The following is a 44,929-nucleotide window of genomic DNA, read 5'->3' on the forward strand; positions in this document are numbered from 1 at the left end:
TCAACTACTTCTCGCTTTTATTTTTCGATTTCTCTTCAGATGACTGTTTTTTAATCCTAAAATTTTATCTAATTTTGAGACTATTCTTTTTTTTGGGGATATCACATATTGATGAACTTTAATTTTCTATGAATTTGGAAATTATTTAGATGATTACTCTGTACCAGCATTTGATTATATATTTATTGAAATTATAAAAGCCCGAGTAATACTCGGGCCTTAAACATTTTCTTGCAGCAATCGGATAGTTTTTCTGACTGCTTTAATGAATGCTTATTTTCGATGAGTGCGCAGATAATCCAGCGTTTTCAGTTGGGCAATTGCCGCAGCTAAAGCCACATGCGCCTTAGCTAAAGAAACATCATCTTTAGCCTCATGGATACCGGACTCGGCTATTTTTTTAGCTTCTTCGGCACGTTGCTGATCCATTTCTTCACTGCGAACGGCCACATCTGCTAAAAGTGTTAGCTTATTCGGTTGCACTTCCAGAACTCCACCAGATACTGCTACCAGAATCTCTTGTTTCTGATTAGGCACTGTCAAACGCAGGGTACCCGGACGCACCAAGCTCATAATGGGTTCATGGCGAGGATAAATACCCAGCTCACCTTCAAGAGTTGGCACAACAACAAAGCTGGCCTCTCCTGAATAGATGTTCTCTTCATTACTCACCACTTCCACTTGCATGGTACTCATCAAGCGCTCCTTAATTTAGGGTTTTCGCTTTTTCAGCAGCTTCTTCGATATTACCTACCATATAGAAAGCCTGTTCTGGCAGGTGGTCATATTCACCATTCAGAATTGCTTTAAAGCCGGCAATGGTGTCACGCAGGGATACATATTTACCCGGTGCACCGGTGAACACTTCGGCTACATGGAAAGGTTGCGATAAAAAGCGCTGGATTTTACGTGCGCGGTTCACGGTCAATTTGTCTTCATCAGACAATTCGTCCATACCCAGAATGGCAATAATATCATTCAGCTCTTTATATTTTTGCAGAGTGGTCTGTACGCCACGTGCTACGTCGTAATGTTCCTGACCAATTACCGCCGGATCAAGCTGACGTGAGGTTGAATCCAGAGGATCCACAGCCGGATAGATACCTAAAGAGGCAATATCACGACTCAATACTACGGTAGCATCCAAGTGGGCAAATGTTGTCGCCGGAGACGGATCTGTCAAGTCATCCGCAGGTACGTATACAGCCTGAATAGAGGTAATTGAACCCGTTTTGGTAGAGGCAATACGCTCTTGCAAACGACCCATTTCTTCGGCCAGTGTTGGCTGATAACCCACAGCAGACGGCATACGACCTAACAATGCTGATACTTCGGTACCAGCCAAGGTATAACGGTAAATATTGTCGATGAATAACAATACATCGCGACCTTTACCATTTTCGTCTTTTTCATCACGGAAGTATTCCGCCATGGTCAAACCAGTCAAAGCTACGCGTAAACGATTACCTGGTGGCTCGTTCATCTGACCATATACCATTGCCACTTTGTCTAGTACGTTGGAATCTTTCATCTCGTGATAGAAGTCATTACCCTCACGAGTACGCTCACCCACACCCGCAAACACAGACAAACCGCTATGCGCTTTGGCAATGTTGTTAATCAGTTCCATCATGTTTACGGTTTTACCAACGCCGGCACCACCGAAGAGACCAACTTTACCACCTTTGGCAAACGGGCACAGCAGGTCAATCACTTTGATACCAGTTTCAAGTAATTCGGTAGAGCTGGACAGTTCATCAAATTTTGGCGCCTGCTGATGAATGGAACGGGTAGTACTGGTATTGATTTCACCAGCTTCATCAACAGGATGCCCCAGAACGTCCATAATTCGCCCCAAAGTAGCCGTACCTACTGGTACGGTAATTGGAGCACCGGTATTGACTACGGCCATGCCTCGTTTTAGGCCATCGGATGTACCCATCGGAATAGTACGTACGATACCATCACCCAGTAACTGCTCAACTTCGAGAGTCAAATCGGTATCAACTAGTTTAAGAGCGTCATACACATTGGGAATGGAATCATGTGGGAATTCAACGTCCACTACCGCACCAATGATTTGTACGATTTTGCCTTGGCTCATTATCGTATCCTAAGTTTATTTGGCTTGCACTGCTTAAACGGCAGCAGCGCCAGCCACAATTTCTGACAACTCTGTGGTAATCGCTGCCTGACGCGATTTGTTATATACCAGACGCAATTCTTTAATGGCATTACTCGCATTATCGGTAGCAGCTTTCATTGCTACCATACGCGCGGCCTGTTCGGCAGCCATGTTTTCAGATAAGGCTTGATAAACCACAGACTCTAAATAACGGCGGACTAAAAATTCTAACACTTGCTGTGGTGAAGGTTCATACACGTATTCCCAGCCATATTCCTTGCTTTCGGACACCTGATCCAGAACGTTCTGCCCGATTGGCAGCAAAGTTTCCAAACGAGGTTCCTGACGCATGGTATTGATAAAGCCAGAATAAACCAGATAAATTGCATCCAGTTTACCTTCGGCATAACGCTGAAAGATTTCCGTTAATGGACCTAATAATGTAGCTACTCTGGGTGTATCACCCAGACCCACAGCACTGGCAATGACATTCAAACCCACTCGGTTGCAGGCTGCTAACCCTTTGCTGCCCAGACATACAACTTCGGCATCCAGACCTTGCTGATTGCATTCCTGCACTTTACTGAAAAATGCTTTCAGGATATTGGCATTCAGACCACCACACAAGCCTTTATCGGTAGTAATAACAATGAAGCCAACTCGCTTACTATTATTAGTGCTACGCAATAAAGGTATGTTATGACTGGAATGGGTTTGTGCCAGATGGCTCATCACCAGACGAATTTTATCGGCATACGGACGCGCCTGGCGCATCCGCTCCTGAGTCTTTCGCATTTTGGAGGTTGACACCATTTGCATCGCTTTGGTGATCTTTTGGGTATTTTGAACACTGCGAATTCTGGTGAGAATCTCTTTTCCTACTGCCATTTCAGACTCCTTTCAATGACACGCTTATGCCTGAAAGCTGTAAGACGATTTGAAGGTCTTCATGGCGTTGTCCAATGCTTTGGCATTATCATCGCTCAAGGCACCGGTTGCATCAATGTCTTGCAATACGTTCGGACACTGGGTACGCACATAGCCTAGAAATTCTGCTTCAAAGCCTAATGCATTTGACACTGGTACATCATCATAAGAACCGTTGTTTATCGCCCACAAAGTCAGAGCCATTTCCCCTGTACTTAGTGTGCTGAACTGTTTTTGTTTCATCAGTTCTGTCACTACTTCACCATGACGTAACTGTTTGCGGGTTGCTTCATCCAGATCAGAAGCAAACTGTGAGAATGCAGCCAGTTCGCGGTACTGTGCCAGAGCCAGACGAATACCACCACCCAGTTTCTTGATGACTTTGGTCTGTGCTGCACCACCTACGCGGGATACTGAGATACCGGCATTAATAGCAGGACGAATACCAGAGTTAAACAGATCCGTTTCAAGGAATATCTGACCGTCAGTAATGGAAATCACGTTGGTTGGTACGAATGCAGATACGTCACCAGCCTGTGTTTCAATAATCGGCAGCGCGGTTAATGAACCTGTTTTGCCTTTTACTGCACCTTTGGTCAACTCTTCTACTTCATGCGCATTAATGCGGGAAGCACGTTCCAGCAAGCGTGAATGCAGATAGAATACATCACCCGGATAAGCTTCACGACCGGGCGGACGGCGCAACAACAAAGAAATCTGACGGTATGCAACAGCTTGTTTAGACAGATCATCATAGACAATTAATGCATCTTCGCCGTTATCGCGAAAAAATTCACCCATACTGCAACCAGCATAGGGAGCAATATATTGCAAAGCAGCTGCTTCTGAAGCGGTAGCAGCAACGATGATGGTGTGCTCCATCGCGCCATGCTCTTCCAATTTGCGTACTACGCTGGCAATAGAGGAAGCTTTCTGGCCAATTGCTACATAAATACAGATTACGCCGGTATCTTTCTGGTTAACAATAGCATCTAAAGCTACGGCGGTTTTTCCTGTCTGGCGGTCACCAATAATCAACTCGCGCTGGCCACGACCAACCGGTACCATTGAATCAATGGCTTTCAAACCAGTTTGCATGGGTTGATCCACAGACTGTCGAGCAATCACACCTGGAGCTATTTTTTCTACCGGAGCTGTGTGTGAGGCATTAATTGGACCTTTGCCGTCAATCGGGCGACCCAGTGCATCAACCACTCGGCCTACCAGCTCACGACCTACCGGCACTTCCAGAATACGACCGGTACAGGTTACTTCATCACCTTCTTTAATATGTTCGGATTCGCCCAGAATCACGGCACCTACAGAATCGCGCTCTAGGTTCATGGCGAGACCAAATGTATTGCCGGGAAACTCGAGCATTTCACCTTGCATCACGTCTGACAAGCCATGAACGCGCACAATCCCGTCAGTTACAGACATTACGGTACCACGTGTACGTAATTCTGTATCTACGTTCAGGTTTGCGATTTTGGCTTTAATCAAATCGCTAATTTCAGCAGGATTAAGCTGCATGAAAACTCTCCTAATTCATCAATGCCGTATGCAGGCTATTTAATTTACCTTGCACCGACAAATCCAATACTCGGTCACCAACTTCTACCTTTATGCCACCAATCAATTCTGGGGCAACCACCTGATGTGCTCTCAACCGACTGTTGAAATGGGCTTCCAGATCCACAACAATTTGCGTAAACTGCATTTTATCAATGGGATAGGCTGTATATATGGTGGCTTCTTTTATGTCGTTAAGAGACAAAGCATAGTCTTGGAATAACGTATAAATTTCTGGCAAAACTGTTAAGCGTTTGTTCTGCGCCAACAGAAAGATGAAGTTTTTCAATTCATCAACAGGCGTAAAATCCACTAAAGACAGGATTTCTTTTGCCTTTTCTGTGTATTCGCATTCCGGTTCGTCAATCAATAACTGAACCTTAGGTTGCAGGATAATTTCAGCCAGTGTTTTTAGTTCGTCCAACCAAGACTCAATCTGATTCTGTTCTTGCGCCAGACTGAATAGTGCCTTGGCATATGGTCTAGCTATGGTTGCGAACTCAGCCATGGGATTACAGCTCCTGTTTCAGGTTCGCTAGTAAATCAGCGTGACGTGAAGGATTAACTTCGCTGCGCAGGATGGATTCGGCACCTTTAACAACCAAATCTGCTACCTGCTGACGCAGTGCTTCACGGGCTCGATTGGCTTCCTGCTCAACGTCAGATTTTGCCTGAGCTATGATGCGGGCAGCTTCTTCCGATGCCTGTGTTTTGGCATCTTCAACAATCTGTGCGGCACGCTTTTCCGCATTGGCCACCATTTCGGAGACCTGACTGCGGCCCTCGGCCAAGATATCAGCAACACGTTTTTCCGCCTGAGCAAAATCGTTTTTTCCACGTTCGGCAGCAGCCAAACCTTCGGCAATTTTGTCGGCACGGGCATCAAGTACTTTGACGATGGGTGGCCATACGAATTTCATCGTAAATAGCACAAACATGACAAAAACGAGCACTTGTGCAATTAGGGTTGCGTTGATATTCACGATTAAACCTTTAGAATTTGTGTTTATTAATTAAAATAGTTAACAACCAGCAAATCCAAGTTTATCAGCCGCCGATTTTGGCGAAGTACAAGAATGATACGCCCAAGGAGATAATGAACGCAGCATCAATCATACCCATGATAATGAAGAATTTACCCAGCAATGAGTTCATTAATTCAGGCTGACGGGCAGAAGATTCCATGTATTTTGCACCCAGCATACCAATACCGATAGAGGCACCCATGGCAGAAATACCAATCATCAAACCACAAGCGATAGCGATTAAACCACCCATTTACTTCACTCCTTAAATAAAAGAAAAGAATACTACAACAAATAAACTACCCTTAATGGGAATCGTGAGCCTGACCCAGATAAACAAAGGTCAGTACCATAAAGAGATACGCCTGCAAGGCTATCACCAGAATATGAAATATAGCCCAGGCCAGACCAGCAATGATTTGCAGGATGAAGAGAACTACATCGCTAACACCGGCAGCACCAGACATACCCCAGGCTCCGCCCATCAAGGCAATAACCATAAACAAAATTTCACCCGCATACATGTTACCGAACAGTCGCATACCGTGCGAGAGGGTTTTTGAAAAGAATTCAATGATATTCATTAAAAAGTTGGGGATGAACAACCAAATCTTATTACCAAATGGCGCGCTAAACAATTCATGTATCCAACCACCCAAACCTTTGATTTTGATGTTATAAACAATACATAGAAACAAAACGGAAATGGCCATGGCCATGGTGGTATTGAGGTCTGCAGTAGGCACGACACGCAGATAGGCATGATGATCGCCTGTGGTATGTTGCCAAGCCCATGGCAACAGATCCACTGGCAACAGATCCATGATATTCATGAACAAAATCCACATAAATACAGTCAATCCCAGCGGGGCTATGATTTTACGGGACTTTTCATTGTGAACCATATCTTTGCAGATACCATCTACAAATTCAATCAGTAATTCTATGGCTGCCTGAAAGCGGGTGGGTACACCTACTTTCATGCGTCGCGCTGCCACAAACAGAATGGCAAAAGCGATAATACCAGTTAGGATGGAGAAAAATAGGGTATCCAGATTAAGAAACGAGAAATCAACCATATTTGTCTGATAATCTGGTGATTTCTGGGTGTAATTGATTAAGTGATGGCTAATATATTCGCCCGGAGTCATCTCTGTGCCGCTCATAGTAACAATCTTTTTCTAAATGTGAACAATCCAGCCTGACTGACCAGTATTAGTCCTGTCAGGTAAGCAAACCAGTTAACAGAAGAATAGCATATATACACCAGCAACATCATCAGGCATATCATGAGAATTTTGCTGATTTCAGCCATTAATAATGTTGCAGGTAATAGCGCCGGTAATTTTTTTGCAGCGATAATGGTTAATATCGCCAGTAATGTAGGTATCAGATAACTCAGTCCACCCAATACTGCTGACCAGATAGCAGAATAATTCCACAACCATGCAGACACAAAAACTGCGACAAACAACATGACTGTTTGCCAAAACATGATTGACTTCATTCTGTTACCCTGAAAAACGCTACGGTAAGCTGCGCTAATATAATCAACTGTTACAATATCGTCAAGTGATTTTGTGAAATTTTGTTAAATAAATTTCCTCTGGTTTATTAATTTTTCTGTGTGTTTTTATAAGGCTATTGCTATCAAAATTAAGACTTATCTAAACAGTTTTTCCTCAAAAAATCTCTTTTTGGTGGATTTATTCCAGCCCCAGTGTTTGTAATATATGACTTAATGTTTCTGGATTATCAAATTGCAGAATAATCCGGCCACTGCGCTGATTTTTGCTTTGTATTTGCACTGGCACTGCAAAACGTTGCTCCAGCTCAGCTTCAATCTGTTGTATTTCGCTACTTTTTTCGGCTGGATGCCGTGTAGCAGTAGTTTCTGGTTTGGTCTGCGCCTGCTGACTACGGCGCTCTACTTCCCTAACTGACCAGCCATTTTGTGCTGCTTTTTGCGCCAAGTCAATCTGCTGGATAACCGGCAAGGTTAATAAGGCGCGAGCATGCCCCATTTCCAGTTGCCGGCTATACATCAGATCCTGAACTGGCTGAGGCAGATTAAGTAAACGCAGGGTGTTGGAAATACTGCTACGACTGCGTCCAACTGCTTTGGCGATTGTATCATGGGTGAGGCCAAATTCATCTACCAGACGTTTTAGACCTTGCGCCTCTTCAATTGGATTGAGGTTTTGACGCTGAATATTTTCAATCAGTCCCATTGCCAGCGCAGCTTCATCAGAAATGCTTTTAACGACGACAGGGATTTCTTGCAGTTCTGCCAGTTGCGCTGCGCGCCAGCGTCGCTCACCGGCAATAAGTTCGTATTGTTGCAAGCCCATTTCACGTACAATCACTGGCTGAATAATACCTTGTGCACGTATTGATTCGGCCAGTTCCTGCAATGATTCGTCATCAATCTGTGTTCGTGGCTGGTAACGCCCGGGAATAATATCGGTAATGGCCACTCTGGTTAAACGATCACCACCAGTGATGTCACTGCCTGAACCAAGTAAGGCATCTAATCCTGCGCCCAAACCTTTTGCTTTTACCATATATTACTCTTTAATTTGTTGGTTGATTCTATCTATTTTGTTGATGCCGTTGTTAGGTTGCTAAGGGATTTTATATTTACCTGCTGTACGTGCCAAAATCTCGTCAGCAAGTGCCAGATAAGCTTTGGTACCAGTTGCGCGTGGGTCGTATTGCAATGCCGGCATACCATGACTGGGTGCTTCGGCCAGACGGATATTACGCGGAATAGGTGTAGTGAACAATTTATCTGGAAAGTGGGTGCTTAGCTGCTCATCCACTTGTTTGGCCAGCAGACTACGCGGGTCATATAGTGTACGAACAATGCCAAGTATATCCAGTTGTGGGTTGATTGCCTGACGAATTTTGCGCACAGTTGCAATCAGGTCGGAAATACCTTCCAGTGCATAATATTCACATAACATAGGTACGATGATGTGTCTCGCCGCTACTAAACCATTGATGGTAAGTAAGGTTAATGTTGGCGGGCAGTCGATAATAATATAGTCATACTGATCATTTATCTGTGCAAGGGCATTTTTCAGGCGCATTTCACGAGCCAGTTCCTGCACCAGCTCTACTTCTGCACCAGCCAAGGCACGATTGGCAGGCAAAACATGAAAACCACCATGCTGGGCTGTCATAATAGCGTTACGAATTTCTTCATTCCCCAGCAATACGGCATAAACACCGCTGGTTACATTGCCTTTGTTAATGCCACTGCCGGTAGTGGCATTACCTTGAGGATCAAGGTCAACAATCAGGACGCTGAATTTTTTTTCTACCAGTGAAGCGGCTAGATTAACGACAGTGGTAGTTTTACCTACTCCACCTTTCTGATTGGCTACGGCTATAATATGTGCACTCATACATGGTCCTTCTTGCGCACCAGCACCATATGGCGTTCTGCATCTAGATGAGGAACGCTGAGTTTGTCTACCTGAACCAATTCTACATTTTCGGGTAGACGCTCAATTTCTTCATATGGATATACGCCTTTCATGGCTGCCCAGTAACCACCTTTTGCCATTAGTTGTTTGGTGATGGTGACAAAGTCGTTTAATTCGGCAAAAGCACGACTGGTAATGACATCAAACTGTTCACCCACCATGGCTTCTACCCGCGCGGTAATCACCTGTACGTTGCTTAATCCCAGCTCGATAACCGCCTGCTGCAAAAATGAGGTTTTTTTGCTGTTGGCATCCAGCAAGGCTACGGGCAAATCTGGGCGCGCTATGGCTACGGGTATACCGGGCATGCCACCACCACTGCCTACGTCAATCAGACCACGTGCATGTTCTATATAAGGCAATAAGGTCAGGCTATCCAGAATATGATGGCTGATGACATCCTGATCGTTACGCAGGGCAGTCAGGTTATAGGTGCTATTCCATTTCTTTAATAATTCTACAAAGGCCAGCAGTTGTAATTGCTGTGGTACTGTTAGGTCGATATTCATTTGCTGCAAACCGTGTTGCAGCATAGTTTTCATGTCACTCATGCTGTTTTTGCTCCCTCAAAACCCCGTTTCAGATGTACCATCAATAATGCTACCGCAGCTGGGGTGATGCCGGATATACGTGAGGCCTGTCCTACCGTTTCGGGTCGGAACTGATTCAGTTTTTGTTGTACTTCAGCAGAAAGGCCTTTCACTAGGGTGTAATCAATGCTAGCTGGCAATTTCAGTTTTTCCAGATTCTGACGGTGGCTGATTTCTTCGTTTTGCCGCGCAATATAGCCTTGATATTTTGCCTGAATTTCTACCTGTTCTGCTGCATCAATATTGAGTATTTCCTGCTGTGCATTTGGTAAAGTCATTAAGCTGGCGTAGCTGATGTTTGGCCGGCGTAGCATGTCCAGCAGACTGGATTCCTTGCTTAATGGTTGTCCCAGTACGCGCTGTTGCTCACTCATAGGCAGATTTAGTGGGGTATACCAAGTATGACTTAGGCGTTGCAGTTCGCGCTCTACTGCTTCCTGTTTCTGCTGGAACATTTGCCACTGCTCATCACTCACCAGCCCTACTGCCCGTCCCAGCCCGGTCAGCCGCATATCGGCATTATCTTCACGCAGTTGCAGGCGGTATTCAGCACGACTGGTAAACATGCGATACGGTTCGGTTACACCTTTGGTAATCAAGTCATCGACCAGTACGCCTAAATAAGCCTGATCACGCTGTAACACCAGTGGCTCGGCTTCGCGGGTATAAAGTACGGCATTGGCTCCGGCCAATAATCCTTGGGCAGCAGCCTCTTCGTAACCGGTAGTACCATTAATTTGCCCTGCAAAAAATAGGCCGGCTATACTTTTGGTTTCCAGACTGGCCTTGAGGTTGCGCGGGTCGAAGTAGTCATACTCAATAGCGTATCCAGGGCGCAGGATATGTGCATTTTGTAGACCAGGCATGGAATGTACCAGTTGGAGCTGGATATCAAATGGCAGGCTGGTGGAAATACCATTAGGATAATATTCGTGGGTTGTCAGCCCTTCCGGTTCCAGAAATATCTGGTGACTGTCTTTATCAGCAAAACGGTTGATTTTGTCTTCGATAGATGGACAGTAGCGTGGTCCAACCCCTTCAATCTTGCCGGTAAACATCGGGCTGCGGTCAAACCCGCTGCGAATTATGTCGTGAGTATGATTATTGGTATGGGTAATCCAGCAGGAAATCTGCTGCGGATGCATAGCACGACTGCCACGCACAGAAAATACTGGGGCAGGACTATCGCCCGGCTGTTCTTTTAGCTGGGTAAAATCAATGCTGCGTCCATCAATCCGCGGTGGTGTTCCGGTTTTCAGGCGCCCCTGTGGTAAGTTCAATTCTTTGAGGCAAGCAGACAGGCGCAGGGCAGCTGGATCGCCGGCACGGCCACCGGCATAGTTTTCCAGACCAATATGAATTTTACCAGACAGAAAGGTACCGGCGGTCAGTACTACTGCTCGACTACGGAATGAAACACCCATTGATGTTATCACGCCAACGGCACGACCATGTTCTACAATAATATCTTCAACCTGCTGCTGGAATAGTTGTAGATTCGGCTGTTTTTCCAGCATGGAACGGATGGCGGCTTTATACAAAAGGCGATCAGCCTGCGCCCGTGTTGCGCGCACTGCTGGTCCTTTAGACGCATTCAGACGCCGAAATTGAATACCACTGTGATCGGCTGCCAATGCCATTGCCCCTCCCAGCGCATCTAGTTCGCGCACTAGATGACCTTTGCCAATGCCACCAATAGACGGATTGCATGACATTTGTCCCAGCGTTTCGATATTATGAGTGAGCAATAATGTATTTGCACCCATGCGTGCAGCAGCCAGTGCTGCCTCTGTACCGGCATGACCACCGCCTACTACAATTACATCGTATTCAATCGGATAATTCATTTTGACAGTAGCTGATTCCATTGCATTGTTTTTAGGCAAAACAACGCTTGAGCAAAATACGGTTATTTTACGCGAATCAATGTCTCTTGTCAGATTGGAGTTTATTCATTTAGAATACAATAAATGGCAGATCAGTCAGATTCAAGCATACATTCAATGGTTATGCACCGCTTGCCATGCTGCATCCAGACGTGTGCCAGCAGCCTGTAACTCTGCATCTGCCTGTTGGCGTTGTACATCAATTTGATTAAAATCGCTTTGCAAGCGGGTGACATTGTCTTGTGCATTTTTTAACTGCAATTGCGCCGATTCAAGCTGACTTTGTAGTTGCTGTGCTTTGTTTTGGCTTGCTCTTTGACTGGACAAAGCCGCCTGATAAGCCTTCTGGGCACTGAGCAATTCAATTTCAGCTGCAGATTCTGCCCAAACACTTGTTGCCAAGCACAATAACAAGCATAGACTATATTTCGATTTCATGGTATTCATCCTCTTGTCTTAATTTAATGGCTACATACATATTTATATTGCTGTTGCGCAGCAGAACCATTGGTAATCCCCATTGGTCGTAATTCAGAATCACTGAAATGATCCTGACGAATCAGCTCATTTTTTGCATCAAGCAATTCAACGTCCAGTATCCGGAATTGCTTGCGCTTGCAATCAATCTGGGTAGTGCTTATTGCTGTCTTGTAGGCTGGCGTATTGTTATAATACTGCTGTTTAGGGTTGATTATGGTTTTTCTGTCTCGAAAAGTAACTAAATCATTCTGATGCCTGATGCTGCTACTATCCAGTGCATACTGGACATTACCACTGGCCGAGACACCTAAATTGATCCAACCTCCCTTGGTATCAGTTCGAAGATTGGAGGTGGTATTACATGCAGAAAGCATGAAACCAATAGCCAAGCAGGTTACATAATGACGAAAATAAATGATTTTCATGATTATTCCTTAAAATCGTTAGATACAGAGCATAGCAAATATTACTAAACATTTAAATTAATCTAATGCTTATTATTAATTAGCCTTGGTTAATTAATAATAGAAGACAATTGTGACTTTCAAGTCACTTGTATATATCTCTTAATTAAGCATATCTTATTTGGAAATTAATGAAATTCAGCATTCTAGCCTCTTCAGCTTAAGACTTTTGCATTTTTCAATGTTTGTTAATTTCTATGATCAAGGTCAATGCTGACAGTGGACATTTACTGAATCTCTCTTTTATATTAAGCAGTAGTCTTTAATTAATAGCCCGAATCATCTGCATAAAATTCGCCATGACTTATGAGGCGTCATCCATTTCTGAAGAGATTTCCATTTTTAATTTAACCCTTCTTTTTTTTGCAAAATTCAGCAGCACATTAATAAACCGATTTTCATAGTCATAACGACCATTTCGTTCTGTATGCGCATTTGAAAAAAAGATGCTACCAAATTCCATATAGAAATTTATTTCTTCATTTAATTCAGGATTAGCAAAGAATTTCATATTAAATTCATAAGCTAAAAAAAAATTGTGCCGCCTATTAATAGACCTAGTGAAAGTGATAGACTTTAAATAGCAAATATCTATTTTCTGTTTCTCAACATAAATAGCACTAGGAGTAAAACTAACCTGCTTTATACGACGTTTTATACTCAAAAATTTTGAATACAAAAAAACAGCAGATATACCAGATACAGCAGATATAACAACTGATTTAATGCTAAATAATGCTATTAGCCCCAAAATGCAGGCAAAAAATAACGAAACACGAGCATAAGCCCTTGAATTGCACCGCCATTCTTTAAAAAAATCCATCGGTGTAGTATGGTGTCTCATAAAATTTTCAACCAAAGTGATAAACCGTTTGAATTACACCATAATATCATCAACCCTATTCTATTTAATACTTTGTTATTTTAATTTTCGGAGAAATAACTACGCCTTTTTTCCTGTTATTTTATTCTCCATAGCCTTAGTCACCAACAAATTAAGGTGGTCGGAAATAAATGTAAGTTGCAGTACAATACCTGCTCCAGAGTTAGAGGTAACAGGTGCATTGTGAACCATGCTGAGCAAATTTTACACGATGTTTTCGGCTACCCAGAATTTCGCGGACAACAGGCAGAAATTATTGATACGGTAGCCAGTGGTAATAATGCACTGGTATTGATGCCTACCGGCGCGGGCAAGTCTTTATGTTATCAAATTCCAGCATTAATGCGAGACGGTGTTGCTATCGTGGTATCACCTCTGATTGCGCTGATGCAGGATCAGGTTACAGCTTTAAATATCAATGGCATTGCCGCAGCCTGTGTGCATGGTGGTAGCAGTGGCGAGGAAGTACAGCGCATCTCGGATGAAATCGCTGCCGAGCATTTGCAGCTATTGTACGTGGCTCCGGAACGGCTGGTTATGCCGCGTTTTTTACAGTTTTTACATAATACCCGTATTAGCTTGTTTGCAATTGATGAAGCGCATTGTGTCAGTCAGTGGGGGCATGATTTTCGTCCAGAGTATCAACAATTATCTATGCTGGCAGATGAATTTCCAAACATACCGAGAATTGCATTAACGGCCACTGCCGATAATGCTACTCGTGCCGATATTCAGCACTATTTGGATTTAGCAGATGCACAGGTATTTATTTCCAGCTTTAACCGCCCGAATATAGATTATCAGGTTGTTGAAAAAAATAACGGTAAAAAACAATTGCTACAATTTATCCGCAGCCGGATGTCTGGTGAAAACGGTATTGTTTACTGCTTGTCGCGCAAACGTGTGGAAGATATAGCTGCTTTTCTGAGCGAAAATGGTCTGACTGCTCTGCCTTACCATGCCGGACTGAATTGGGATACCCGGAGCCAGAACCAGCGTCGTTTTACACAGGAAGATGGCATTATCATAGTGGCTACAGTGGCATTTGGCATGGGCATAGACAAGCCAGATGTGCGTTTTGTTGCCCATCTGGATATGCCGGCAAGTATTGAACATTTTTATCAGGAATCGGGTCGTGCCGGCCGTGATGGTCTGCCAGCCACCAGCTGGCTATGTTATGGACTGAACGACTGGGTATTACTGCGCGAACGGATCCAGCTAGCCGAACGGGATGAAATACAAAAACGCATTGATTTACAAAAGTTAGATGCCATGCTGGCATTCTGCGAAACTGCGGACTGCCGCCGTCAGTTGCTGCTACGCTATTTCGGAGAGGACAGCCAGCCTTGTGGCCATTGCGACAACTGCATTGACCCACCCAGTCGGTTTGATGGTACTGTGCTGGCGCAAAAACTACTTTCCTGCGTGTATCGTGTGGGGCAACGTTTTGCTACTGGCTATGTGATCGATGTTTTACGCGGCCGTGAATCGGAATGGGTACTGCGTTATGGTCATCAGCAATTATCCACCTTTGGCATCGGTCGTGAACTGAGTGTAAAAGAATGGCGCACCGTGGTACGGCAATGTGTTGCTGCCGGCTACCTGAATGTTGATATGGCCAATCAGGCCTTGCAACTAACTGAGCAAGCACGCGCGGTATTAAAGAATCAGCAACAGGTTTGGTTACGTCCTCTGAAATATGATAAAACCAATAACAGCCGCAGTAATGATATCTGGCTACGCACCGAACGCGAAGAACGTCTGTGGCAAACCCTGCGCCGCTGGCGCAAAGAGCGTGCCAGTCAAAACAATGTACCCGCCTATACTATTTTTGCCGACCGTACTTTGCAGGATTTGGTGCAGCATCCTCCGACCACGCTGGCTGATTTAAATCATATTTATGGATTGGGTGAAAGTAAAATCAGAAATTTCGGCACAGATATTCTGACTTTGTGTCGCGAATGGGCGCAATAACAGCCAGCACATGTTATTCAAACTGCTAACAGATTAACTTATTTTCAAAGTGTCTTTCTTATGCCTTTTACCTTCTCTCATCCGGCCATCATTCTACCTTTGTATCGTTACAGCAAATGGTTTTCCATGACTGGGCTGATTGTTGGCAGCATGTCACCAGATTTTGAATACTATATCCGCATGAGAATGTTCGGCGTATATGGACATGCCTGTTCCGGTATTTGTTTACTCAATATTCTTACCGGACTGGCTGTGGCTTTTATTTTTCATCTCATTATCCGCAATCCGTTAATCCGACATTTGCCGGCCGGTTTACAGCGCCGCTTTAATGTTTATCTGACTTTTAACTGGACACTCTATTTCTGCCGACATTACTTGATTGTTGTCTTTTCACTGTTTCTTGGCAGCCTATCGCATATATTCTGGGATGCATTCACCCATCCATCTGGCTGGTTTGTCAGCCACAGCCTGTGGCTACAGCAGGAAATCACACTGCCATTTTTGCAACCACTTCCTGTCTACAAACTGTTACAGCATGGCAGCTCTGTCACTGGCCTGCTGTGCATTGCTGCGTTTATTTGGTGTATGCCTCAATCAAATCAGCCTGTTATGCAGATTAACTATCGTTACTGGCTGCTGATCGCTGTATTTGCATTAGTGATTGCAAGTACGCGCATCAGTTTCAATCCAGATTGCCTGCGCAGTGGACATTTGATAGTAACAATTATCATGTCACTATTTATTAGCACGATTGTTACTTCCCTATATTTTCACCGTTCTAAGTATCATGAACTTAGTGAACCCAATATAAGTAATACTATTCAAGAAAAGCGCCGACAGCTAAAAACCAATGGTAATCAAAATAAGTCTCATTGAGAGTCTAGGGAAAAAGGCATGTCCGAATTTGAACATTAACATCGTCAAGAATTATTGGATGAAGATTTCTATCCATAGGCACAAAAAGTTTAATATGGTTAAAAGATACCTTAAATTTTTTAGATGGATACTTACAGCGATGATACGATGGATTGCGTAAAGCTGGTTATAAGTATGTTGATAGCCATTTATTTCAGCAAGGCAACTCTCAAGATTATTGTTCATTCTATGGCTATCAGTGTTTTGAAGTGGTAGCAGTAGTGTATATTAAAGAAATTAATGATAACAGTCTGCACCACTTTATCTATTACGCAAAAGATATGGTTAAATACACCCGTAATAACAACAAACAAATGAATATCACATAAATTAACCATAAAGAAAGGATGATCGCCATTGTTACTTTTTTTTAGAATAAGCACCTGTAAAGACTAGTGATCATTAATCTCCTCTACCCATTTTTTAAATTAATGAATCTGGGAACCATTGCCATAGAATTCGATATCTATGCCTGCCAGCAAGAAATGACCATTTTTTACACTCCGGTTTAATTTGCATAATTATTTGATTTTTATAAATGAAATAGCCATGTCAATTCTATTTGATGCGCTATGTCAAATAAAAGCGAAAAATGCTGCTTTATTCACTACACCAATCCCATATATAGTAGAAAAAAAAGGCCATAATGGTTCTATTACACTAAATGTAGTATTTATCACATATAAACACCCGAATCAGGCAAATTGTTATTACGTAATAGCAAAGCAGTAACTGCTACCTGTAAGTGCAGGCAGTAGCAGAAGGATAATCAGCATGAAACCCATTGTAATTAAAAGAGATGGCTGTCGCGTACCCTTTAATGCAGCCCGAATTCAGGATGCCATACAGCGAGCCGCCAGTGCCGTACACATTGATGATAATGCCTACTGCGCACAGGTAGCTGCGCGCGTTACCAGTATCATTGCCAGCCGCGAATGCGTTGATATCCATGATATTCAGCAGGCTGTAGAAGATCAGTTAATGGCTGGCCAGTATAAAGAATTGGCACGTGCCTACATTGAGTACCGCCATTCCCGCGATGTGGCACGCGAGTCGCGCGGCCGTCTCAATCGTGAAATTCAGGGACTGGTGGAACAAACCAATTTCAGCCTGCTTAATGAAAATGCCAACAAAGACAGTAAGGTTATTCCCACCCAGCGCGACTTACTCGCCGGTATCGTAGCCAAACACTATGCACAGCAACATCTGTTGCCACGCGACGTGGTACTGGCACATGAACGTGGCGAAATTCATTACCACGATTTGGACTATGCACCTTTTTTCCCGATGTTCAACTGCATGCTGATTGACCTGAACGGCATGCTGACCAATGGTTTCAAAATGGGCAATGCCGAAATCGAGCCACCCAAATCAATTGCCACCGCTACTGCCGTTACTGCGCAAATTATTGCTCAGGTAGCCAGCCATATTTACGGTGGCAGCACCATCAACCGTATCGATGAAGTACTGGCACCCTTTGTTCGTGCCAGCTACAACAAACATCTTGCTGTTGCAGCAGAATGGCAGATTGCCGATATTGAGGCTTATGCCCGCAACCGTACTGAAAAAGAATGCTACGATGCATTCCAATCACTGGAATACGAAGTTAACACCCTGCATACCGCCAATGGTCAGACACCCTTTGTCACTTTTGGCTTTGGTTTGGGCACCAGCTGGGAAAGCCGGCTGATACAAACTGCTATTTTGCACAATCGTCTGGCCGGCTTGGGCAAAAACGGCAAAACTGCAGTTTTTCCAAAACTGGTATTTAGCATTAAAGACGGCATTAACCACAAGGCCGAAGACATTAACTACGACATTAAGCAGCTGGCTCTGGAGTGTGCTTCCAAACGCATGTATCCCGATATTCTCAACTATGATCAGGTAGTAGCGGTTACCGGTTCCTTCAAAACCCCAATGGGCTGCCGCAGCTTTTTGGGCGTCTATGAAGAAAATGGTGAACAAATTCACGAAGGGCGTAATAATCTGGGCGTCATCAGCCTCAACCTGCCGCGTATTGCCATTGAAGCCAAACATGACGAAGCACGCTTTTGGCAACTACTGGATGAGCGCCTGCAACTATGCCGTACCGCACTGATGACGCGCATTGCTCGTTTTGAAAACGTCAAAGCACGAGTTGCACCGATTCTGTATATGGAAGGTGCCTGTGGCGTACGCCTGAATGCCGATGATTCAGTAGCGCAGATATTTAAAAATGGCCGTGCCTCTATTTCACTGGGCTATATTGGTCTGCATGAAACCATCAATGCCCTATATGGTAGCGACTGCCACGTCTTTGATAGCGAAACCTTACGCCAGAAAGCCATTGCCATCGTGCAGAAACTGCGCACTACTGCCGACCAGTGGAAAGCTGAAACCGGCTATGGCTTCAGCCTGTACAGCACCCCAAGTGAAAACCTGTGCGACCGCTTCTGCCGTCTTGATACCGCTGAATTCGGTGTGATTAGCGGCGTAACCGACAAAGGCTACTACACCAACAGCTTTCATCTGGACGTAGAGAAAAAAGTAAACCCATACGACAAAATCGACTTTGAGACACCTTATCCGACAATAGCCAGTGGTGGCTTCATCTGCTACGGTGAGTATCCCAATCTGCAACACAACCTCAAGGCACTAGAAGACGTGTGGGACTACAGCTATCGCCATGTACCTTATTACGGCACCAACACGCCCATCGATGAATGCTACGATTGTGGCTTCAGTGGTGAATTTTCCTGTACCAGCAAAGGCTTTGTCTGTCCAAAATGTGGCAACCACGACCCAGCACGTGTATCTGTTACCCGCCGTGTCTGCGGCTATCTGGGCAGCCCTGATTCACGCCCATTTAACGCTGGCAAACAGGAAGAAGTTAAACGGCGGGTCAAACATCTCAACCAACAATGTGGCGCGCTGTAAGCATGAATTACCACCAGTATTATCCAGTTGACGTGGTCAACGGCCCTGGTACCCGTTGCACCCTGTTTGTAGCCGGCTGCGAACATAAATGCCGCGGCTGCTATAACGCCACCACATGGCGTGTAGATTCCGGCAAACCGTTCGACCAACAACTGGAAGATCGCATCATCAGCGACCTCAACGACAGCCGTATTGTGCGTCAGGGTCTGTCGCTAACCGGCGGCGACCCATTACATCCACACAATCTGAATACCATCCTGCATCTGGTTAAACGAGTACGACAGGAAACCATCGGTAAAGATATCTGGTTATGGACCGGCTACACACTGACTGAATTATCATCCGAACAAATGCAGATTGTTGAGCAAATTAACACCTTGATTGATGGAAAATTTGTTGAAAAACTAAAAGACCCTTCACTTGTCTGGCGTGGCAGCAGCAACCAGAAAATTCATTACTTGCGCCCTGCATAACCCAAGCGTCTGCACCATTGCGATTGACTGACTACACCCATCCGATCACAACGGTGCATTTTCTTATTTTAGCCAGAAAAATTACATTAACAAACCAAACTGTTATCAACATCTCTCATCCGTAGACTGCCCGCAACCGCCAGAAATCGCATAAAATACGCGTCTTGCAAGTAAATTTGAGGATAATTGATCTTTTAGCTGTATAAAACTAATAAATCTCATTAACCTTAGTGCGGCCAACATCACCATAGCAGCACAAATTTACTCAATTAAACTGCAACCAACGCCACCTGCTTCTATCCTGTGCATATTGCTGGCCAGCCTACAGTGGCAAAACAGTTTTACCTTACGCAGACAAACATGGAAAACGCCAATGAGCACAATTGATTTAACTGCCAAACGCGCCGAAACTCAGGCAATGCTGGATAAAGCAGACTTGCTGTTTGACCGTAGCACCTGTGAAACCAGACTGGAACAGATGGCAGCGGACATCACCGCTGCACTGAGTGACAAATACCCGTTGGTATTACCAGTAATGGGTGGGGCTGTGGTTTTTACCGGCAAATTATTGCCATTGCTGCGTTTTCCGCTGGATTTCGATTACATCCATATTTCACGTTATGGTGACAAACTTCAGGGTGGTAGCTATCAGTGGCTGCGTGCTCCGCAAAACGCCGTAGCAGGACGCCATATTCTGGTACTGGATGATATTCTCGATGAAGGCCATACTCTGGCCGCAGTGAAAAAAGAAATACTGGAAATGGGCGCAGCCAGCTGTTCTACAGCCGTTTTTGCCAACAAACTGATCGGCAAAGACAAACCGATTGCAGCCGATTTTGTTGGACTGGATGTCCCTAATCGCTATGTATTTGGCTATGGCATGGATGCCGAAGGCAAATGGCGCAATCTGGATGAAATTTACGCGCTGGCTGAATAATAATTACTGTGCCACGGTAATTTAGTCATACCGTGGCTATTTTAATCAATCTCGTAAAAGCTTGTACAAACAACAAATTTACAAATAAGCAAAAGCTAAACGTTAAAATTCTTATAAATAACAAAGTGTCACACAGTGATATTCTAAATTTAGCTTAGCATTAAAAATAAAGAGTTTGAGGCGTACCCATAGTATCTATACATCTGCCAAATCGCTTGATAAATCGACTATTCTGCTAATTCAAAGACAAATTTCAATTTCAAATATGTGGCATATTTAAATTGCATTAATATAATAATATGGTACAATTTCCGTATAACTACCACTTAATTCATCGACAAAACAAGTTTTACCCTAAACTTACAATGACTTTAATATTTGTTTTTATAATTACATTTATTACTAATTTAAATATTAATTTAACTCATTCTTGACAAATATAATTATCCCCCAGTATCATGATCAGGCTGTATTAAATAGTACGGCCAGCTCTGGAAGGCTGTTTTATCAGACAGATAAACCACTAATATTTTTTATATTGTGGTGTTTTGTATTCTGTTCACCAAGTCATTGGCATACCTTTCCCATGGTAGACAATGGCAGGGAGGCTTTACGCCTGCCGGTTCTGATTAACGGTCTTCCAGCCTTGCCATTCTTCTGCCGCCCCATGCGTCTGGAAGCGCATAGCGGTTTGGTTAGAATAATCAGGAAGGGCAGTGTTTATGACTACTTTTGTGGCGGGAAGCCGCCATTTGGAAGCGTACATGTTACGCCTGTTTCCTCCTTCGATGATTTTAATGAACAATGCGCAGACTTCATCGAATTCCTATTACATTGATCTGCGTGAAAACAATTCTTTTAAACCTGATACATACTCATTTATCAGATATAAACTGAATTAGCTTAAAAACTGATTATTTAACGGTTAAACTTGGCAGTATGACTGATTGAATATCCTAATCGTTAATGACATAATTGGTTTTTATAACATTGTATTTATTAAGTTTAGTATTTTTTGAATTAATCGCTACAGTTTTCTGAGTGTAGCAAAGGGGGTGAAGAAATGTTTCAAAAAGGAATTTACCTAAAGAATTCTGGGTAATGTCAGTACAGCATCACTAATTCTGGTCATTATCCACTACCGCTTTGTTTGTCTATGTTTCCTGGTTCTTTAGCTTTTAAGGGGCGGAACCAGGCTTTTTGCATTCTATATCTGTATTATTTTCATTTTGATATATCAAAGACCTAATCTATAGCTATTTCAGCGCTTCATCGCCGCATGCCCTTCATCGCGTAATTGCAGTATCTTTTTACCTTCCATTTTGGCCTGCGCCATTTTTCCTGCATTAACCAGCCTACTGGTTTTATCGATCTCAGCAATTAACTTATCTATTTCAGACTGATACAGCCGTAATTTAAGATTATTCGCCGCAGCGTTTGTCAGCCCGTATGGTTTTTGCGCCCGAGCCGCCACAGCAGCAGTACGCATACTGGCTAAAGCCTTGCTGGCATCAGCCACTGTTTGCGCCGCATTAAAGCGCGCATAGCTCATCGTAATCGCATTCATATATACATTTACTTCATTAGCCTGTACAACCATATTGGATAGCATCAAGGATAATAACAATATCCCTGTAGGCAAAATGCGTTTCGTTGTCATCTGATTTTCCTGTTATTCGGTTATTATCAGCCAGTAATCAAACCACCAAGTATATTTAGTAGCGCAGTGTTAATGTTTTCAATTATATTGACAGCCAGCATACACCTAATAAAATATTTTTAACAACAACATGCTATTATGTAGCACAAATCAAAAGTATCGCTTTAATACAAATGTTACAGACTTTGCGCCTGAATCAGCCTGTGCAAGAAATGGTCACAACGATTCAGCTGCTCCAGTTCAATATATTCATTGGCTTTGTGTGCCACTGTAATACTGCCGGGACCACACACTACCGTACTGATACCACTATTCTGAAACTGTCCACCTTCGGTAACATAGGCAACTTTAGCGCGCTGATCCGTATCCACCAGTTGGTTAATTAAAGCATATAACTGCTGATTATCCACATCATTCAAGGCCGGTACCTGTACATTATGCGTTAGTTTAATTGTTGCCTCTGGTGCAACTGCCCGCATGGCTGGCAAGAGCTCAGTTGTTATATAGTGCTCAACTGGTTTAATCAGTTCTTCAACTGTCATATGCGGCAGATTGCGGTAATCAAATTCAAAAGCACAGTAGTCAGGCACAATATTGATGGCCGTACCACCCCGAATCAGGCCAGTAGATACTGTAGCAAACGGTACATCAAAAGCATGATCTAAATCAGCTCGCTGCTGTAACTGTTGCGCCAACTGGTTGATAAATACAATCAGGCGAGCAGCATACTCAATTGCATTCACGCCATTAGGTGTAAGCGAAGAATGGGCATTCTTACCGTGTACTTCACAACAGAACGTATGGATACCTTTGTGAGCCACCACCATCTGCATAGATGTGGGTTCACCCACAATACAAGATTGTGGCTGCAAACCCCGCCTCTCCAGCTCCGCCAACATAATCGGCGCACCGAGACAGCCAATTTCTTCATCAAAAGACAAGGCGATATGTAATGGCCTTTTCAATCTGGCTGCCTGCATGGCCGGAACCGCGGCGAGCACACTGGCAATAAAACCTTTCATGTCACTGCTACCGCGGCCATAAACACAACCATCACGCACATCAGCCACAAACGGATCAGAAAGCCAGTCTTGGCCGTCTACCGGCACTACATCAGTATGACCAGAAAACACCAGCCCGCCTGAGGTACTACCGTCAGATGCAGCAATGGTTACAAACAAATTAGCTTTGTCGCCGCTTACATTATGTGCCAGCCATGGCGACAGTTTCCTGCTTTCTAGATAACTGGCTACATGATTAATCAAGGCCAAATTACTCTGACGGCTAGTAGTATCAAAAGCAATGAGTTGACGTAACCAGTCAAGGGTATCCACAACAATTCTCCGGTAAATTCTGCTTTAACCATAACATATTTTATGCGCCTAGCGTAGCCACTCCAGCATACAATATTCTGCTTGAAGCAGATAATCGCTACAATAGCCATTTATTTAAAGGCACAATAGATGAAACAGCAATTCGATTTAGCCGGACATCCTCATATTGCATTATGTGATTTACTTAAACTGGCCGGACTGGCAGAAAGCGGCGGACGTGCCAAACAACTGATTACAGAAGGCAAAGTACTGCGCAATCACCAGCCGGAAACACGCAAAACAGCAAAAATTGTTGTTGGTGACTGTATCCAGTTAGCGGACAATGAAATCTGCATTATTAATAGTCAGGCATGAATACACCAGAATTATTAACTGCGCCCGTGCCACCGGAAGACGGAGAGTGCTGCAACAACGATTGTGGCGATGCCTGTGTCTGGCAGGTTTATTACCGCGAAAAAGCCGCCTATCAAGCACAGCAGACGCAACCGGCCACATCATCTTATACAGCTGGAAATAACCCATGAGTATCGACTTACATTGCCATTCTACTGTTTCCGATGGCGCCCTGACACCAGCAGAAATTGTACAGCGAGCGCAAGCCAATGGCTGTACACTCCTAGCACTGACAGACCACGACCACACCGGTGGTGTGGCTGCTGCACGTTTACAGGCAACGCAAGCAGGAATAACTTTAATTAATGGCGTGGAAGTATCAGTAAGCTGGCGTGGGCGCACCATTCATATAGTTGGCCTGAATATCGCACTGGAAGACGAAAGATTGCAAACCCTGCTCCAGCGTCTGCGCAGTGGCCGCCTGCAACGTTTACAGAGCATTGCCGAGAAGCTGGCCAAAAAGGGTATTAGTGGTGCTTATGAAGGTACACTGGCACTGGCTACCAATATAGATATGGTGACACGAACCCATATTGCTGATTTTCTAGTCAATACTGGCCATGTAAACAAAAAAGCGGATGCTTTCCGCAAATATCTGGGCGATGGTAAATCTTGTAGCGTCAAACATCAGTGGGCGGAACTGACTGAGGTTGTCGCTGCTATCCGGCACGCTGGTGGTATTGCTGTAATCGCACACCCAATGCGCTATGATCTGTCGGCTACTGCCCGTCGCAATCTGTTTAGTGATTTTAAGGCCTGTGGTGGTACAGCTATAGAGGTACACAGTGGACGTTCCAGCCAGAACGACCGTCTGAACTATGCCTTACTGGCACAACAATTCGGATTTCTAGCCAGTTGCGGCAGTGATTTTCACCGCGATGGTGATTTTGGCGGTGGTTTGATTGGCTGCTGCCCGCCATTACCACCAATATGCCAGCCAGTGTGGACGAATTTTACTTAATCATCACCGCAAAGTCAGCGACATTCAAGTCAATGAAAAACATTGATTTTGCTTTATTCTAAACAAAGAATGACCATATATCACAATACTGACAAAAACCCAAACTATACAAATCCAGATATTACTCTAACCCCCGACTGATTTTTTAATCAATACCTATTATTGATAAAATAACCATTCCAGCAACTTAAGCCTTTAACACTCACATGCAGCCGAAGATTAATTATAAATGTGAGACTGTTACAGCAAGTATGATAACCGTCTACCTGCTATCATTTCACTCAAACCAACTATTTGCCAACAGGATAAATCATGAAATCTCGTGCCGCAGTTGCTTTCGCCCCAGGTGAAGCATTGAAAATTGTTGAAGTAGATGTCGCACCACCCAAGGCAGGTGAAGTACTGGTTAAAATCACTCATACCGGTGTATGCCATACTGATGCATTCACGCTCTCGGGTGCTGATCCAGAAGGCGTATTTCCTGCCATTCTTGGTCATGAAGGTGCAGGGATTGTCGTGGAAGTTGGTGAGGGCGTAACCTCGGTCAAACCGGGAGATCATGTTATTCCCCTGTACACCGCTGAGTGTGGCAAATGCTTATTCTGCCTTTCAGGAAAAACCAACCTCTGTACCGCAGTACGAGCCACGCAGGGCAAAGGACTGATGCCGGATGGTACTACGCGCTTTTCCTATCAGGGACAGCCGATTTATCACTACATGGGCTGCTCTACTTTCAGCGAATATACCGTAGTGGCGGAAGTATCGCTAGCCAAAATCAATCCTGAGGCCAGACATGAGCAGGTGTGCCTGCTTGGCTGTGGGGTAACTACCGGTATTGGTGCAGTACACAATACAGCGAAGGTACAGGCTGGCGATACGGTTGCCGTATTCGGACTAGGTGGCATCGGGCTGGCCGTGGTACAGGGTGCGCGACAGGCTAATGCCGGACGGATTATTGCAATTGATACTAATCCGGCCAAATTCGCACTAGCCAAACATTTTGGTGCCACCGAATGTATCAATCCGCATGATTATCAGGAACCAATACAGCAGGTCATTATCCGCCTGACTGAATGGGGCGTAGACCATAGCTTTGAATGTATCGGCAATGTGGACGTAATGCGTGCAGCATTGGAATGCGCACACCGTGGCTGGGGACAAAGTATTATTATTGGCGTAGCAGGCGCCGGTCAGGAAATAAGCACACGGCCTTTTCAGCTGGTTACCGGCCGTGTATGGAAAGGTTCTGCATTTGGTGGAGTTAAAGGCCGTTCGCAACTACCGGGTATGGTAGAAGAAGCGATGCAGGGCAAAATTGAGTTATCACCATTTATCACCCATACCTTACCACTATCAGCTATCAATCAGGCTTTTGAGCTGATGCATACCGGTGAATCCATACGTACCGTTATTTACTACTAAACAAAAGTGTGCACATAATCTATTTACATTAAACCAACGCAGATAAACTGAAATGCCTGAAATCACCCTGCTGGCTACCCACCAACTATTTAACGGCGAACAACGACGCTATCGGCATTACAGTCGCTATAACCAGTGCGACATGACTTTTTCCGTGTACCTGCCATCACGTGCCTTACAGGGCTACCGACTACCTGTAGTGTACTGTTTAGGCGGGCTTACCTGTACCGATGAAAATTTTTCCATTAAGAGTGGTGCACAGCGTTTTGCTGCTGAATGGGGCATAGTACTGGTCATGCCGGATACCAGCCCGCGAGGCACAAATGTTGCCAATGCTGATATCTACAGTTTGGGACAAGGTGCCGGATTTTACGTTAATGCCACTCAACAACCATGGGTTCAGCACTATCAGATGTACGATTATGTAGTGACAGAACTGCCCGAACTCATCGAAAAGCATTTTCCGGTCAATGAGCAGCGTAGTCTGTGTGGGCACAGCATGGGTGGACATGGTGCATTGATGATTGCCCTGAAAAACCCACAGCGTTATCTCGCGGTATCGGCATTTGCTCCTATTGCTCATCCGATTGCCGGAACATGGGGTCAAGAAGCATTTACCGCCTATCTGGGAAAGAATCAGGCAGACTGGGCTATATATGACAGCACTGAGCTGATCAGCCAAAATCCGCCACCATTCCCCATTCTTATTGATCAGGGCAGTGTGGACGAATACTACCCAGCGCAATTACACCCACAAGACTTCGTTCAGGCAGCCAGATTCAAAGGCGTTAATATCCGTTATCACCTGCGCAAAAATTACGATCACAGTTACTATTTTGTTAGCACGTTTATCGAAAGCCATATCAGCTTTCATGCTGAAGCATTCGGATTATAAATCAACAGTCGAGCAGAGTAACAACTAAGCTTCAACTACCAATTCCCGTGCAAACGTTTTTTCGCAATAATGACAACGCAAACGTGTTTCGCCATGACTAACCCGCACCGAAAAATGACTCTGTACCGGTTCATCATGACTGGCACAATTACTGTTCGGACAACGAAACACTTCAGTAATACTTTCTGGCAAAGAAAGTGTGCGTTTGCGTACCACACAAAAATTTTCGATATCATTAACAGTGGCCTGTGGTGCAAACAGAGCTAAGCGGTTGGCAGCAGCATCATCGAGAAATTGGCCAGATATTTTAATAATATCCTTGCTGCCACTAGAATGGCTGCTCAAATTAAACCCCACAGTAACCGCATTACCAGAATGCAGCAACCTGAACTGGCGCAAAATGGTCAATCCCTGCCCTACCGGAATGTGATCAATTACTGTGCCGTCTTTTATTGCCTCAACACTCAGCTTGGTCTGATTCATCATCTGTTTATCCTTTTACACTGATTGCATCAATATGTTCATTCAGAATAGCTGCCAGAATAGCCTGACGCGCATACATCCCATTATTCGCCTGCTGAAAGTAATAGGCATGAATACTATTATCAACATCCGCATGAATCTCATCCACACGCGGTAAAGGATGCAGAATACGCATATTTGGTTTGGCCTGTTTCAGCATAGCAGCACACAGGCTAAAGTGACCACTGATTCTGGCAAATTCCTGTTCATCAAAACGCTCACGCTGGATACGAGTCATATACAGAATATCAGCCCATGCCAGTGCCTCTTCCAGACTGTCGGAAGTCCGATAGGCTACACCGTTAATATCCAGCTGTTCACAAATATAGACCGGCATCGCCAGCGTTGGCGGAGCAACAAATATAAACTCACAACCCCAACGGCTAAGTGCCTGCGCCAGTGAATGAACCGTACGGCCATATTTTAAATCGCCCACCAAAGCAATTTTTAAATTTTGCAAACGCCCCTGAGTTTCATATATCGTGACCAAATCAAGCAATGTTTGCGACGGATGCTGATTGGTTCCATCACCAGCATTAATCACCGGTACATGAGCAAATTCACTTACCACACGCGCTGCACCATCTTTCGGATGACGCATCACAATTGCATCTGCATAATTACTGATAATCCGTGCAGTATCTGCCAGCGTTTCCCCTTTTTTAGTACTGGTATTGGCTCCATCGGCAAAGCCGATAACCTTACCACCTAACCGTTGAATAGCCGTTTCAAATGATAAGCGGGTGCGGGTAGATGGCTCAAAAAAACACGAACCAATCAAACGTCCATGCAATAAATCAGCCTGTGGTTGCTGTTTTAACTGCAAAGCAAGCACCAGCAAAAATTCCAGCTGCGCAGTAGATAAATCATTAACAGAAATGAAATGTTGGCGATACAGCGGATTATCCATAATTTAACCTTCAGCATTTATCAATAGGCACAAAAAAACCCGTTCATAAACGGGTATACATACGGTAATTAACTGCTTTCAAGTAACACCTGCTCCAAACAATATGTAAAACCAGCCACAAGCATCCACATCACACAGTAACCCCATAATAAACTAATATAAATTATCGCATAAACAGCGCATTGATAAAAGCTAGCTACTTTGAGTTACAATAAACAATTCACAGTATTTTTTATTTCTGTTTCCATTGATTTATCATCAACTGGCACTAAACGTGCCCCTGTACTCACTGCTTACCTATGCGCACCCCACAGCCCTGCCGGCAGGTACACGTGTGGCCGTGCGTTTTCGCAAACGTCTGGTGGCAGCAATTGTATGGGAAAGCAATGTACAGCCCAAAATTGATATTAATAAAATACTGCCAATTGAAACCATACTCTCCGAAGACTGGCAATTACCCGCAGACTGGCGTGCCTTACTCAGCTTTACTGCCCGCTATTATCACTACCCGCTTGGACAAGCAGTCATGGCAGCCTTGCCCAAAGGCCTGCGCCAGCCCGAGGCCGTACCATTACCGCATCAGGAGATGATGTATACACTCAGCGACAGAGGCCGTATCCAGCCAGCACCACTGGCACGCTTTCACAAACAACATGCTTTGTGGCAATGTCTGCAATCCGCACCAGCTACACTGCAACAGCTTAAAGCCAAGCATAATCAGGCCACGAACTACCTCAACCAGTGGCTGCAACAGGGCTGGGTACAGGCCAAGCCTGTTCCAGTCTGCGGTAGCATTCCAGCCAGCCCATATCAGCTTAATCAGCAACAACAGCACGCCAGCACATTGATACAAGCCAAATTTGGCCAATTTGCCCCATTTTTGCTATACGGTATTACCGGCAGTGGCAAAACCGAAGTCTATTTCGACATCATGGCCAAAGTATTACAACAAGGCAGGCAGGTTCTGTTCCTATTACCAGAAATCAACCTTACACCACAATTGATGCAACGTGTACGCCAGCGATTTCCATCAACCGCCACTGTCATATTACATAGCCAGACTGCTGCCGGTCAGCGCACCAGCAATTATCTTCAGGCTGCACTGGGGCAGGCTGCGCTAGTAATTGGCACACGACTGGCCGTATTTACGCCCATGCACAATCTAGGATTAATTGTCGTCGACGAAGAGCATGATTACTCATTCAAGCAAGAAAGTGAGCTGCGTTATCAGGCACGTGATCTGGCGGTATGGCGTGCCCAACAGACAAATTGTCCAATTGTACTGGGCAGTGCTACCCCATCATTGGAAAGCTGGTACAAAGCCCAGCAGGGAGCTTACCAACTACTCCAACTGAGTGAACGCGCCCATGCCTGCGCTCAACTACCGCAGATTCATTTACTGGATATTCGCCGACTGCCATTAGATAACGGCCTTAGCGATATCATCAAGCAAAAGCTACAGACCAACTTTGCCAACGGCGGCTTAAGCATGATATATCTAAACCGGCGTGGCTTTGCTCCAGCCTTATTTTGTGCAGCCTGCGGTCATATCTTTGGTTGCCCAAACTGTTCAGCCAAAATGGTTTTACATCAGCATGCCGGCCAGTTACGCTGTCATCATTGTGATTTCCACCAACGTATTCCACACAGCTGTCCTGAATGTGGTAATCAGGATTTAACTGCCGTTGGTCAAGGAACACAACGAATTGAAGAAGATTTGCAACACCTATTACCCGATGCACGCATCTTACGTGTAGACCGAGACAGTACCGCACACCGGCACGACTGGGCAGCAATCTATAGCAAAATCATGCAACAGCAGATTGATATACTGGTTGGCACCCAGATGCTGGCCAAAGGCCATGACTTTCCCCATCTGAATCTGGTGGTGGTTTTAAATGCTGACAACAGCCTCTATAGTGCCGACTTCCGTGCACCAGAACGTTTATTTGCCGAACTAATGCAAGTGAGTGGCCGTGCCGGTCGCGCGAACTACAAAGGTGAAGTATGGGTACAAACACGACAACCTGAACATAAAGTTTACCAAGCTCTGGCCACCCAAAATTATGTAACCTTTGCTACAGCCGAACTGGCAGAAAGACAGGATCTGTGCATGCCGCCATTTAGCCATATGGCAGCCATCCGTGCCGATGCCAAAACCATGCGCCAAGCACAGGAACTACTGCGTCAGGCATTACAGGGCATTGAGCGACAACAATCACTACCAACCAGCGTTAGTGCTTTCGGGCCAGTACCCATGCTCATGGCACGACTGGCCGGTTACGAACGGGCGCAGATATTTCTGGAAAGTAAAAACCGGCGTGACCTACACCATAGCATCACCATATGGCATAGCTGGCTACAGCATCTGGAAAAAATCTATCCACACACACGCTGGCTAATTGATGTTGATCCACTGGAAATGTAATCAGCAAGCAACCTCACCTCCGGAACAAACAGATATTCTGTCTATACTTTGCCAAAGTTCCATCAATACCGTGCAAAAACTGGTTGTATATATATGAGCAAACAACCAGCCAAAGTTAATCCTAAACTTACTTATTCCCAGCTAAACAATCCCATATATGGGAAAGAAGAGATTTTTTTGGTCGCGTTACATCGTTTCCCTTGTAACCAACTTGAGACTCCTTAGGAAAATTGCCAAAAGATTGAACAGTATAATTTTCTAATTTATAGCCAGCATCAAGTGCTTCCTGATAATACTGATCAAATAATGCAGAAAGATCCTCACGCGGGTGAGGAAGAATATCACTGTCAAACCAATGTTTTTGTCCTACTGCAGTTAAACGCGGAATAGAATATTTATGGCTGAACTGTGTCCCCATATCTGAATAATGCAAGATTTTAATTTGCTCAATTGGCAGACCTTCGCCGTCGACACAATTCCATGAACCATTATAAGCTTGTATCCATTCTGGATGTTGCTTAAATTTAGTCATTAATTTCCTATGGGACTCAGGATCTACACATAAGGTTGTCAAATCTGGTAATACAGATTTAGCCTTGGCACAATCCCAAACACAGGTACAAAAACGAGCAAAATTTTTACTCCTGGCCTGATCATACACTTCTTTAGCTGCCACTACAGCACCTCCCTCGATAGGATGTTCCCACAGCGCGACCAAATCAGACAAAACAATTACATCTGCATCCATATAAATCGCACGTCCTTGATAATTACAGGCAGCCGGAATACCCCAGCGGAAACCCGAAAACGGTGTCGCCCACTTCTCAGTATGCCAACCAGCACCAGACTGCGGATCAGAATACCAAGGACTATCCGGATCATGACTTAACTGCATCCAAATAATCTCTACTGGCCGCGATGTATGTTTATGGATACTGTAATCCACCACCATCATCTGCTCCAAATCACAATTATTCGGGTCACATCCTACAAAAACCTTAATAACATCGTTGCTCATGCATGAACTCCAATTTTCTTACATAATAAATATTATTGTAATATTAACGCAAAAATACCAATACAAACGATAACATTAATCAAATATCACTTGACATAACACAAGCAATAATATTTAACCAAATAAAAACCAACCCAACCTGATTCTGCCATCTTAGTCACTAACCCATACAATTTTCTAGTCAATCTATTACCAGCTATATCTGCCACAGTCTTAAAAATATAAGAATACCCAAGCTCAGTTTTTACACGGCATAACATAATATTTAGTAATCAGGTAGCAAATAAAATCCACTGCCCAGCTACCTACACCACACGAAGCTAATATCCAGTAATAAAGCCTCCCAAGTGAGATACACAATAAAACTCAATTAGTTCGTTTTACACTTAAGAAAAAATAAATTTGGTCAGATACAAAAAAACCGCTGCCAAAATACACAGCGGTTTCGAAAACAAACCTGATACAGGCTTATTCTGGTAACAACTCAATTTTACTCGGATCCCTGCCCTGCTGCTTTAGTGACACCACCGAAGTAAACAGCATATCACTGGAAGAATTCAAAACCGTCTCCGCAGAATCCTGAATTTCACTGATTACAAACCCGATGGCCACCACCTGAGCAGCGATAGTCGGATCAATGCCAAACATACTACACGCAACCGGAATCAGCAGCAGCGAACCACCCGGTACACCAGAAGCCCCCAGAGCACATACCGTAGCCAGAATACTCAACAATAATGTTTGAATAAAACTAACATCCATGCCCAAAGTATGCACAGTAGCCATCGTCAACGTCGTAATAGTGATTGCCGCACCATTCATACTCATCGTTACTCCTAACGGAATAGACAAAGAATAAATTTCTTCTGGTAACTGCATACGCTGAGCCAGACGAATATTTACCGGAATATTGGCAGCCGAACTGCGGGTAAAGAATGCTGTAATCCCACTATAACGCAAACAAGTAAATACTAGCGGATAAGGGTTTTTGCGGAAATTCAGGAATACAATCAGCGGATTGATTACCAGAGCCACAAACACCATCAACCCCAATAATACCCCGATCAGCTCCAGATAATTTCTCAACTTGGCCAGACCATCACTGGTAAAATGTGAAGCAACCAGCCCCAACACTCCATAAGGCGCAATAGCCACCACCAGACGAACTACCCAGATAGTCGCATCCGACCAGTTTTTAATAACCAATTTCGTTGCTTCACTACTTTGACGTAAAGCAATACCCAGTGCCGTAGACCACGCCAGAATACTCAGGAAATTACCATTTGCCAGTGCATCAATCGGATTATCCACAAACTTGAGGATAATATTCATAAGAATCTCAGCCACACCTTCCGGCGGTTTCTCTGATATCGGCGGTACATCCATCACCAGATGCAACGGATACAAATAACTTACTGTCGAAGCTAATATTGCAGAAATCAGCACAGTCACTGCATATAACCACGCCACCGATTTAATACTGGAAACATTATCAAACTTATTATTAACAATAGAAGATATTACCAATACAAAAACCAGCATAGGTGCAGCTGCACGCAAGGCCTGAATAAATACCCTACCTAGAAACTCCAGCTTAACTCCATATTGCGGTAAAAAAGCCGCAATAAACGCGCCAATAATCATACATACCAGCATACGTACAATCAGATTACTCTTAAACAATATCCATATAAGCTTCTTCATTCACAATCCTTGGTTATAGCCGGATACAAACATATTTAAAACAGATTTTAAAAACATCCAGCCAAACACACAAACTTACCAGTAGCAAATCATGCCCCATAAAACCCGTTTCAACCTACCTTAACAGTGCCATTAAACCTTAACAGAAAACCATTGCAGCTTACTGACAAAATAATAAGTTTAGCATTAAACCAGCTAAAAACAACGAATAATCAACAAAACAGCAAGAAACAGTTAAAAAATATCAGTTATTTATTAACATGCATCATACAGATCAAACAGCATATAATTCTAAAATGTTATACTGCACCACCCAGAACCGCCCAGACAAAACAAACAATGGACAAACCTTCACAAAATTACATTTTATGTATGAAATGGGGGCAAAAATACAGTGCCGAATACGTCAATCGTCTCTATAACATGGTAAAACGCCATCTGACGCTCCCATTTACCATGATTTGCCTGACTGATGACACCAAAGGCATCAATCCAGCCGTTCAATGTTATCCACTGATACCTTTAGATTTACCCAATGGCCTGCCTGAACGTGGCTGGAATAAACTCACCACTTTCAGTGCCAACCTGTACGGATTACAGGGCACAGCGCTCTTTCTTGACATTGATATTGTTATTATCGATAACATCGACAGCTTCTTTACCCATCCGTCCAGTCAAAAAGACGAAGTATGGATTATCCGTGACTGGAAAAAACCATGGCGAAAAGTTGGCAATAGCTCGGTATATCGGTTCCAAATTGGTGCATTACCAGATTTAATGGATTACTTCCGTAATCATTTTCAACTCATACGGCAGCAATTTCGCCATGAGCAAGCATTTCTATCTTGGTATGTGCGTGAAAACCACCAACTCAGCTACTGGCCAGATAACTGGTGTCTGAGCTACAAATACAACGTATTAAAAAAAATGCCTTATGCTTTATGGACACCACCAGAAAAACCCAGTTACGGCAAAATCATTGTTTTCCATGGCGAAGTTAACCCGCCAGATGCCATCAAAGGCGGCGGTGGAAAATGGTACCGTAAAGTCTTACCCGCCCCATGGCTAAAAAAATATTGGCAATAAAAACACCACTATTATGAAAACAGTACACCCACACAGTAAATTCTTTATCATCGGCAATGCAGATGAGCAAAACACTATTGAACATCTAATCAATAAAGACGATGTTGTAATTCGTTTTAACAACCCAAACCCCAGTTGTAGTCTCAAAGCAAACTGGGTTTTTATCGCTAATGGTACTATTCAGATTCGGCATTTAAAAATTGAACAAAAATTTTTCAACCCGAACACGCAAATTTTTTTCCGATACTCACTCAATGATATTTTAACATCAAAATATGAAATAATACCTCTAAATAAAAAAATCAAATATTACTGGCGCTTTCCACGCTGGAAAAAAAACTGTAACTTGGATCAATACCCAGTTCGTATTATCCCAGACCATATACACTTTCAATGTATGGATTTACTCCACTCAAAATTCCCTAGTACAGGCTTATTAGCTATTTATTATGTATTACAATATTATCCTAAACATAAAATAATTCTTCATAACTTCACCAACCAAGGTTGGAGCGGACACAACTGGGATAGAGAAAAATTATTAATACAAACCTGGGAAAAAGAAAAAAGAATAGACATAGTTTAAGACTACCAGTTACCTAATTTATATTTAGAATAAATTGCCGATAAATTATATTAGTTTGTTTACTGCAAATCAGTTCTATTGATTTTAAAGCAAATATTCTTGTATATTAATTTTATAGCTTTACCCAGCATACCTACCCTAAACAATAAACCAGCGATTTGCCATACTGAAAGCTTTTTTAAACTGAATAACTGTTTTGATAATTTTAATAGCTGTTCTTTTTCATTTTCAGAAATACTTGATTTTTGGACATTGTTTAACATGCGAAAATAATATATACACACTTTATATAATAAATATGCCTGACTTTGCCGATCATGAACTACAGTAGATGCGTATAGAGCCTGCTCCAAATAAGCACTGATACCATAAGCCTGCTTGATACCCATTTTTTGGGCAATTGAATCATTTCTAATACGATAATGAATAACAGTTTCTGAAAAATAATAAAAGCTCCGACACTGGCTTAATAATATTGGCGTATAAGCGATATCTTCATATGCAGGAATTTTATAATCGACAACATCAACAATTAATTCACGCCGAAAAATCTTATTCCAAAAATAATGCTTACCATCCAAAATTGCCGTACGGTAAATTTGTTTGCCTGAAGCGTAAACTAAGCTATTTTGGGGATAAAAAGATAGTTTTTCCTGATGTTTAATCTGTTCAGTACCATCATAAAAAACATCATAATCAAATAACAACACATCAGGCTTATCACATTTCAAAATTAATAAAATTCTGTCAAATAAAGATGACTCAACCTTATCATCTGCATCTACAAACCAAATATATTCTGCACTAGTCGAATCAATCAACTTACTTCTTGCAATAGTTAGACCAACATTTTTAGAACCTTGCAATATGCGAACTGGTAAGCAAGGATTATTTTTTTTAAAAGTTTGAATTTGTACTAACGAATCATCTGTAGACGCATCATCATAAAAAACTAATTCAATATCTGCAGGCAAATCAGTCAATAACTTTTGCAGTAAAGCAGATAAATAAGAGGCAACATTGTAGACAGGAACCAGAATACTCAATCGCATTTGTATCTTTCATTAAATGAAGTTTATCATAATTTAAATTTTATAATCAGAATTTTGCACAGGAACTTGTATATATTCTGCAATTTTATATACTTCTAATTGACGTTTCCCCATTCGGATTTGCCCAGCTATACGGCGAAGTTTAAAGCGCAAATAATCAAAATAATTATTTGCATTAGGTCTGGGATTATTAGCAAAAGTAATTGTTGAAGCAAATGGAAAATCCTGATCCAAGCCATAATTCTCACATTGATCTAGCTGAATAGCGGCTGCAGGAAATATTTGCCAGGCATTCAACTCATATGATTGACTAATAAATGCATCAGCCAAAGCTGGCGATGACCTTTCAGCCCTATTCAATAGTTTCTCAGCTCCTGAAGGAAATAGAATATATGCTGCAGAACCATTACGATCCTGATATAAGCGCCGTAATTGATACTCACCAACTAGCTCTACTACCCTCTTATCAATCCATTTACGCCGATGACGTGTTTCCAGGTTTATATAATCTATTTCTATAGCTTTATCAGTCAGTACATTCAAAATATTTGAAGTTTTTCGTGAAAGCAAAGCATCATCTTCTAAGATCAACCATGGTCTCCGTGTTTCTAATACAAATTGCCAAGCTCTCTTATGGCTTAAAAAACACGCTACTTCTGTTGTACGTAGTTTTCGTTGCCATCCATTCGCCAAACTCTCATATTCGAAAGTATTAAAGTCAGTGCTTTGAACAGCAGCCAGTCTGTGCATTGTAATTTGCAATTTTTCAAGTTGCTGTTTTTGAAAATCCAATCGATCTTTAGATTTCTCAAGATTTATAAGTAGTACAGATATCATTTTATATCATCAATTTTACAATTCTCAATATTATAAAATAAAATACAGCCTAATAAATAATGAATATATAAAATATTTTTATAAAATATAATTGATTAAATGAAAAAGTGTGAATATATTTTTCGACAATTAACTGTAAATACCCCAAACTTAGTACAAGATTCAAGTAGAAAATAATACTGCTTGTCTTAGGGTTTTATACTCGATCGGCGTCATATTATTTAGTGCTTCATGAGGCCTTTCGGTATTATAAATGGTTAGCCATTCTTCGGTTACATTTCTTGCTTGTTCCAGATTATTAAATAGATATAAATCCAGTATCTCTGTGCGATAGGTGCGATTAAATCGTTCAATATACCCGTTTTGATATGGGCTGTCTGCTTGAATATAATCTATGGTTATACCATGTGACTTTGCCCAGTTAGTAAAGGTTTTTCCGGTGAATTCCGGCCCATTATCTACTCGTATTTTGCGTGGATAACCATGATATTCGGCCAGTTTATCCAGATAATGGGTAATCCTGCTGTAACTACCCCCTAAAATAGTACAGCGCAAAAGTAGAAAATTCTCTTTATTAACCCACAGAGGATTTAAATATGAAAAAGATGACTGAACATCAGATCGTAGCTATTTTAAAAGAAGCTGAAGCCGGTATTCCTGTCAAAGAACTTTGCCGTAAATATGGCATCGGCAATTCGACTTTCTATAAATGGCGGGAAAAATACGGTGGTATGGAAACCTCCGATATCAAACGTTTAAAGGAGCTGGAGGCTGAAAACCGCAAGCTTAAGCAGATGTTTGCTGAGCTCAGTTTAAAATCTCAGCTTCAGGAGGAAATCATAAAAAAGCTATAGTGCCTACCAAGGCACGTAAAGCATGGGCTTTGGAGTTACAAGAAAATCATTTTGTTACTATTGCTATGAGCTGCGCAATTGTTGGCTTAAGCCGCTGTGCTTACTATTATCAGCCCAAGTTATCGGATGATTCAGTGATTATGTCAGTACTAAGTACTATTACCTATAAATATTTACTCTGGGGCTTTCCCAAATGTTTTAATCGCATCAGTAAGCTCGGCTATAAATGGAATCATAAACGGGTGTATCGGGTGTATTGTGAATTGAAGCTTAATCTCAGGGTAAAGCGTAAACAGCGTATTCCACCACGAAGCCCGGAAAGGCTATCAGTACCCAATAAACAAGGTGAATGCGGGTCAATGGATTTTATGAGTGACGGCAGTCGCAATCAACGACGCTTTAGAACTTTCAATGTGATAGATGACTTTAATCGTGAGGCGCTAGGCATTGATATTGCGGTCAGTTTACCAGCTGGCAGGATTACCCGTTATCTGGATAAACTGGCCGAATATCATGGTTATCCACTAAAAATACGAGTGGATAATGGAACGGAATTCACTGGAAATACGTTTACTAATTGGGCAAAATCACATGGTATAACTATAGAGTACATCAACCCCGGCCGCCCATATCAAAATGGCTTTATTGAACGATTTAACCGTTCGTACCGTACAGAGGTGCTGGATTTATATCTATTTAATAATCTGGAACAGGCAAGAAAGGTAACCGAAGAATGGCTAACCATTTATAACACCGAAAGGCTTCATGAAGCACTAAATAATATGACGCCGATTGAGTATAAAACACTAAAACAAGTAGCATGATTTTCTACGTCTGTTTTGTACTAACTATAGGGTATTTACAATAGGCAAAGCAAATAAAACCTATTTTGAACTGGAAAGCGTAATGAACTTATTAATTATAGAATACGGTGACAGGATTAACTGTCACCGGTAAAAGTATTATACACAAAATGTAGGATGAAGTTTAATATAATGAATTAAGTAATAAATATCTATATTTATAAATTATAATAATAACAATATATTACAGACTGTTGTCTAAACTATAAATAAAACGTAATATTTATTTGTTTACCTTTATTTTCGAGGTAGGTCTAATATATATTATAATCATACTAGATTTTTGAAAAGAATTTTAATAAATGATTGTTACTATAAATTTAACTTTGCTCAATATCATGGAAAACCCCTTTTAATCCTACAGGATTAATAGAAATGATATCAGTATCAGGGTAAAAATGATTTGCAAATGTCTTAAATTTTTGCCAGCCTTGAAAAATATTTGGTAAATCACCTTTTAGAGAGGAAGATATAGTTTCTGTATAATTATCAAAATAACCTGTATCGCTACAATCACATCCAACCAAATAAAGTTTTTTCGGGTTAGTATATAATGCAAAAGCTAATGCAGAAAAGACTACTGATCCAAAATCAGGTAAAAGACAAGAAGAAATATCTCTCACAAAAGGAGTATTCATTCCACCAGTATAATAACGTTTAGCATCAGATTTGATTAAATAACTTTCTGGTATGGCGCATTGTTCTATTGGTAGTACATCACCATAAAATTTTATACATTTTCCTTTACCATATTCATTAATATTTGAAATCTCGTTTTTTAAACCTGATATATCTTGAATAAATAAAAAATCCAACATAATACTTTCAAACTTATATGCTCTATTTACGCCGATATGAATGGTATCAGGAATAGGTATATATCGATTTAATGAAGAACCAGTAGCAACAATGACAATATTTTTTCCTTCAAACATGTTTTTAAATGGCAAAAAAGTATTTTGATGAGTTACAAATACAGAATTCATTATTTCGACTTTTTTGCTTAAATTAGAAATTTGGTCTATCAAATTTCTTCTCACATCGTAAGTTTCTGTTACAATTTTTTTATCTAACCGTTCAAAATTTTGTGCATTATAATCAATCCCATTTGTTAATCTCTCAGTCTCCAAATCAATTGCATTTTTTAGGTTATGAAATTGTAATTCAGTAACATTTTCAAAAATTTTGAATTGTCTATTAACCATATTATTTAATTGGTTAAACTGTGAGTTTAGCATATTATTTAAATTGTTAAAATTCAAGTCTACTATATTTTTTAGTTCTACTTGATTTAATTCATACATTTTTAATATGCTGAATCTTTTGAATTTTAAACCAAAAATTCTGTATGATTTCATATAAGATGTAATTTGTTTCTTTAAGAGAAATCGAACCCCAAATAAATAATAACTTTTCTCGTTATGATTTGCTTTCTTTTTAAAAATAGGGAAAAAATTAAACAAACGCACGTGCAATAAACTACATATATTTTCACTATTATTAGTTTCTGTTTCTGCATCTGGTTCTTTCAAATTCCACCATGGAGATAAAGAGCAGTATCTCCACCATATTGAATAAAAAAATCTTACTTTTCTATTAATCCATGGTTTATTAGGCCCTCCATAATGATAAATTTTAGGATGTATAAATGCTTCTTGTATAGCATCCTTACTATAAAAAGCATCATTATACAAATTCACATCATGAAACATATCACAAAAAACGTTATAAGAAGGAGGAAAATGTTGTACCAATTGCGGATATTGTTGACCAATGATATAGTTTAAGGTATCTTGATCTGCATAAGGTGGGTTTGGGTGTTTATCTAAAAAATCAAAAGCTTTCTGAAAAAGATTTAATTCTTTGGCTTTCTTAACATTTAATAGGAAAAATCCTGCATTAAAATAAGGATTTTTTAAAGGAGCTCTTTGAAAATTTGCAAGATCGTCCCATTGCATAAAATGCTTTAAAATATCATTTCTATATTGCATTGCCAGTATTTCAATAACTGCACCAATAATATTTTTTTCATCAAAGGAATCATATAAGTAAGAAAGGTCTGAATCTATGATCATGTCTCCATCTATATAAAAACATTTATCAACATCATCAGGTAAAATATCAAGCATTAATAACCTAAAATAACAAACTAAATTAACATATGTTAATGAGAATTTACTTGTATCAATGCACGAAAATAGGTGGGTATATTGTTTCATATTAACGATAACAACTTCACATGGACGTACATTTTTTATTTCATACAATTTATCAATATCATCATTAGTAAAGTTTTCTGCAAAAACAAAAAAACGTGCACATCTATCATCTGCTAAATTAAGCAAAATAGATGTCATACATACTCCTAATGGTGCAATATAATTATTGTCACCTGTTAAAACAAAATTCACATAGCTATTTGACATTATTAGTTGGCTCCTAAATTAAATGTTATTAATTTGATTTATCCTTAATTAAAAGGATTGAAATCTTAAATATAAGATCTCATTGTATTGGTTTTACTCTATATACAAATAATTTTAAAAATATATAATAATTACTTTCTTATACAATATCATGATAAGGATTTTTGAGAAATTATCTACTTAATTTTTATCAATTGAAAAAATAGGAATATTAAAAATATAATATTTCATCATATTCTTTTTTTCTTTTCTTTTGTAAAGAAGAATTATTTTTAAAACATAATAATTAATATTTTTTCCTTTTTTCTCAAGTCTCGCTATAGGGATTCCAAGAAAAAAATATGTTCTTATATTTCCTCGAATAATTTTCTTTAATATCGGAATATCTCGTATAAACCATTTATTTTTTGTTTGAATATTGTTGTCATATGTGAAATCAAACCAATCTTTACAAATAGGAACATATTTTTCATGACTAAAATCAAAAGCATGATTTATTTTAGAAACCATTTTTTTATCATAAGAAGTAGGGACAGAACAAAGAATATTTATCCAATTGAAAATATCTTGCCAACTAATAAACGGATCATAGTTAGAAAATGAAGCAATCAGATCTTGCGCGAAATCAACAATGCCATCAGAGAGAATAGGATAAACATCAGATCGTATTGTCTCATACTTATTTTGCTTCTTATATATAGGTTTTCCATTTAAGAAATTCTGAATCGGAGGTTCGGGAGATGTCATAAAAAACTCCATAACATCCCAATCTTTTATCCAAACCGATGGATCTCCTCTATAAGCTCTCAAAATATAATCATCTAAATTTATATTAATATTTTCATTTGCTTGTAACAAAAAATAATAGCCATATAATTGCTTGTTGATGACTTGTTCAATTAACCTTTGGGAAGATAGGTTAATTGAACAAGTATCAATAATAGCAGTGCGTTTACCTAAAGCTAAATTTTCGATATACGCTTTATAGGATTTAATATCTTCTTGAGCTAATTGCTTATAAATATCAATATATTTTTCAATAAACTCTATGCCTTCATTAATATCAGGATTAATAGGAGTTTCTTTTTTTAAAATTTCATGTCTATCTTGATAGTTTGACAGAATTGTTCTTATAGCAGATAATTTTTCTGTTAAATCATAATACTTTTTTTCGTTAAAATCTAAAAAAAATAACGTACTTAGTACCCTAGGCGCATAGATATAACTTGTCCTTACTTTATTATTGGTATTGATTAAAGCAAAGACTTTTTTTAGAGAATAACCGTCTCGTGCTACAAATAAAGCATCATCGATATTATCTTTTTCAAAAGATTTTTTTAACCAATAAGCATATGAAAATATTGTAGGACCAGCATAATTATATCCAAAGTTTTTCCAATAATTATTTTGATGTTTCAAATTATTATAAGCTAACAAACCTAATATTATTGAAGCGCCTATACTATTTTCATTCTGCTTATAATAAATTTTACAACGAATATTGTTTTCAAAAAGTTGCTCTAAAGCACTTTTATAATGATAAGCATGCAGTTTTTTTTCAATAGCTTTCTCGTAATCTACGTGAAAATTATCTCCAATATGTAAAAGAAGTTGTGGATTAGAAATATTGAGTTGTTTCAATATGTACTCATACAAAGCACCGCTATGTTTAGTAAATGAGATATCATTAGATAAATAAAATTGGTCATATTCATGATAACCATTTTTAGCTAAAACATTAATCAATACATCCTTTGGTAAATACATATCAGAAGTAATGATAACTTTTTTTTTCTTTTCTAATGCATATTTATAAGCACAATAAATTTCGTTATTTACCTTTAAAGATGCTATTTCTAATTCTATTTCCTTACTTTTATAAGAACGAAAGTAATCAGGAAGTTCTTTATATATATCATCTAAGGTTATTTCTTCTTTTGTATTATGCATTCTAGCATTTGACTCTGCGGCAATTCTCGCTTTTGAAAATCCGGGTATGCTATATAACTTTTCTATATGCAAAAATAAATCTGTGGGTTTGGCATATATCCTTAGTAATAAAGTATCAAAAATATCGAACGAAATTATTTCATGTTTATCTATAAGATTTTTTATTTCTTGCAATACCATTATTTGAGGCCTTTAAATTTGTTATGCTAATACTAAAACTAAACTATTTAAATATTTCAATTCGTAGATTCAACCACTAGCAATTTTTTTAAATGAAGAAAAATTAGCCATATTATCATTTCTGTTTTTCCCTAGGTAAAGTATAAAAACGAGACAATACGCCCAATTTTTTTAAAGAAGAAAGATACAATAACAAATATCGGTTTGAAAAGTGGTTTCTCATACATTGAAATAGCGCGGAGGTTTCGTCGAAGTCATTCAACTACTTTACGTGAAAGCCTTAACAATCGGCACAAGCGAGGCTACTGCTGCCAGTAAGTCCTTTAAGTATCGAACCACGCTTTCATTCACATCATTTGCCTATGCTGTCCTAAACGTTTACCCAAGCAAATTTTGTGTACATTATCTGCGGAAAGTCAGACGAATATATCTATGAGTCACAACCGGATGTACTGTTCTATTCCTAGCTAAAACTAAAAAATCTCCATAATAATAGTAAAAGAAAATTTTGTAAATCTCCTATAGTTATTACATAATTTAAGTAGTAAGAGCAGAAATGGCTACATTAAATCATACAGCTTTTAAGGGATGAAGATAAACTTAACTATAGAAATGAAAAGAAGACGAATCACGAAAAACATGTAAGACCGATATTTAGTACTGATGCTAAATAGTAAATGGATAAGCTTTATCAGTAAAGGAGATTGCATACTAAATTGAATTGGTTGGAATGGCAACATATATTCAAACAACTAAATTAAGGGGTAGCCATTTGTTAAATTCTACCGGAGGCAAATAGCTCAACGACGAATGCAACCGTTTATGATTGTACCAATAAGCATAAGCCGCAAAGGCTTGTTCTAATTCTTCAGTCGTCATGAATTTTTCTCCTTTAACAAATTCAGTTTTAATGCTTTTAAATGTTGCTTCTGCCACTGCATTGTCATACGGACATCCCTTTTTACTTAGTGAACGCTGTATATTAAATGTATTAATACACCTGCTTACCAAGCAACTGTTTATCAAACTCCTTTCCTCTATCTGAATGAAACAGATGTAATGATGACAGCGGTTGCTTAATCTGACTTAGTGCAGACATCACTAAATCTGCTGTTTGGTACCTACATCAAATTGGCGTTGTAAATGATTAGCTGTGACTGAGCTATTGCTTGCTGTCTGATATCCTCGAT

General features: G+C 41.1%; 45 protein-coding genes. 17 read left to right on the forward strand and 28 right to left on the reverse strand.

The features are described from left to right. Positions 1-273: 273 nt before the first annotated feature. The 16 genes from J6578_RS09280 to J6578_RS09355 form a co-directional block, all read right to left on the reverse strand. Positions 274-696, reverse strand: coding sequence for a F0F1 ATP synthase subunit epsilon (locus tag J6578_RS09280; RefSeq protein ID WP_037407095.1), 423 nt, complete (start codon positions 694-696; stop codon positions 274-276). Between the two features lie 10 nt (positions 697-706). Then, the gene (gene atpD / locus J6578_RS09285) at positions 707-2,104 is read right to left on the reverse strand and encodes a F0F1 ATP synthase subunit beta (protein WP_093092281.1); all 1,398 of its coding nucleotides are present in this window, start codon (positions 2,102-2,104) and stop codon (positions 707-709) included. A gap of 33 nt (positions 2,105-2,137) precedes the next feature. Further along, on the reverse strand, positions 2,138-3,013 hold the full coding sequence (atpG, locus tag J6578_RS09290; protein ID WP_093092283.1) for a F0F1 ATP synthase subunit gamma: 876 nt from the start codon (positions 3,011-3,013) through the stop codon (positions 2,138-2,140). A gap of 24 nt (positions 3,014-3,037) precedes the next feature. Beyond that, positions 3,038-4,585 carry a F0F1 ATP synthase subunit alpha gene (gene atpA, locus J6578_RS09295; protein ID WP_093092285.1) on the reverse strand — a complete coding sequence of 516 codons (1,548 nt, stop codon included), beginning with the start codon at positions 4,583-4,585 and terminating at the stop codon, positions 3,038-3,040. 10 nt (positions 4,586-4,595) lie between these two features. Next, a complete protein-coding gene (locus tag J6578_RS09300) occupies positions 4,596-5,132 on the reverse strand; it encodes a F0F1 ATP synthase subunit delta (protein ID WP_093092287.1) in 537 nt (178 codons plus the stop codon). A gap of 4 nt (positions 5,133-5,136) precedes the next feature. Further along, a complete protein-coding gene (locus J6578_RS09305) occupies positions 5,137-5,607 on the reverse strand; it encodes a F0F1 ATP synthase subunit B (protein ID WP_037407086.1) in 471 nt (156 codons plus the stop codon). Between the two features lie 64 nt (positions 5,608-5,671). Further along, the gene (atpE, locus tag J6578_RS09310; RefSeq protein WP_025331627.1) at positions 5,672-5,902 is read right to left on the reverse strand and encodes a F0F1 ATP synthase subunit C; all 231 of its coding nucleotides are present in this window, start codon (positions 5,900-5,902) and stop codon (positions 5,672-5,674) included. A gap of 52 nt (positions 5,903-5,954) precedes the next feature. Next, the gene (gene atpB / locus J6578_RS09315; protein WP_093092289.1) at positions 5,955-6,815 is read right to left on the reverse strand and encodes a F0F1 ATP synthase subunit A; all 861 of its coding nucleotides are present in this window, start codon (positions 6,813-6,815) and stop codon (positions 5,955-5,957) included. Beyond that, positions 6,812-7,144, reverse strand: coding sequence for an ATP synthase subunit I (locus J6578_RS09320; protein WP_239364016.1), 333 nt, complete (start codon positions 7,142-7,144; stop codon positions 6,812-6,814). Before J6578_RS09320 ends, atpB begins: the two co-directional genes overlap by 4 nt. A gap of 211 nt (positions 7,145-7,355) precedes the next feature. After that, entirely contained in the window at positions 7,356-8,213 is an 858-nt protein-coding gene (locus tag J6578_RS09325; RefSeq protein WP_093092293.1) for a ParB/RepB/Spo0J family partition protein, read from the reverse strand. 60 nt (positions 8,214-8,273) lie between these two features. Beyond that, positions 8,274-9,059: a ParA family protein gene (locus J6578_RS09330; protein WP_100150784.1), complete on the reverse strand. Its 786-nt coding sequence runs from the start codon at positions 9,057-9,059 to the stop codon at positions 8,274-8,276. Then, entirely contained in the window at positions 9,056-9,691 is a 636-nt protein-coding gene (rsmG, locus tag J6578_RS09335) for a 16S rRNA (guanine(527)-N(7))-methyltransferase RsmG (RefSeq protein ID WP_093092297.1), read from the reverse strand. Before rsmG ends, J6578_RS09330 begins: the two co-directional genes overlap by 4 nt. Further along, positions 9,688-11,577 carry a tRNA uridine-5-carboxymethylaminomethyl(34) synthesis enzyme MnmG gene (mnmG, locus tag J6578_RS09340; RefSeq protein ID WP_239364013.1) on the reverse strand — a complete coding sequence of 630 codons (1,890 nt, stop codon included), beginning with the start codon at positions 11,575-11,577 and terminating at the stop codon, positions 9,688-9,690. Before mnmG ends, rsmG begins: the two co-directional genes overlap by 4 nt. A gap of 153 nt (positions 11,578-11,730) precedes the next feature. Next, positions 11,731-12,054 carry an HlyD family secretion protein gene (locus tag J6578_RS09345; RefSeq protein WP_093092301.1) on the reverse strand — a complete coding sequence of 108 codons (324 nt, stop codon included), beginning with the start codon at positions 12,052-12,054 and terminating at the stop codon, positions 11,731-11,733. A 23-nt stretch (positions 12,055-12,077) separates the two neighbouring features. After that, positions 12,078-12,521: a surface-adhesin E family protein gene (locus J6578_RS09350; RefSeq protein WP_093092303.1), complete on the reverse strand. Its 444-nt coding sequence runs from the start codon at positions 12,519-12,521 to the stop codon at positions 12,078-12,080. Positions 12,522-12,864: 343 nt separating this feature from the next. Then, on the reverse strand, positions 12,865-13,404 hold the full coding sequence (locus tag J6578_RS09355; RefSeq protein ID WP_239364010.1) for a hypothetical protein: 540 nt from the start codon (positions 13,402-13,404) through the stop codon (positions 12,865-12,867). 222 nt (positions 13,405-13,626) lie between these two features. Between J6578_RS09355 and recQ the strand changes: the two genes are divergently transcribed. From recQ to J6578_RS09385, 7 genes are all read left to right on the forward strand, one after another. Continuing rightward, positions 13,627-15,417, forward strand: a complete 1,791-nt coding sequence (recQ, locus tag J6578_RS09360) for a DNA helicase RecQ (RefSeq protein ID WP_353846670.1) — start codon at positions 13,627-13,629, stop codon at positions 15,415-15,417. A gap of 60 nt (positions 15,418-15,477) precedes the next feature. Continuing rightward, positions 15,478-16,293: a DUF4184 family protein gene (locus J6578_RS09365; protein ID WP_287954476.1), complete on the forward strand. Its 816-nt coding sequence runs from the start codon at positions 15,478-15,480 to the stop codon at positions 16,291-16,293. Between the two features lie 152 nt (positions 16,294-16,445). After that, entirely contained in the window at positions 16,446-16,661 is a 216-nt protein-coding gene (locus tag J6578_RS10350; protein WP_353736157.1) for a PoNe immunity protein domain-containing protein, read from the forward strand. A 445-nt stretch (positions 16,662-17,106) separates the two neighbouring features. Then, a complete protein-coding gene (nrdD, locus tag J6578_RS09370) occupies positions 17,107-19,248 on the forward strand; it encodes an anaerobic ribonucleoside-triphosphate reductase (protein WP_287954478.1) in 2,142 nt (713 codons plus the stop codon). Between the two features lie 2 nt (positions 19,249-19,250). After that, on the forward strand, positions 19,251-19,721 hold the full coding sequence (gene nrdG, locus J6578_RS09375) for an anaerobic ribonucleoside-triphosphate reductase-activating protein (RefSeq protein ID WP_239350328.1): 471 nt from the start codon (positions 19,251-19,253) through the stop codon (positions 19,719-19,721). 373 nt (positions 19,722-20,094) lie between these two features. Continuing rightward, positions 20,095-20,658 (forward strand): hypoxanthine-guanine phosphoribosyltransferase, encoded by a 564-nt coding sequence (locus J6578_RS09380; RefSeq protein WP_239363994.1) that lies wholly within the window; start codon positions 20,095-20,097, stop codon positions 20,656-20,658. Between the two features lie 430 nt (positions 20,659-21,088). Continuing rightward, the gene (locus J6578_RS09385; RefSeq protein WP_180296282.1) at positions 21,089-21,496 is read left to right on the forward strand and encodes a hypothetical protein; all 408 of its coding nucleotides are present in this window, start codon (positions 21,089-21,091) and stop codon (positions 21,494-21,496) included. Positions 21,497-21,919: 423 nt separating this feature from the next. Here the strand turns inward: J6578_RS09385 and J6578_RS09390 are convergent, their stop codons facing one another. Together J6578_RS09390 and argE are read right to left on the reverse strand one after the other, a co-directional pair. After that, positions 21,920-22,318 carry a cytochrome b562 gene (locus tag J6578_RS09390; RefSeq protein WP_239363990.1) on the reverse strand — a complete coding sequence of 133 codons (399 nt, stop codon included), beginning with the start codon at positions 22,316-22,318 and terminating at the stop codon, positions 21,920-21,922. Between the two features lie 176 nt (positions 22,319-22,494). After that, positions 22,495-23,652: an acetylornithine deacetylase gene (argE, locus tag J6578_RS09395; protein ID WP_287954480.1), complete on the reverse strand. Its 1,158-nt coding sequence runs from the start codon at positions 23,650-23,652 to the stop codon at positions 22,495-22,497. Between the two features lie 129 nt (positions 23,653-23,781). On the opposite strand from argE, the gene J6578_RS09400 reads away from it, so the two are divergent. From J6578_RS09400 to fghA, 5 genes are all read left to right on the forward strand, one after another. Further along, the gene (locus tag J6578_RS09400) at positions 23,782-24,006 is read left to right on the forward strand and encodes an RNA-binding S4 domain-containing protein (RefSeq protein WP_287954482.1); all 225 of its coding nucleotides are present in this window, start codon (positions 23,782-23,784) and stop codon (positions 24,004-24,006) included. Next, the gene (locus J6578_RS09405; protein ID WP_093092321.1) at positions 24,003-24,176 is read left to right on the forward strand and encodes an oxidoreductase-like domain-containing protein; all 174 of its coding nucleotides are present in this window, start codon (positions 24,003-24,005) and stop codon (positions 24,174-24,176) included. The genes J6578_RS09400 and J6578_RS09405 overlap by 4 nt, the downstream gene beginning before the upstream one ends. Beyond that, on the forward strand, positions 24,173-25,006 hold the full coding sequence (locus tag J6578_RS09410; RefSeq protein ID WP_093092323.1) for a PHP domain-containing protein: 834 nt from the start codon (positions 24,173-24,175) through the stop codon (positions 25,004-25,006). The genes J6578_RS09405 and J6578_RS09410 overlap by 4 nt, the downstream gene beginning before the upstream one ends. Before the next feature lie 312 nt (positions 25,007-25,318). Then, the gene (locus tag J6578_RS09415) at positions 25,319-26,428 is read left to right on the forward strand and encodes an S-(hydroxymethyl)glutathione dehydrogenase/class III alcohol dehydrogenase (RefSeq protein ID WP_093092325.1); all 1,110 of its coding nucleotides are present in this window, start codon (positions 25,319-25,321) and stop codon (positions 26,426-26,428) included. A 61-nt stretch (positions 26,429-26,489) separates the two neighbouring features. Then, positions 26,490-27,323 (forward strand): S-formylglutathione hydrolase, encoded by an 834-nt coding sequence (gene fghA, locus J6578_RS09420; RefSeq protein WP_176715076.1) that lies wholly within the window; start codon positions 26,490-26,492, stop codon positions 27,321-27,323. 24 nt (positions 27,324-27,347) lie between these two features. Here the strand turns inward: fghA and pyrI are convergent, their stop codons facing one another. Next, positions 27,348-27,806: an aspartate carbamoyltransferase regulatory subunit gene (gene pyrI, locus J6578_RS09425; protein WP_093092473.1), complete on the reverse strand. Its 459-nt coding sequence runs from the start codon at positions 27,804-27,806 to the stop codon at positions 27,348-27,350. Between the two features lie 7 nt (positions 27,807-27,813). Next, on the reverse strand, positions 27,814-28,755 hold the full coding sequence (gene pyrB, locus J6578_RS09430; RefSeq protein WP_287954484.1) for an aspartate carbamoyltransferase: 942 nt from the start codon (positions 28,753-28,755) through the stop codon (positions 27,814-27,816). 247 nt (positions 28,756-29,002) lie between these two features. Here pyrB and J6578_RS09435 point away from each other — a divergent pair, with 247 nt between their 5' ends. After that, positions 29,003-31,183, forward strand: a complete 2,181-nt coding sequence (locus J6578_RS09435; RefSeq protein ID WP_287954485.1) for a primosomal protein N' — start codon at positions 29,003-29,005, stop codon at positions 31,181-31,183. A 127-nt stretch (positions 31,184-31,310) separates the two neighbouring features. Here the strand turns inward: J6578_RS09435 and J6578_RS09440 are convergent, their stop codons facing one another. Together J6578_RS09440 and sstT are read right to left on the reverse strand one after the other, a co-directional pair. Beyond that, positions 31,311-32,201 (reverse strand): glycosyltransferase, encoded by an 891-nt coding sequence (locus tag J6578_RS09440; protein WP_287954487.1) that lies wholly within the window; start codon positions 32,199-32,201, stop codon positions 31,311-31,313. A gap of 468 nt (positions 32,202-32,669) precedes the next feature. Beyond that, positions 32,670-33,905 (reverse strand): serine/threonine transporter SstT, encoded by a 1,236-nt coding sequence (sstT, locus tag J6578_RS09445; protein ID WP_093092335.1) that lies wholly within the window; start codon positions 33,903-33,905, stop codon positions 32,670-32,672. Positions 33,906-34,277: 372 nt separating this feature from the next. On the opposite strand from sstT, the gene J6578_RS09450 reads away from it, so the two are divergent. Next, complete coding sequence (locus J6578_RS09450; protein WP_218060215.1) at positions 34,278-34,991, forward strand: hypothetical protein; 714 nt, start codon at positions 34,278-34,280, stop codon at positions 34,989-34,991. A gap of 13 nt (positions 34,992-35,004) precedes the next feature. Continuing rightward, positions 35,005-35,577 carry a hypothetical protein gene (locus J6578_RS09455; protein ID WP_287954489.1) on the forward strand — a complete coding sequence of 191 codons (573 nt, stop codon included), beginning with the start codon at positions 35,005-35,007 and terminating at the stop codon, positions 35,575-35,577. 59 nt (positions 35,578-35,636) lie between these two features. Here the strand turns inward: J6578_RS09455 and J6578_RS09460 are convergent, their stop codons facing one another. The 3 genes from J6578_RS09460 to J6578_RS09470 all read right to left on the reverse strand — a co-directional run bounded on the left by J6578_RS09460 (position 35,637) and on the right by J6578_RS09470 (position 38,021). Next, positions 35,637-36,629, reverse strand: a complete 993-nt coding sequence (locus J6578_RS09460; protein WP_287954491.1) for a glycosyltransferase family 2 protein — start codon at positions 36,627-36,629, stop codon at positions 35,637-35,639. A gap of 33 nt (positions 36,630-36,662) precedes the next feature. After that, positions 36,663-37,466, reverse strand: coding sequence for a glycosyltransferase family 25 protein (locus J6578_RS09465; protein WP_287954493.1), 804 nt, complete (start codon positions 37,464-37,466; stop codon positions 36,663-36,665). Positions 37,467-37,628: 162 nt separating this feature from the next. Beyond that, on the reverse strand, positions 37,629-38,021 hold the full coding sequence (locus tag J6578_RS09470) for an integrase core domain-containing protein (RefSeq protein WP_287954494.1): 393 nt from the start codon (positions 38,019-38,021) through the stop codon (positions 37,629-37,631). 41 nt (positions 38,022-38,062) lie between these two features. Here J6578_RS09470 and J6578_RS10385 point away from each other — a divergent pair, with 41 nt between their 5' ends. Both J6578_RS10385 and J6578_RS09475 read left to right on the forward strand, forming a co-directional pair. Further along, entirely contained in the window at positions 38,063-38,320 is a 258-nt protein-coding gene (locus tag J6578_RS10385) for a transposase (RefSeq protein ID WP_065585343.1), read from the forward strand. Then, positions 38,320-39,144 carry an IS3 family transposase gene (locus J6578_RS09475; protein ID WP_502957999.1) on the forward strand — a complete coding sequence of 275 codons (825 nt, stop codon included), beginning with the start codon at positions 38,320-38,322 and terminating at the stop codon, positions 39,142-39,144. Before J6578_RS10385 ends, J6578_RS09475 begins: the two co-directional genes overlap by 1 nt. Positions 39,145-39,503: 359 nt before the next feature. On the opposite strand, the gene J6578_RS09480 is transcribed toward J6578_RS09475, so the two are convergent. From J6578_RS09480 to J6578_RS09490, 3 genes are all read right to left on the reverse strand, one after another. Further along, complete coding sequence (locus J6578_RS09480) at positions 39,504-41,609, reverse strand: glycosyltransferase family 8 protein (protein ID WP_287954496.1); 2,106 nt, start codon at positions 41,607-41,609, stop codon at positions 39,504-39,506. Positions 41,610-41,789: 180 nt separating this feature from the next. Next, complete coding sequence (locus J6578_RS09485) at positions 41,790-43,739, reverse strand: HAD family hydrolase (protein ID WP_287954498.1); 1,950 nt, start codon at positions 43,737-43,739, stop codon at positions 41,790-41,792. A 744-nt stretch (positions 43,740-44,483) separates the two neighbouring features. After that, entirely contained in the window at positions 44,484-44,765 is a 282-nt protein-coding gene (locus J6578_RS09490) for an IS3 family transposase (protein ID WP_353846671.1), read from the reverse strand. Positions 44,766-44,929: the final 164 nt, after the last annotated feature.

The organism is Snodgrassella sp., from assembly GCF_024103505.1.
Taxonomy (GTDB): Bacteria; Pseudomonadota; Gammaproteobacteria; order Burkholderiales; family Neisseriaceae; genus Snodgrassella; species Snodgrassella communis.

What these genes read in the sequence shown, in the direction of transcription:
- J6578_RS09280 (WP_037407095.1), bottom strand. Translation starts at nt 696, where the DNA reads ATGAGTACCATGCAAGTGGAAGTGGTGAGTAATGAAGAGAACATCTAT.
- atpD (WP_093092281.1), bottom strand. Translation starts at nt 2,104, where the DNA reads ATGAGCCAAGGCAAAATCGTACAAATCATTGGTGCGGTAGTGGACGTT.
- atpG (WP_093092283.1), bottom strand. Translation starts at nt 3,013, where the DNA reads ATGGCAGTAGGAAAAGAGATTCTCACCAGAATTCGCAGTGTTCAAAAT.
- atpA (WP_093092285.1), bottom strand. Translation starts at nt 4,585, where the DNA reads ATGCAGCTTAATCCTGCTGAAATTAGCGATTTGATTAAAGCCAAAATC.
- J6578_RS09300 (WP_093092287.1), bottom strand. Translation starts at nt 5,132, where the DNA reads ATGGCTGAGTTCGCAACCATAGCTAGACCATATGCCAAGGCACTATTC.
- atpE (WP_025331627.1), bottom strand. Translation starts at nt 5,902, where the DNA reads ATGGGTGGTTTAATCGCTATCGCTTGTGGTTTGATGATTGGTATTTCT.
- atpB (WP_093092289.1), bottom strand. Translation starts at nt 6,815, where the DNA reads ATGAGCGGCACAGAGATGACTCCGGGCGAATATATTAGCCATCACTTA.
- J6578_RS09320 (WP_239364016.1), bottom strand. Translation starts at nt 7,144, where the DNA reads ATGTTTTGGCAAACAGTCATGTTGTTTGTCGCAGTTTTTGTGTCTGCA.
- J6578_RS09325 (WP_093092293.1), bottom strand. Translation starts at nt 8,213, where the DNA reads ATGGTAAAAGCAAAAGGTTTGGGCGCAGGATTAGATGCCTTACTTGGT.
- J6578_RS09330 (WP_100150784.1), bottom strand. Translation starts at nt 9,059, where the DNA reads ATGAGTGCACATATTATAGCCGTAGCCAATCAGAAAGGTGGAGTAGGT.
- rsmG (WP_093092297.1), bottom strand. Translation starts at nt 9,691, where the DNA reads ATGAGTGACATGAAAACTATGCTGCAACACGGTTTGCAGCAAATGAAT.
- mnmG (WP_239364013.1), bottom strand. Translation starts at nt 11,577, where the DNA reads ATGAATTATCCGATTGAATACGATGTAATTGTAGTAGGCGGTGGTCAT.
- J6578_RS09345 (WP_093092301.1), bottom strand. Translation starts at nt 12,054, where the DNA reads ATGAAATCGAAATATAGTCTATGCTTGTTATTGTGCTTGGCAACAAGT.
- J6578_RS09350 (WP_093092303.1), bottom strand. Translation starts at nt 12,521, where the DNA reads ATGAAAATCATTTATTTTCGTCATTATGTAACCTGCTTGGCTATTGGT.
- J6578_RS09355 (WP_239364010.1), bottom strand. Translation starts at nt 13,404, where the DNA reads ATGAGACACCATACTACACCGATGGATTTTTTTAAAGAATGGCGGTGC.
- J6578_RS09365 (WP_287954476.1), top strand. Translation starts at nt 15,478, where the DNA reads ATGCCTTTTACCTTCTCTCATCCGGCCATCATTCTACCTTTGTATCGT.
- nrdD (WP_287954478.1), top strand. Translation starts at nt 17,107, where the DNA reads ATGAAACCCATTGTAATTAAAAGAGATGGCTGTCGCGTACCCTTTAAT.
- nrdG (WP_239350328.1), top strand. Translation starts at nt 19,251, where the DNA reads ATGAATTACCACCAGTATTATCCAGTTGACGTGGTCAACGGCCCTGGT.
- J6578_RS09380 (WP_239363994.1), top strand. Translation starts at nt 20,095, where the DNA reads ATGAGCACAATTGATTTAACTGCCAAACGCGCCGAAACTCAGGCAATG.
- J6578_RS09390 (WP_239363990.1), bottom strand. Translation starts at nt 22,318, where the DNA reads ATGACAACGAAACGCATTTTGCCTACAGGGATATTGTTATTATCCTTG.
- J6578_RS09400 (WP_287954482.1), top strand. Translation starts at nt 23,782, where the DNA reads ATGAAACAGCAATTCGATTTAGCCGGACATCCTCATATTGCATTATGT.
- J6578_RS09405 (WP_093092321.1), top strand. Translation starts at nt 24,003, where the DNA reads ATGAATACACCAGAATTATTAACTGCGCCCGTGCCACCGGAAGACGGA.
- J6578_RS09410 (WP_093092323.1), top strand. Translation starts at nt 24,173, where the DNA reads ATGAGTATCGACTTACATTGCCATTCTACTGTTTCCGATGGCGCCCTG.
- J6578_RS09415 (WP_093092325.1), top strand. Translation starts at nt 25,319, where the DNA reads ATGAAATCTCGTGCCGCAGTTGCTTTCGCCCCAGGTGAAGCATTGAAA.
- pyrI (WP_093092473.1), bottom strand. Translation starts at nt 27,806, where the DNA reads ATGAATCAGACCAAGCTGAGTGTTGAGGCAATAAAAGACGGCACAGTA.
- pyrB (WP_287954484.1), bottom strand. Translation starts at nt 28,755, where the DNA reads ATGGATAATCCGCTGTATCGCCAACATTTCATTTCTGTTAATGATTTA.
- J6578_RS09440 (WP_287954487.1), bottom strand. Translation starts at nt 32,201, where the DNA reads ATGAGCAACGATGTTATTAAGGTTTTTGTAGGATGTGACCCGAATAAT.
- sstT (WP_093092335.1), bottom strand. Translation starts at nt 33,905, where the DNA reads ATGAAGAAGCTTATATGGATATTGTTTAAGAGTAATCTGATTGTACGT.
- J6578_RS09450 (WP_218060215.1), top strand. Translation starts at nt 34,278, where the DNA reads ATGAAATGGGGGCAAAAATACAGTGCCGAATACGTCAATCGTCTCTAT.
- J6578_RS09455 (WP_287954489.1), top strand. Translation starts at nt 35,005, where the DNA reads ATGAAAACAGTACACCCACACAGTAAATTCTTTATCATCGGCAATGCA.
- J6578_RS09460 (WP_287954491.1), bottom strand. Translation starts at nt 36,629, where the DNA reads ATGCGATTGAGTATTCTGGTTCCTGTCTACAATGTTGCCTCTTATTTA.
- J6578_RS09465 (WP_287954493.1), bottom strand. Translation starts at nt 37,466, where the DNA reads ATGATATCTGTACTACTTATAAATCTTGAGAAATCTAAAGATCGATTG.
- J6578_RS10385 (WP_065585343.1), top strand. Translation starts at nt 38,063, where the DNA reads ATGAAAAAGATGACTGAACATCAGATCGTAGCTATTTTAAAAGAAGCT.
- J6578_RS09480 (WP_287954496.1), bottom strand. Translation starts at nt 41,609, where the DNA reads ATGTCAAATAGCTATGTGAATTTTGTTTTAACAGGTGACAATAATTAT.
- J6578_RS09485 (WP_287954498.1), bottom strand. Translation starts at nt 43,739, where the DNA reads ATGGTATTGCAAGAAATAAAAAATCTTATAGATAAACATGAAATAATT.